The following is a 56453-nucleotide window of genomic DNA, read 5'->3' as shown; positions in this document are numbered from 1 at the left end:
TCGGCTCGGCGGCGCACGGACGGGTCCACATCCTCGACACCCGAAATCAGGCCGTTCATCCAGTCCGCAGTGACCAGATAGGACTGGCGCATCACGTCGAACAGCGGGTTCTCGCTCCAGGCGGGATCCTTGAACCGTTTGTCGGCGGACGGGGCGGCGGGCGTGTCCTCGCCCATGGCGCGGCGGGTGGTGACAGCCCACAGGTCCATGTAGCGGCCGAACAGGTCGGCCTGGGCCTGGAACAGTTTTTCCGGACGCGAGGCCAACCCGGCCATGACCGCGCTCATCGCCGGCGCGACGTTCAGCGGATCGGGCGAAAGGGCGGCGGGACGGTCGGCCTGGGACAGGGCCGCCTCGGCGATGGCCGACTGGGCGATCATGGCCGCCTTGGCCAGATTCAGGGACAGGGTCTCAAGCGCCTGCTGCTGCTCCAGCCCCAGGCCGGGGGCGGGCGGCGCGGGCGGCGGGGTTTGCGGCGGCATTACAGGATCAGCAGCCATCTCAGGCGCCGGGGCCTTGGCGACGCGGGGCTTGGCCGGGCGCTTGGCCGAGGTCGGGCGGCCCGGCTTGCGCGGCGCGGTCGGGGCGGCGACCTTGGTCGGAGGCTTGGACATGAGGCTTCCTGCGGGCGTTTCCGGAGCGGGGCGAGGGCGGTCACCCTTCCGCCGAAGCGGATGATGGCATATGACCGGGGCTGAAATGAACGCTCTGCAGCGCAAAAAGACATTCGGTCGCCGTTCAACGCCGCTGGCCCTGGGCCTTTCGGGTCTGGCGCTGGCCGGATGCGCCGGATCATTCGCGCCCCGGACCGACCCTGAATCGCCTCTGGCCCCCCGCGTCGAGGCGTTGGTGGCCGCTAACCGGACCTATCCGCGCTGGGCCGACTTCCCCACGGCGACCGCGCTGACGCCGCCGGCCCAGATCGCGGGGCGCGTGGCCGGGCTGAACACGACCAGCATCGCTCTGGCGGCCGAAGTGGCGGGGCTAGAGTGGACCCTGGCCGATCCCGATGCGTTCGCGGCGGACGTGATGCGCCAGATCGATTCGACTCCCATCGACCCGACCTCCGCCCAAACCCTGGCCGAGATCGAGGCCTTTGCGGAATCCCTGCGGCAGAGGGGCAAGGCGCCGCCGCCCGTAGATCGCCGCTGACACCCTTCAAACCATCGCCCGGGCGACAGAATCCGGGGATCATCGTCTCAGGAGACCTCGCCCATGGCTGATCAGCCCTATTCTTCCTCGCTCGCCGCCGATGCGGCCCGCGTCACCGAACTGGCCGCCATCGCCGCCTATGCCCAGATCGGGCGGGGCGACGAGAAGGCCGCCGATCAGGTGGCGGTCGACGCCATGCGCACGGCGCTGAACAGCCTGGATATCGACGGCAAGATCGTGATCGGCGAGGGCGAGCGCGACGAAGCGCCGATGCTGTATATCGGCGAGAAGGTCGGCACCGGCAAAGGCCCGGCCATCGACATCGCCCTGGACCCGCTGGAAGGCACGACCCTGACCGCCAAGGCCATGGCCAATGCCCTGGCGGTGCTGGCCATGTCGCCGGGCGGCGGCATGCTGCACGCGCCGGACACCTATATGGACAAGATCGCCATCGGGCCGGGCTATGCGCCGGGTCTGGTGGATCTGGACCGCACGCCGCAGGAGAACGTCACGGCTCTGGCCAGGGCCAAGGGCGTGCGGCCGGACGAGATCACCGTCTGCGTCATGGACCGGCCGCGCCATGCCGAGTTGATCGCGGCCCTGCGCTCGGTCGGGGCCAAGGTGCTGCTGATCACCGACGGCGACGTGGCGGGCGTGATCCACACCGCCGAGCCGGAAACCGGCATCGATCTGTACATCGGCCAGGGCGGCGCGCCGGAAGGCGTGCTGGCGGCGGCGGCGCTGAAATGCGTCGGCGGTCAGTTCCAGGGCCGTCTGGTGTTCCGCAACGAGGACGAGCGTGAGCGCGCCCGCCGCACCGGCGTCACCGACTTCGACCGCAAATACGATCTGCACGAATTGGTGTCGAAGGACGCCGTATTCGCCGCCACCGGGGTGACCAAGGGCGCCATGCTGGATGGGGTGAAGGTCGAGCGCGGCTTTATCAGCACCCACACGCTGGTCATGGATTCCAGCACCAAGACGGTGCGTCGCATCCGCATGATCCGCCCGGTCTGAGATGGCGGACGGGCCGATCACGGGCGCCGCGCCGGCCTTTCTGAACGTCGAGCGATCCTTGTCGGGCCGGGCGTGGCGACAGCGTCCCGCCGAGCCCGCTGTCGTGCGCGGCCACATGCAGGCGCTGGGGCTGGACGAGCCGCTGGCGCGGGCGCTGGCCTCGCGCGGTGTGCAGGTCGGGCAGGGCGAGGATTTCCTGACGCCGACATTGAGAGCGCTGTTCCCCGATCCGTCCAGCTTTATGGACATGGATACGGCGGCAGCAGCCATTCTGGACGCGATGCAGGCGGGCCAGAGCATCCATGTCTTTGCCGACTATGACGTCGACGGCGCCAGCAGCGCCGCCTTGCTGGTGCGCTGGTTCCGGGCGCTGGGGGCGGAACTGCCGATCTATGTCCCCGACCGGATGAAGGAAGGCTATGGCCCCAGCGCCGCGGCGTTTGACACGCTGAAGGCGTCCGGCGCCGATCTGGTCATCACCGTGGATTGCGGCGCGGCGGCGAACGAGGCCGTGGCCCATGCGGCGGCCATCGGCCTGAAGGTCGTAGTCATCGACCACCACATGATGCGCGAGGAGCCGCCCGTCTGCGCCGCCGTGGTCAACCCGAATCGGCCGGGCTGCAACTCGGGTCAGGGCAATCTGGCGGCGGCGGGCGTGGTGTTCGTGCTGCTGGCGGCGCTGAACCGCGAGGCGCGGGGCAGGGGCCTGTTCGCCGAGACGAAAGAGCCGGACATCCGCCAATGGCTGGACCTGGCCGCCTTGGGCGCCATCTGCGACGTGACGGGCCTGACCGGTTTCAACCGGGCGCTGACGCAGCTGGGTCTGAAGGTCATGTCCGACTGGAACAATCCCGGCCTGCGCGCGCTGCTGGCCGTTGCGGGCAGCGAACCGGGACCGGCCAAGGTCAATCACGCGGGCTTCATCCTGGGGCCGCGTATCAACGCCGGCGGGCGGATCGGCCGCTCGGATCTGGGCGCACGCCTTCTGTCCACGGATGACGAAGCCGAGGCCCGGACACTGGCCGCCGAATTGGACCGGCTGAATGTCGAGCGTCGCGAAGTCGAACGACTGGTGACCGAAGAAGCCATGCGCCGGGTCGAGATGACGCGGGCGCATGACGACGGCTCGCCCATTGTCGTGGTGGTGGGCGAGGACTGGCACCCCGGCGTGGTCGGCATCGCCGCCGGGCGGCTGCGCGAACGCTGGCGCAAGCCGGTCGTGGTGATCGGGCTGGATCCGGTGACGGGCATCGGCAAGGGCTCTGGCCGGTCGCAACCCGGCATGAATCTGGGCCGGGCGGTTCAGGCGGCATGGGAGCAGGACCTGCTGCTGGCCGGCGGCGGCCACGCCATGGCGGCGGGCCTGACGGTGCGCGGCGACGGGATCGATGCCCTGCGCGCCTTCCTGGCCGAACGGTTGGCGGACGAGCATCAGTTGGCGGTCGAACAGGATCTTGTCGATGTGGACGTGCTGATCGATCCCCGCGCAGCGACGCGGGATCTGTTTGAGGCGTTCGAGCGACTGGCTCCATTCGGACCCGCTAATCCGGAGCCGCTGTTCGCCTTGCATAGCGTGCAGGCGCGCGAGCCTGTGGCGATGAATGGCGGCCACGTCCGGTGCCGGCTGGTGGGGGCTGACGGCTCCTCGGTCCGCGCCATCGCCTGGCGCTGCGCCGATCTGCCGACCGGGCAGGCGCTGCTGTCGGGGCAGGGCGGACTGAGTGTCACCGGTCGTCTGAAGGCCGACGACTGGAACGGTCGGCGCGGCGTCCAGTTCGAGATTGAGGACGTCGCGGACCCCCGAATGGCCCAGCCGTAACGCTGTTCGCACGTCATTCGAAAAAACTGCAGGCTTGGCGCTTGCAAGCTCAGGAATCGGCGGCTATTACCCCGGTCCTCCGCGCAGCGGTCCCTTCGTCTATCGGTTAGGACGTCAGGTTTTCAACCTGAAAAGAGGGGTTCGACTCCCCTAGGGACTGCCACGCGGAGTTTCCCCCTGACATCACTATTACGTCCCTGCCGACACCCTTTGCTGCGGGTTGGGGACTGTTGCGTGCGTGTCAGCCACACCCCTTAAAATAGTCATTTTTCACTTTTCCCGGTTTCGCAGAACCGTGTTAAGCATGAAAGGGTCTGCGTAGAGGGGCAGGCGGGGGTGACATGTTGGCTGAATACACGGACCTGGAGGCGACGGGCATACGCATCGCCGGTCGGGTGAAATGGTTCGATCCGGGCAAGGGCTATGGCTTTATCGTGCCCGACGATCCCCAGATGACCGACATGAAGGATGTGCTTCTGCACATCACCAGCCTGCGTGACGCGGGTCGCGACACTGCGCCCGAGGGCGCGCCGATCACCGTCGAATGCCTGCGCCGTGCCAAGGGCTGGCAGGTGACCCAGATCGTTGAGCTGGGCGAAGGCGACCCGATCGTCATTGCGCCGCGCCGCAGCTATGACAGCCTGCGCACCGATTTCGCTCCCGACAGCACGACGGACGACGCCGTCGGCGCCCTGGAACGCGCCGTGGTCAAATGGTTCAATCGCACAAAGGGCTACGGCTTCGTTGTGCGCGACGGCGAACCGGGTGATATCTTCGTCCATGTGGAAACGTTGCGTCGCTGCGGTCTGGAAGACCTGCTGCCCGGCGACACCGTCTCCGTGCGTTTCGCCAGTGGCCCCAAGGGGCTGGTGGTGGCCGAGATCAGACCGGGCGGGTGACCCCCGCCCCATGAGGCGAGGAAGTCATGTTGAACCGCAGGATCGCCCTGGGCGCTGTCGTCGCCGTTTTCCTGAGTGTTTCAGGCGCGGCGTGCGCCCAGCGGACGCCAGTGGACGCCACAGGGCGGGCGCTGGAGCCGCTGATGATCGTCACCAGGACCGGCGAGCATAAGTTCATGGTCGAGATCGCCGACGACGAGGCGGAACGTCAGCGCGGACTGATGTACCGACCGCCACTTGAGGATGACCGGGGCATGCTGTTCCAGTTCCCGGATGTCTCGGAGCGTTCGTTCTGGATGCACAACACGCCCAGCTCGCTGGACATTATCTACATCGACCCCAAGGGACGAATCGTATCGATCGCCAAGCATACGACGCCCATGTCGGATGCGCCTGTGCCGTCGAACGGCGCCGCCAACGGCGTGCTGGAATTGCGCGCCGGTAGGGCCGACGAGATCGGCGCAGCGCCCGGTGACGAAGTGCGGCACACCTTCTTTCGTCCCTGACAGCAACCGCCTGTTGTGACGGCGGCCAAGCCGTGGCAAGAGACCCGTCCGTCGGTCCGGGGTGTAGCGCAGCCTGGTAGCGCATCTGGTTTGGGACCAGAGGGTCGGAGGTTCGAATCCTCTCGCCCCGACCACGGATTAAGCGATAACCGAAGACCGCCCATGAGGGCGTCCGGACAGCCCCGCACATTTCGCCCCAAGTCCTGCAGTTAGCCGGATATTCGTCGCGTTTTGAAACAGTGTGCGTATTGGTCGTGTTACAGACGGTCCAGTTCAAGCGACCGTGTCGGACAGAATGACGACCCCGAAGCGAAACATCGTGCTTCTGAATCTTGTCCTGTGGACAGCAACCTTCGCCACCTTCACGGGGCAGGGTTTCGTCATGGGCTACATGTCCGTGCATCTCGGGGTCTATTCGATCCTGAGCCTGCTCTTCGGGTTCTGCGGTTGTCTGGCGCTGCATGCGCTGATCGATCACCTGAAGGCGCTGGACCGATGGCGCTGGCTTGTGATCAGTGTGGCGGCGATCGGCATGATGCTGATCCATTCCGTTCTGGACGTAGTGCTTCAGCAGTTGCTCTGGCCGCTGATCATGCCGAGCATCAAGGCCCCGCCGCTGACGATGGGCGTGGTCACCAACATTCTATCGCTGACCCAAGTCTATATGCTGTTCATCGTCGGCGCGGCGCTGATCTATTCGAATGCTACCCTGCGACAGAAGGATCAGGTCCTGGCCCGGTCGCAGGCCGCAGCCCAGGAGGCGCAGCTTGCGGCGCTGCGGTTTCAGATCAATCCGCACTTCCTGTTCAATGCGTTGAACGCGGTGACATCGCTTATCTCTTCCGGGCGTAATGCGGAGGCGGAGCGGGCCAGCACGACCCTGGCCGACTTCATGCGCGCGTCGCTGGAGATCGACCCCTCGATGCTGGTCACCCTGGGCCAGGAAATCGACGCCGTGGCGACCTATATGGATATCGAGCAGATCCGGTTCGGGGACCGGTTGTCGGTGTTCTTTGACGTGCCCGAGGACCTGTTGTCCCTGACCATACCGCCGCTATTGCTGCAGCCGTTGTTTGAGAACGCCGTCAAGCACGGGTTGGCGCGATCAATTGATCCGGTGACGATCCGGTTGAAAGCCGAGCGTCTTGAGGCGGGGGTGGCGTCGATCACCGTGGTCAACGAGGCCCAGGGGCTGGCGCGTCTGGATGCGCGGCCGGCGCAAGGCACCGGAACAGGTCTGGCCAACATCCGATCGCGCCTGGCGGGCCTGTACGGCGATGCGGGACGGCTGGAGACACAGGTCATGGGCAACGGCTTCTCCGCGTCAATCTTCCTGCCAGTGAGCTGAGCGAGCGCTGGACCGGCCCGGGCCGCCGGGCTATGCACCGCCACCGAGACAAAGCAGGAGTTCGGCATGCTCGCGCGCATCTATCGCCCCGCCAAGACCGCCATGCAGTCGGGCAAGGCCAAGAGCCGCGACTGGCGTCTGGAATTCGAGCCCGCATCGGCCCGCACCATCGATCCCCTGATGGGCTGGACCAGTTCCAGCGACATGAACGGCCAGGTGCGTCTGACCTTCGACAGCAAGGAAGAAGCTGTCGAATACGCCGAGCGTCACGGCATTCCGTTCCGCCTGCACGAGCCGAACGAGGCGCCGGCGATCATCAAGGCCTATGCCGACAATTTCGCCACCAACCGCAAACAGTCCTGGACGCACTGATCGTCCAGTTCGGGCGCCCATAGCTCAACCGGATAGAGCACCTGCCTTCCAAGCAGTTTTCCCGTTCTCTATGTCGCTGAAATACAACGCATTTTACCCGTCCATCCAACTTTCAGGCGGTAGCCCGTCCAACTTTGTTTCTGAGAAGTTCCGCGCCCTTAGCTCAACCGGATAGAGCACTCGCCTTCTAAGCGAACGGTTGCAGGTTCGAGTCCTGCAGGGCGCGCCATCTTCACGCGGCGTTATCCGTCACGATGCCGCGCTTGATCTGGGCGTTCCTGGCGACGGTTGTGTCGCGGGCTAGATGTTCGCGAAAGCGGACCTGGAGGTGCGGGTCGATGACGTCTGGCTGACGCAGAGCCAGTTCACGTTCAGCGGCACGCTGCTGGAGGGTGGCGGCTATCAGGGCGGGACGGTCACGCTGAACACGCCCGCGACCGGCACGGTGCTTATCCGTCGCCATATCGCGCCGGCGCGGACCAGCAACTATGCCCGGCGAAACAATGTGCCGGTGCGCGCCATCGATATGGCGTTCAACCGTCTGACGGCCGTCGACCAGGACATGCGCCGCGATCTGGACCGGATCGAAGATGACTTCGCCGCCGTGGTGACGGAGGCGGCGGCGGTAGTCGCCGGTGCTGTTGCAGCCGATGCCGACCGCGCGGAAGCGGCCGAGTCCGGCGCCATCGCGGCGGAAACCGAGGCGCAGGGGTGGGCCCAGGCGGCTGGAACCGAGCGCGACGGCGCGGAGGCGGCGAAGACCGACGCGCAACAAGTCCTTGCAGACATCGGTGCGGCCATTCAGGCGGCACAGGACGCGGACGGTGACGCCGCTGTTGCGGGGGCCATTGCTGGTCAAGCAGCGGGGGCCGCGGCGGGCGAGGCTGCTGCTGAAGTGGTGGGGGCGACGAAGGCCGACTTGGCTGGCGGGCGCGCGCTTACCGACCTGCCCACCTGGAGGACGAGTCTTCAGGTCATCCGCGCCGTCACGCCGGAACAGGCGGCGACCGCATCCCTTCGGCGTGAAGGTAAAACGATATGTAGAAGGGCGTCTCCCAAGCGGGAGTTCTACCGTACGGACGAGAAAGTCCTCAGCCACGAGAAGTGAGTATATAGCAGCAAGATTTCCATTTCGGAACTTGGTGTCGCGGGACAGCAGCACTGGCCCCCGCAGGAGCACATAACCAGATGGCCTGGATCTCGTTGTCCTCGGTAATCGCCGTGTTGGGGGCAATACTAAGGATGCTCTTTTGGAAGGAGTTCATGAGACCGGGGCTATTGCATTAGTTTGTGAGGGCGAGCCGTCATTTGCGGCAAGGATGGCGTCGGCCTCATCCATCCGCTTCGCACGCCGAAGAGCAGTCCAATAACGAGTGCGATTGGTGTCGCTAGGATCAAGCTTCCATATCCGTCCGCGCACATCAGCCGCCTCGCTCCATCTGCCGGCCTTGATTAGAGCCGTTGCATAGAACGCGTGAACCATGGCGCTGTCGGGCAACTCGCGGGAGGCCTGTTCAAACGAGTGTATCGCCTCCTCACCTTTAGCCAGCTTGTCCCGTCCCTCCTGAAACGCCTCGTTGTAGGACATGTCGTACAGACGCAGCAGGCGCTCCTCGAACGTGAAGTCGCCCTCTAGCCAGAAGGTCCATTTTCGTTCTTTTGCCCACTCCAGACCCAAGGCATCGGCCACTTGTGGGTGCACGGGCGCCTCGACAGGCTGAATGCCGTAATCGGTCACTCGCGCTGCCGCCTCCTCCTGAGCCGCCGCTACGTCAGCAAGTGGAAGCCGCTCGATGATCTGCGCTACCATATAGGACAGGAGCGGGCCGTTGGGGTGATTGGCGGTCCTCATGCTCTGGCCCACCTGCATTTGGTCCCAAATCGGAAAGTCGGAAAGGGCATCGATCTGGCGAGCCTTGGCCTCATTTATGCGTCTGAGGCGCTCCAGCGGGAACCGCTTGGTCACGTCCACCGAAAAGTAGGCATCCAGCAGGCTTTCCTTAGGGACGCCCTTGGCCCTCAACTCATCAACCAGGGCGTCGCAGATGGTGTAGGGAAAGTGTGCATCCCTAGCCGTCCTCTCCTTGACCCGACGCTGAAACGGGATGAGGGGCCAAGGGTAGTTGATCAGCGCCGCCGGGTAGCGAATGTGGGTCGCGCCGGTCGGCAAGTCGGCAACGGTGAAGTCGTCCCAGCTATGCGTCGCCTGCTGGACAACAACGGCAACCCGGTCGCGCATTGCGGCGAAATCCTGCGGCCGCCGCGTGAACAGAACATCGAAGCGTTCCTTGACCTCAGGAATCGCAAGCAGAATCCCACGGATAGCCCCGCTCTGACAGTTCCCCAAGCAGGCGATGACGGGCTTGTTCATACCGTGACGCTATCCATCTAAACCCCGCGTGTGAAGACCCACTAAATCCGTCCAACTCGACCTGTAACCCATTGATTCTACGATAGCGAACATTGGCAGAACAGTTGGACGACGGCGTTGTTTTTATTCATTTTCACCTGCCTTCTCAGCAGGGGGGTGCAGGTTCGAGTCCTGCTGGGCGCGCCGCCCTTATGCCAAAGCCGCGAACGCCTGCTCCAGGTCGGCGATCAGGTCGACAGGGTCTTCCAGCCCAATGTGCAGTCGCAGAAGCGAGCCGGGCAGGTCGGGCCGCGTCTGGCGGAAAGCCAGCTGCGGCGTCTCATACGTCGCCAGACTTTCAAATCCGCCCCACGAATAGCCCAGGCCGAACAGGGTCAGGGCGTCCAGCAGGCGATGGGCCTGGGCCATGGCGCCATCCTTGAGCACGACCCCCAGCAGCGCCGCCGCACCCGTATAGTCTCGCGCCCATAGGTCATGCCCCACAGAGCCGGGCAGGGCGGGATAAAGGACCGTCGCGACTTCGGGCCGGGCGGTCAGCCATTCGGCGATCGTCAGCGCGGATCGGGCCTGCTGTTCATAACGCAGAGGCAGCGTCCGCAGTCCGCGCAGCGCCAGCCAGGCGTCGTCGGGCGAGACATGCCAGCCCAGGTCCTCAATCGTCTCGCAGATCGCCCGGTTCAGTTCGGGATCACTGAGCGCGATAGAACCCATCAGCAGATCGGAATGGCCCGCAGCGTATTTGGTCAGGGCCTGAACGCTGATGTCGACGCCTTGCGCCAGGGGGCGGAACGCCAGACCCGCCGCCCAAGTGTTATCCATGACGGTCAGAACGCCCCGCTCGCGACAGGCAGCGGCCAAGGCGGAAACATCCAGCATTTCGAATGTCAGCGAGCCGGGCGATTCGATCAGCAACACCCGGGTGCGTTCCGTTAGCATCGACAGGATGTCGGCGGCAGAGGCGGCGGCGGGATGAAATCGCGAGGCGACACCACGCTGACCCATATGCCGCGTCAGAAAACGGCGCGTGGGACCGTAGGCGGCGTCGGTCGTCAATATTTCGTCGCCCGGCCGGGCAAGAGCCAGCAGGGGGACGGTGACAGCAGACAGCCCCGAGGGTGTCAGCCAGGCGTCGGCCGCGCCCTCCAGATCGGCGACGGCGGCGCGCAACTCACGCGCAGCGCTGGTTCCATCCAGGCCGTAAAGCGGGCCCAGCGACGGATCGCGCATGTCCGCCACACGGTCACTGAGCATGGTCGAGGCGCGTTCGATTGGCGGATTGACGGGACGACGGCCACCGCCCCGTCTCGTGGCGCCGGCGATCAGGCGTGTTCTGTCGGTCAACGAGGGCATCGGGGCTCCTGACGCTTGGATCACGTCCTAAAGGCCTCTAAACCCCCTGATGACGCAAGCAGGTGAGGCGCTGAATGGCGGCACGGGCGAACGGACGATTGATAACGGCCATGATCATGGCGCTGACGCTGGCCGCCTGCGGCCGGTCGCAGGCGCCGGAGGACGGCGTCGACACCCAGGCCCCTGTCACAATGCCTTCGCGCAAACAGGCTGATGGCCCGCCGCCCAGCCCGACGCTTCAGGCGGTGAAGGCGCGTGGACGGCTGAACTGCGGCGTGCATGAGGGGCTGGTCGGGTTCGCCTTTATTGACAATCGTGGGCAATGGCGCGGGTTCGACGTCGACTTCTGCCGCGCCATGGCGGCGGCCATCCTTAACGACCCCAATGCTGTGCGCTTTGTGCCGTTGAACGCGGAGCAGAGGTTTGACGCGCTGGCGGCCCAGCGGATCGATGTCCTGTGGCGCAGCACATCCTGGACGATGACGCGGGACGCCGGCGATGGGCTCAGCTTCGCTGGGGTCAACTATTATGACGGTCAGGGCTTTCTGGTCCGGCGATCCCTGAACCTGAACAGCGCCAGCGAATTGAACGGCGCGCGGATATGTGTGCAGGCCGGATCCACGACCGAGCTAAACGCCGCAGACTATTTCCGCTCGCGCGGTATCGACTATCGCGCCGTGGTTCTGCGCAATGAGGAGGAGGCCCGACAGGCCTATTCCCGAGAACAATGCGACGCCTACAGCGCCGACATTTCCGCTCTGGCGGCCATCCGGACGACCCTGTCCGACCCACAGGCCCACGCCATCCTGCCCGATGTGGTGTCCAAGGAGCCGTTGGGCCCGGTCGTGCGGCGCGGCGACGAGCAATGGACCGCGCTGGTGCGTTGGACCCTGAACGCCGTCATCCTGGCCGAGGAACTGGGTGTCACACGCGCCAATGCTGAGGCCTTGAGCAAGGATTCGCGCGATCCCCGCATCCGGCGGTTGCTGGGCGAGGAAGGCGACATGGGCGCCGAGCTGGGGCTGGACCGGCGGTGGGCCCGCAACGCCGTCGTGGCCGTGGGCAACTACGGCGAGATCTTTGACAAGAACCTTGGCTCGCAATCGACGCTCGACCTGGCGCGTGGGTTGAACGCACAATGGAATGCTCGACCCGGCGGTCTGATCTACGCTCTGCCGATTCGCTGAAGCCGACAGAAGAACCCCCGGGGGATTGATGGAAACGAAGAAGCGCGGCCTGCCGCTCCACGTCTGGATGCTGATTGGCTTTCTGGTCGGTCTGACCCTGGGCATGATCGTTCACGTGACCCAGGGGGCGGATGCGGGCTGGGTGCAATGGCTGACCACCAACGTCACCGGGCCGGCGGGGCAAATCTTCCTGCGCCTGATCTTCATGCTGGTGATCCCGCTGCTGTTCTCGGCGCTTGTCATGGGCGTGGCGGAAATGGGCGACCTGAAGGTGCTGGGTCGCGCGGGTGGCAAGACCCTGGCCTTTACCGTCGTGATCTCGGCCGTGGCCGTCATCATCGGCCTGGTGATGGTCAACATCTTCCAGCCGGGCGCGGGCGTCGATCCGGTCCTGGCCCAGCGGTTGCTGGCCGAGGGTTCGGCGGGCGCCGCCTCCATCGTCGGCAATGCGCCGGAGTCGATCCAGTTCGGGCAGTTCTTCCTGGACCTGATCCCGTCCAACGTCTTCACGGCGGCGGCCGAGAACCAGATCCTGCCCGTGATGGTGTTCGCCCTGCTGTTCGGCGTCGGTCTGGTCATGGCCCGCAGCCGTGCGACGGACCGCCTGCAAGAAGTGATTCAGGGGCTGTTCGAGGTGACGATGAAGCTCATCAACCTCGTGATCCGTCTGGCGCCCATCGCCATCGCCTGCCTGATGTTCAACCTGGCCGCCCTGTTCGGTTGGGACCTGCTGATCCGGCTGGCGGCCTATGTCGGCGTGGCCGTCGGCGCGATGGCGATCCATATGTTCATCGTCTATCCGCTGGCGGTCTGGGGGCTGGGCGGCATGTCGCCGATCGCCTTCTTCAAGGGCGTGCGCGAGCCGATGGTCGTGGCCTTCGCCACGGCCTCCTCGAACGCCAGCCTGCCGGTGTCGCTGCGCGCGGCGGAGGAGCAACTGCATCTGCCGCGCAAGATCGCGCGCTTCGTGCTGACGGTCGGCGCGACGGCTAATCAGAACGGCACGGCCCTGTTCGAGGGTGTGACGGTGCTGTTCCTGGCCCAGTTCTTCGGCATCGACCTGTCGATCGGTCAGCAGGTGATGGTGATGCTGGTCTGCGTGCTGGGCGGCATCGGCACGGCGGGCGTGCCGGCCGGATCGCTGCCGGTTGTGGCGATGATCCTGGTGATGGTGGGCGTGCCGGCCGAAGGCATCGGCCTGATCCTGGGGGTCGACCGCTTCCTGGACATGTGCCGCACCACGCTGAACGTCACCGGCGATCTGGTCGCCGCGACGGTCGTCTCGCGCGGCGAGGTGGACGAACCGCTGGCGCCGGGCGAACCCGTTCCTGTGGCGCCGCCTGCGGTCTGATCGTCAGCCGGCGGCGACGGGCGCGTCATCGCGCGCGCCCCATTCCGCCCACGAGCCGTCGTAAAGGCGGCTCGAACGGCCCAATATCGCAAGGCCCAGCGTCAGGATGGCCGCCGTCACACCCGATCCGCAGGTCGTGATGACAGGCCGGTCCAGATCAACGCCGGCCATCCGGAACGCCTGTTCCAGCGCCATGCCGCGCTTCATCGTGCCGTCCGCGTTCAGCAGCTCGCCGAACGGCAGATTGAGCGCGCCGGGCATGTGGCCGGATCGCAGGCCGGGACGGGGCTCAGCCACCTCGCCCCGGAAGCGGACGGCCGCGCGCGCGTCCAGCACCTGGGTTGATCCACCTAGCGCCCGCCGCACCTGATCCAGATCGACCACGGCGTCGGCATGAAGGCGCGCCCGGAACCGGGCGGGCTGCGGCGGCAGGGAGGGGGTGGTCTCGACAGGGCGGCCCTCGGCGCGCCATTTCGGCAAGCCGCCGTCCAGAACCTGAACCCGCTCGGCGCCCATCGTGCGCAGCATCCACCAGACCCGCGGCGCAGAGCGAATTCCGACGGTGTCGTACACGACGATATGATCATCAACGCCTAGCCCCAGGGCGCCCATCTGTGCCGCGAACGCTTCTGCAGACGGCATCATGTGGGGCAGCGGACTGTCCTGTTCGGAACTGGCCTCCAGATCGAAGAACCGTGCGCCGGGCAGTCGAGCCGCCTCGAACTCAGCCCGCCCATCCCGGCCATCCAGATGCCAGCTGCCGTCGATGATGCGCAGGTCCGGATCGTCGAGATGATCGGCCAGCGTCGCGGTGTCGATCAGCGGGTTGGTCACGACTCGGACCTCCGTGCTAAAGCTTGCGCGGAACAGTGTGCGACGCCACCTGATCGCCGCATAGGCGCGTCAGAGGATGCGTCGCAAGCCCTGACATCGATCGAAAGCCCTGCCGTGAACCGTCCGAACGCCGTCATCGAAATCTCCGAAGGCCTGAGCAAGCCCGTCGTCATCGGCGGCGGCGCCCGCATCGTTTTCATCGCTGGCCCCTGCCAGATGGAAAGCCGCCAGCATGCGCTGGAGACCGCCCACGCGCTGAAGGAAATCGGCGACCGATTGGATGTCGGCATTATCTACAAGACCAGCTTCGACAAGGCGAACCGCACCAGCGCCAGCGCCGCGCGGGGCATCGGCCTGAAAGACGCGATGCCGATCTTTGCCGAAATCCGCGAAGTGACCGGCCTGCCGACCCTGACGGACGTCCACTCCGAGGCCCAGTGCGGACCGGTGGGCGAGGTTGTGGATGTGCTGCAGATCCCGGCCTTCCTGTCGCGTCAGACGGACCTGCTGCTGGCCGCAGCCGCCACTGGCAAGGTCATCAACATCAAGAAGGGCCAGTTCCTGGCCCCTTGGGACATGAAGAACGTCATCGCCAAGGTCGTCGGCGCGGGCAATCCCAACGTCATGGCCTGCGAGCGCGGGGCCAGCTTCGGCTACAACACCCTGGTCAGCGACATGCGGGCCCTGCCGATCCTGCGCGAGATCGGCTGTCCGGTCGTGTTCGACGCCACCCACAGCGTCCAGCAACCGGGCGGGCAGGGCACGTCGTCGGGCGGTCAGCGCGAGTTCGTGCCGGTGCTGGCGCGGGCCGCCGTATCGGTCGGTGTCGACGCCGTCTTCATGGAAACCCACCAGGACCCGGACAACGCGCCATCCGATGGCCCGAACATGGTGCCGCTGAACCAGTTCGAGGCGCTGGCCCGTGACCTGATCGCCTTTGATGACCTGGCCATCAAGATCGGGGCGAAGGCGCAAATGGCGCAGGCCGCGTGAATCCGGTAGTTCGGCGTCATGGCTGAACGCACACTCGACCTCGGCGCCTTGCAGTTGCTGCTGGAGCGCATCCGCGACCAGACGGTGGCCTGTGTCGGCGACCTGATGCTGGATCGCTATGTCTATGGCGAAGTCAGCCGTATCTCGCCCGAGGCGCCGATACCGGTTCTGAAGACCCGCCGCACCGTGGCCATGCCAGGCGGGGTGGGCAATGTGGCGCGCAATGTTGCGGCCCTCGGCGCCGTAGCCCGGCTGGGCGCGGTTGCGGGGGACGACGTCGCCGGAGCGGAGCTGACGGCCCTGATCGCCGCCGAGGATCGGGTCGAGGACGCCGTCGCCAGACCGGCCGGGTCGTCGACCATCGTCAAGACGCGTTTCGTCGCCGCCGGGCAGCAGCTTCTGCGGCTGGACGATGAAAAGTGGCTGGCGGGCGCTAAACTGGATCGCGTTGTCTTTTCAAATTCCTCAGCCATTCTTTTATCAGATTACGCGAAAGGCGTGGTGGATGACGACCTGATCGCGGCGGCGTTGTGGGCCGGACGTGAGTATGGCGTACCGGTGATCGTCGATCCCAAGGGGCGGGACTTCGCCCGCTATGGGGCGGTCGATCTGATCAAGCCGAACGCCAGCGAACTGGCGGGGGCCACGGGCCTCCCGGTCGAGACAGACGAAGAGGTCGAGGCGGCGCTGAGGGCCTTGCTGGCCGCCACGACAGCCAAGGCCATCGTCGTGACCCGCGCAGGCAAAGGCATGACCCTGGCGCGTCGGGACGGCGGTATCACCCATTTCCCCGGGCGAGCCCGTGAAGTGTTCGACGTGTCTGGCGCCGGCGACACTGCTCTGGCGGCGGTGGGACTGGCGCTGGGGGCGGGCGCGACACTGGAAACGGCGGTGCAGTTCGCCATTCTGGCGTCGGGTGTGGTCGTTGGGAAAAGCGGCACGGCCGTGGTCACCCCGACAGAGCTGATCGAGGCCGAGATGAGCCAGCACGCGGCCCTGGCCCAATCCAAGGTCACGCCGCTGGACGAACTGGCCGAACAGGTCGAGGCGTGGAAGCGTCAGGGCCTGAAGGTCGGCTTCACCAACGGCTGCTTCGACATCCTGCACCGCGGCCATGTCGCCTATCTGGCCCAGGCGCGCGGCTGGTGCGATCGGCTGATCGTCGCATTGAACACCGACGCCTCGGTCCTCCGGCTGAAGGGCGAGGGCCGTCCGGTCAACGATCTGGACAGCCGCGCGGCCGTGATCGGCGGCCTGGCCAGCGTGGATCGCGTTACGGCCTTTGACGATCCGACGCCGCTGTCCCTGATCGAGCGGCTGCGGCCGGACGTTCTTATCAAGGGCAGCGACTATACGCGCGAGGGCGTGGTCGGTGGCGACCTGGTCGAAAGTTGGGGCGGTGTGGTGCGTCTGGCCGACTTCGCGGACGGCTATTCCACGACCAGGACCATCGAGAAGATGACGGGGGCCGAGCAATGATCCCGCGCATAATCGTGGTCACCGGGGGGGCGGGCTTCATCGGCTCGAACATCGTCGCGCGCCTGTGCGCTACGGAAGCTTGGGACGTCGTCGTCTGCGACCGGTTCGAGACCGCTGAACTGGGCAAGTGGAAGAACATCGCCAAACACCCGGTCGCCGATGTCTGGGCGCCCGAAGACCTGTTCGATCAGTTGGAACGACACGCCGAGCGGATCGAGGCGGTGATCCACATGGGCGCCATATCCTCGACGACCGAGGCCGACGTCGATCTGATCATGCGCACCAACTTCAGCCTGTCTCGCGACATCTGGGACTGGTGCGCGCTTCGGGACGCGCGGATGATCTACGCGTCATCGGCGGCAACCTATGGTGATGGACAACAGGGGTTCGAGGATCGCGATGATCCTGAGAGCTTGAATGTGCTTCGCCCACTAAACGCCTATGGATTCTCGAAATACCTGTTTGATCAGTACGCGGTGCGGCACGCCGATCGTGGCGAGGCGCCGCTCCAGTGGGCGGGTCTGAAATTCTTCAATGTCTATGGCCCGAACGAGGGTCACAAGGGCGGGATGAAATCGGTTGTGGCCCAGATCTGGCCCCAGGTTCAGGCGGGCGAAACGGTCAGCCTGTTCAGGTCCCATAACCCGAACTATCCCGATGGCGGTCAGTTGCGGGACTTCGTCTATGTCGACGACGTGGTCGATATCGTCGAATGGCTGCTGAACACACCGGACGTGTCGGGGGTGTTCAACGCGGGTTCGGGTCAGGCGCGATCCTTCGCCGACCTGGCGAGCGCGACGTTCGCGGCGGCGGGCAAGACGCCGTCCATCGGCTATATCGACATGCCGGAAACGATCCGCGACCGGTACCAGTATTTCACCGAGGCCAGCATGGATCGCATTCGCGCCTTGGGCTTCGGTGGCCAGTCCACGCCGCTGGAAGAAGGCGTGCGCCGGTACGTTCAGGACTATCTTTCACAGCCGGACCCCTATCGATGAAGACGCCCCGGCTAACGTTCCGGCAATGGGCCGGATGGCTGGGCTTCGCCATGATTTTCGTGCTGCTGTCCGCCGTGGCGGTATGGCGGGGCGATATCCTGCGGGCCATGCTGGACCCCCAGGTGCCGTTCCAGACCTATGAGCCGCCGCCTGCGCCGGACTACCCCAAGGCGTCGTCCTGGGCCCTGCTGGACAACCGGTCGGCCGACGCGGGCAGGGCGCAGATCTTCTTCATCCACTCGACCACCTATGATGGCGGCCCGCACTGGAACGGACCCATCGATGACGTGAAGGCGGATGCCTATCTGCGCCATGTCGTCCTGCCCAACCATGCCGGGCCGTTCGCACGCAGTGGCGCGATCAGCGCCCCGCGCTATCGCCAAGGCAGCCTGTATACCCGTCTCACCCTGCGTGACGATGCGCGTGAAGCGCGTGAGTTCGCCTATGGCGACATCTTGCGGGCCTTTGATGTCTGGCTGACGCGACACCCCACGGGTCCCATCATCCTGGCGGGCAGCGAGCAGGGCGGCGAACTGGCCGACCGTCTGCTGCATGATCGCATACTGCCTGACCCGGCGCTGCGCGATCGGGTGGTGGCGGTCTATCTGATGGACGTGCTGACCCCGATCGGTCGGTTCACCACCTTCCCGATCTGCCGACAGCGCAATCAGGCGGGCTGTGTGGTGGCCTGGGGCGCCGTGGAAGACGGTGACGAGGCCGAATCCAGCCGACGCGAACGGCGGGCCCTGACATGGAATACGCGAGGCCGGCTGATTAATGTGGCCGAGGCGCCCACCGCCTGCGTCAATCCCATCACCGGCTCGGCCGATCAGCCGATGGCCGCCGCCCGCGACAGTCGGGGCGCCACCAACGCCACCAATCTGGAATGGGGCGTGCGGCCGCCAGTGCAGAGCCGCGCGGTCTCGGCCGAGTGCCGGGATGGCGTGTTGCGCTATGTGCGGCCAGACTCGGAGTCCTTCCGCCGACAGGGCGCCTGGGCCGATCAGCGCAAGGCGCCGCCCTATAACCTGTTCTATGCTGACATTGAGGCCGATGCGCTGGCGCGAGTGGCTGCGTGGAGCGTCGCTCATGGCGGATAAGGGCGATTGCCTGTCGGGCGTGGACGGCGTCATCGTCATCAATCTGGACCGGCGACCGGATCGCTGGACCGCGTTTCAGGACATCTGGCGCGACCATCTGCCGTGGGAGCGGGTCGTGCGGCTGTCGGCGTCGGACGGGACGCAACTGACCGGCTATGGCCAGTCGCCGTGGTTTCGTGGCCGCAAGCGCGACCGGACCTGGGCAGGACGCGGAGGTTGCGCCCTCTCACACGTCCGGGCGTTGCGTGAGGCGGCGGCGCGCGGCTGGGACCGCGTCCTGATCCTGGAGGATGACGCCGTTCCGACAGAAGGTATGACATCCGGCGCCATGACCGCCGTTCTGGCCCGTAGTGACTGGAGCTTGCTGTATCTGGGCTGTCATGAGCCGATGGGGCCGTTCCGTCCGGCAGGCGACGGCTTGATGGGCATTCACGGCGCGTTGGACGCCCATGCCTATGTGGTGACGGCGACTTTGCGCGACTGGCTGATCGAACGCATGCCGGACGAGGCGAACCTGTGGCCGTGGATCGCGCGGGAACGGGCGGTCGATCGCTGGTACCGCCGCGAGATTGGTCGGCGCTTCACCGTGATGATGTGTGCGCCGCCTCTGGCCCTGCAGATTGAAGGCGCGTCTGACATCACCCAGATCTGGCGTGCGGCGGATCATGCGCGGCCGACGCCGATGGATGGCGCGCCGTCATCGCGCATGGCCTTTGAATTGAAACGTCTGGGCGAGATCGGCGGCGATCGGCTGAGGGCCGCTGTGAAGCGCAGGGTCGGCTTCTAGTCCAGCGTCGGGCGCTCAACGCGCCAGTCGAACAGCGCCTCGAGCACGCGGACGGCCTGGCCACGCTCCGATGTCAGATCGGGATCACGGCCCAGGATCAGTCGGGCGTCGTCGGACGCGGCCAGCATCAGGGCGCGGTGTTTCACCGGATCGGCGAAGCGATAGGCGGGGAATCCGCTCTGCTTCAAACCCAGCGGATCGCCGCCGCCGCGCAGGCGGAAATCCTCCTCGGCGATCTCGAATCCGTCCTCGGTGCGGCGCAGGGTCTCCAGTCGCTCGCGCGCCGTTTCTCCCAGACCGCCGTCATCGCCGCCATAGAGCAACAGGCAGGTGCTGGCCTTTGATCCGCGGCCAACCCGACCGCGCAACTGATGGAGTTGCGCCAGACCAAAGCGGTCCGCGTGTTCGATCACCATGATGGTGGCGTTGGGCACATCGACCCCGACTTCGACCACGGTCGTGGCGACCAGCACGGGCAATCGACCGTCCGCGAAATCGGCCATGACGCGTTCGCGCTCGGCGCCCGGCATCTGGCCGTGGGCCAGGCCGACGTCCGTTCCCAGCAGACGGCGCAGATCCACAGCCCGCGCTTCGGCCGCCGCCAGATCGATGGCCTCGGACTCCGCCACCAGCGGGCAGATCCAGTACGCCTGGGCGCCAGCCTCGACCGCCGTCTTCAGACGTTTCGCCACTTCGCCGATCCGGGCCTGAGGCAGGACGGCCGTGGTGACCGGCGTGCGACCCGGAGGCTTTTCGGTCAGGCGCGAAACCTCCAGCTCGCCATACTGGGTCAGCTCCAGCGTGCGGGGGATGGGCGTGGCCGACATGGTCAGCAGATGGACGGCGCCGATCCGGGGATCGCCCTTGGCCTGCAACCGCTGGCGTTCGTTGACGCCGAACCGGTGTTGTTCGTCGATGACGGCCAGAGCCAGCCGGTCAAAGCGCACGGCGTCCTGAAACAGGGCGTGGGTGCCGATGGCGACCTGCGCTTCTCCCGAAGCTAGCGCCGTCAGCCGCTCTCGCCGTTCGGCGGGCGTGTCGCGGCCCGTCAGCAACAAGGTTCGAACGCCAGCGGCCTCCAGCATCGGCGACAGGCGCTGATAATGCTGGCGGGCCAATATCTCGGTCGGCGCCATCAGAGCGGACTGGAAACCGCTGGCGGCCGCGTCGGCCAAGGCCAGTGCAGCGACCGCCGTCTTGCCCGACCCCACGTCGCCCTGAAGCAGCCGCCCCATCTGTTCGCCGGACGCCAGATCGCGGCGAACTTCGGCGATGGCCTGGGCCTGGGCCCCGGTCAGGTTGAAGGGCAGGGTGGCCAAAAGGTGTTCCGACGCCTCGCCCGGTTCGATGTGGGGCGCAGGGGTGATCTGACGGACGCGGCGGCGGCGGGCCAGGGCCAGCTGGTGTGCGAGCAGTTCGTCATAGGCTAACCGCTGGCGGGCGGGGGCATCCGGCGAAAGGTCGGGTTCGGCCACCGGATTGTGCAGGGCCTCGATCGCCACACGCCAGCCCATCCAGCGCTGCTTGGCCAGCCAGGCGGCGTCCTGCCATTCAGCCAGATCGGGGGCGGCGGCCAGCGCCTGTTGCGCCAGTTTTCTGACGACGCGGGACGTCAGGCCCTGCGTGGCCGGATAGACGGGTTCCGACAAAGGAATCTCGTCCGCCTTGTCCAGAGGCAGAATGTAGTCGGGGTGCGGGATCTGCGCCTCGCCGTTGAATCGCTCAACCTTGCCCGTGACCAGACGGACCTGACCGCGCGGCGCCAGACTTTCGATATGGCGGGGAGAGCCCGCGAACCAGATCAGGTGGACGAAGCCCGTTTCGTCCTGCGCCCGCACCTTGATCGGGGCGCCGATCTTGTGCGGTGGAATGAGCCGATCGATCGTGACCTCGAAGATGCCGATCTCGCCCTCGACCGCGGCGGCGGCCGTGGTGCGGCGGCGCAGGATCAGGTTCGACGGGGTCAGGAACAGCAGGTCGCGAACCAATGGACCCGCCACCTTGGCCACCAAAGGCGCGACGCGCGGCCCCACGCCCTTTAGGGTCGTGGCCTCTGCAAACAGGGGAAAGAGAATCTGGGGCCGCATCGGCGACAGCATAGTCGCGCGGCATAGCTGGCGAAACGCGCTCTGGAACGCTATCTGAACCGCCTTGTTCTGAAGACCGGACCGGGGAAACCGAGTGGCCGACATCGACGCGTGCGCTGACGACCGGAAAATCCGTCTTGGGCGGATCAATTTTCGCGCCTGGCGCCGGGGTTTCCGGGAAGCCGACATGGTGCTGGGACCGTTCGCAGATCAGATCGCGCCGACGCTGAGCGATGCTGAGCTGGACGCCTTCGAAGCGCTGCTGGATGTTGAGGATCAGTATCTCTACGCCTGGATCATCGAGCGAGAGCCGACGCCGCCCGAGCATGACGGTCCGATGATGGCTCGAATCCGGGCCTTCATGCGCGAGCATGTCGCGGCGGCTGTCGCCCGGGGCATCGGCTGATGGACATTCAAGTCACGCGTGACGATCAGGATCTGGGCGGCGCACCCGAAGGACTGGACGCCCTGATTATCGCCGAGCGCCTGAAGGCAGCCGGCGGGATCGGGCTTTTCATTGCGCGCGATTATCAACGCGTCGGCGTTTTTGTTCAGGATTTCAGATTTTTCTCGGATGATATCGAGATCCTGGATTACCCGTCGTGGGATTGCTTGCCCTATGATCGATTGAGCCCCAGCGCCTCGGTCGGGGCCCAGCGCATGGCGACCCTGACGCGGCTGGCCCAGCACCGGATCGGCAAGGATCGTCCTGTGCTGGTAGTGGCCACTGTGGCGGGCGCGACCCAGCGAACTCCACCGCACGAGATCACCACCGCGGCAGGCTTCGACGCCAGTGTCGGAGCCGATCTGGATACGGCTGCGCTGGAGAAATACTTCGGCGCCAACGGCTACATGCGCGCGTCCACCGTGTCGGAGCGCGGCGAATATGCAGTGCGGGGCGGTGTCATCGACGTCTATCCGCCGGGCTTCGAAGAACCTGTGCGTCTGGACATGTTCGGCAGTGAACTGGAATCGATCCGCACCTTCGATCCGGAAAGCCAACGGTCGACCGGCCAACTGAAATCGGTGTCGCTGTCGCCGGTTTCCGAAGTGTTGCTGGACCCCGACGCGATCTCGCGGTTCCGTAGTGGCTATCTGAATCTGTTCGGCGCGCCGGGTGATGACCCCCTGTATGTTGCTATCAGCGAGGGCGCCCGGCGGCAGGGGATGGAGCACTGGCTGCCGCTGTTCTACAACCGGCTGGGCACGCTGTTCGACTATCTGCCCGACGACGCGCCGGTGTTTCTGGACAGCCAGGTCGAAAAAGCGCGCACGGAACGCTGGACGCTGACGGCAGACGCCTATTCGGCGCGGGCCGAGGCGGCGAAAGGCAAGGGTGGTGCAGCCTATCGCGCCCTGCCGCCGGACCGCCTGTATCTGGACGAAGAGGCGTGGAACTCCGCCCTGGCCGGGCGGAATGTGCGCCGGCTGTCGTCCTTGTCCGGCGCGGCCCAGGACGCCGGCGGGCGTCTGGGCCGCAGCTTTGCGGCCGAACGCGCGCAGGACAGCGTCAATCTGTTCGAGGCCGTCGCCAAACACGCCGAGGCGATGAAGGCGGACGGCAAGCGGGTGTTGTTCGCGTCATGGAGCGAGGGATCGTCAGAGCGGCTGGCCTCCATGCTGGGCGACCACGGCCTGACCCACGTCGTGGCCGTGCGCGACTGGAAGGACGTGCAGGCGGCGCCCAGGGATCTGTATCTGCGGGCGGTCCTGCCGGTAGAGCATGGCTTTGTCACCGACGATCTGGCGGTCATTTCCGAAACCGACATTCTGGGCGACCGGCTGGCGCGCCCGAAGAAAAAGCGGCGGGCGTCGAACTTCCTGGCCGAGGCGGCCTCGCTGACGACCGGCGATCTGGTGGTCCATCTGGATCACGGCATCGGCCGCTATGAAGGCCTGAAGACGCTGGAGATCCAGGAGGCGCCGCACGACTGCCTCGAACTTCTCTACGGCGGTGAGAGCAAGCTCTATCTACCCGTGGAAAACATTGACCTTCTGACCCGCTATGGCGCGGAGTCGGAGGGGGTTCAGCTGGACCGACTGGGCGGCGCGGGCTGGCAGGCGCGCAAGGCCAAGGCCAAGGAACGCCTGCGCGCCATGGCCGAGGGGTTGATCGCCCTGGCCGCCAAGCGGGCTATGCGCGAAACCGACGCGATCACCCCGCCGCACGGCCTGTTCGACGAGTTCTGCGCCCGCTTCCCGTACGAGGAGACCGACGACCAGTTGAACGCCATCGGCGACGTGCTGGAAGACCTGGGCAAGGGCACGCCGATGGATCGCCTGATCTGCGGTGACGTCGGTTTCGGCAAGACCGAGGTGGCGCTGCGAGCGGCCTTCGTCGTCGCCCTGACCGGTCAACAGGTGGCCATCGTCTGTCCCACGACCCTGCTGGCGCGGCAGCACTACAAGACCTTCAGCGAGCGGTTCGCCGGCTGGCCGGTCAAGGTGCGGCAGCTGTCGCGCCTGGTCGGCGCCAAGGAGGCGAACGAGACGCGTGCGGGCCTCAAGGACGGCTCGGTCGAGATCGTCGTCGGCACCCATGCGGTGCTGGCCGAACAGGTTGGATTCAAGGATCTGGGCCTGGTGATCGTCGATGAGGAGCAGCATTTCGGCGTCAAGCATAAGGAGAAGCTGAAGTCCCTGCGCGCCGACGTGCACCTGCTGACCCTGACGGCGACGCCGATCCCGCGCACGCTGCAGATGGCGCTGTCGGGCATTCGCGAAATGTCGATCATCGCCACGCCGCCGGTCGATCGCCTGGCGACGCGGACCTATGTGCTGCCGTGGGATCCGGTGACGGTGCGCGAGGCGCTGCTGCGCGAGAAGTATCGGGGCGGCCAAGCCTACTATGTCGCGCCGCGCCTGAAGGACCTGCCGGATATCGAGCGGTTCCTGAGGGAGCAGGTCCCGGAGGTGAAATTCGTCGTCGGCCACGGCCAGATGAGCGCGACCCAGCTGGAAGACGTGATGAGCGCCTTCTATGACGGTGAATATGACGTGCTGGTCTCGACCACCATCGTCGAGAGCGGGCTGGACATCCCGACGGCCAACACCCTGATCGTTCATCGGGCCGACATGTTCGGTCTGGCGCAACTGTATCAGATCCGGGGCCGCGTCGGCCGGGCCAAGGCGCGGGCTTTCGCCTATCTGACGACGGATCCGGTCAAGCCGCTGACCCTGTCGGCAGAGCGGCGGCTGCAGGTGTTGCAGTCACTGGATAATCTGGGCGCCGGCTTCCAGCTGGCCAGCCACGATCTGGACCAGCGCGGCGGAGGCAATCTGCTGGGCGACGAACAATCGGGCCACATCCGCGAGGTCGGCGTCGAACTGTATCAACAGATGCTGGAAGACGCCGTCGCCGAACTGAAGGAAAGAGGCGAGGGCGGAGCGCCCGATCGCGGCTGGTCGCCGTCGATCAATGTCGGCGCGGCCGTGCTGATCCCGGAACACTATGTGCCGGACCTGAACGTCCGCCTGAGCCTGTATCGCCGCCTGTCGGACGCCGAGAACACCGAGAGCCGCGAGGCGCTGGCCGCCGAACTGATCGACCGGTTTGGCCCCCTGCCGGACGAGGCGAAGCAACTGCTGCGGATCGTCGGCATCAAGGCCAACTGCAAGACGGCCTGTATCGAAAAGATCGACATCGGCCCCAAGGGCGCGGTGCTGACCCTGCGCGACAACAGCTTCCCGAACCCCATCGGTCTGGTCGGTCTGATCCAGAAGAACCAGGCTTTCTGGAAGATTCGGCCGGATCAGAAGATCGTCGTGAAGGGCGAGTGGCCGACCCCGGAAGAGCGGTTGAAGGTGGCCGAACGCATCACCGCCGATCTGGCGAGGGTGGCCGGGGCCGCCTAACCCCGATCCAGGTCGGCCGAGGCTCGTTCCAGCAGGGCGGCGGGACCTTCGCCGTCCTGCATCTGGGCGCAGCCGACGGTGAATTCGGTCACGAAAGGCGAGCGGTCGGCGCCGGCGTCAAAGGCGGTGCAGCCGATCACGGCGGCGATCCGCTGGGCGGCTACTCGGGCCTCAGCGGCGATGGTGGCGGGCAGCGCCAGGGCGAAGACCTCGGCGCCCAGGCGGGCCGGCATGTCCTCGGCGCGCACCAGCCGCGAAACCATGGCGCCGATCTGGGGCAGGGCCTTCTCCAGCCAGCCGCCCTCGCGGGCCTGGGTCAGCGCTTCGGTTTCGACGATGCGCAGGACGCACACCGACAGGGGCTGACGCCGGGCCTGCATGGCGTCGGACAGTCGCGCCAGATGTCCGGCAAAGACATCCCGCTTGAACAGGCCGGTCGTGCCGTCGGTCAGTTCCGTGCCCTCTGCGGCGTCCAGGGTCGCACGAACATCCTGCAGGCGGCGGTGCCAGATCGCCAGGGTGTGGACGCGGTCGGCCAGTTCCAGTTCGGAGGTGTCGCGGGGCGCGACTTCGGCGAATCCCCGGCCGTACAGTTCCCCCAGATCACCGGGCTCGCCACGCAGATAGAGGGCGATGGGGATGTGATACAGGCGGGTGTTGCGTTTCATCCCCGCCGCGATGGAAAGGGCCGGGGCGTGATCGTCGGCGCCCCACAGCACCGCCGCATCGAACGGCTGTTCATGCAGATAGTCGAAGGCGGTGTAGGGCGTAGGCGCAGCCACGACTTCGCAGCCACGTCCGGTCAACGCGTTGGACAGGGCCAGGAAACGACGGTCCGCCGCGCCGGCGGCCAGGATACGAAGGGGCGTGCGATCCAGCGCTGCGACCGGGGGCTCTATACCGCGCAGTCGGAAGGTGTCGCGGCGTAGTTCGGCTTCATCCTCAGCCACGGCCGCGCGCACCATCTGCTCCAGCCGATTGGCGGCCTGAACCGGATGCGGCGTCGTGGTCATGACGAAGTCGGCGCCCGTCGCGACGGAATCCACACCGGGGGCGCACAGGGCCAGAATCGGCAGGCGGCGGGGTCGATCGGCGATCCGCAAGGCGCCGCACAGGGCGCGCAGATCAAAGCCTGCGGCGTCGATAATTACAGCCTCGACCCGGAAGTCGCCCAGAGCGGCGACGGCGCCGTCCGCCGACCGGGCCGTGATCGTGCTCCAGCCCCGGGAATCGAGCCCAACACAAAGCGAGTCCACCCGCTCGTCGCTTGCTGCGACGACCAGAACGCGAGGATCGGATACCAAACGCGACGTCTCCATGCCCCCGCGGCGACGTCCGCCGCGACCCCTTTCGGGATGGCGACCATAGCGAGGTGGACGGGCGCGAGGCAACGGTTCACGCAATCGCTGCGGTTGCGATACTTCCCCCGGCGACGAATTGCGTTAGGGTCCGCCGCCTGGCTGTGACGGATTCCGGTTTGACCGAGACGACTACGAGTTTGGCGTCGCCCCTTATGTGGGGGCGGCTTGCCGTGCGGGCGTTCACAAGAAGCTGGGGTCGCGACGTCATGCTCTATACGGGCGGCGTTTCGTTCTTCGCCCTGTTGGCCGTGTTTCCCGCGATCGCCATCCTGATCGGCTTCTACAAGGCCGTCATGACCATCGGGCAGGTCAGCGAGCAGGCGGCGGCGCTGGCCGATGTCATGCCGCATGCGGCGCGAGGCATCTTCCTGGCCGAGATCGACCGACTGGCCAACGCTTCGGCGCGTACTGTTTCGGCCCAGAGCGCCTTTGCCTTGATCATCGGCGCCTATGCTGCGCATCGTGGCTTCAAGGCCTTGCTGGCCGGACTTAATCTGATCCATGACGAAACCGACCCGCATGGGTTCGTGAAATTCAATCTGCTGGCGGCGTTCGTGGCCGTCATTGCCTTCGCCCTGTTTACCGTGGTTTCCGGCGCCGTAGTCACCTCGCGCCTGCTGAGCCATGCCAGCACGGTGGCGGCCGAGGCCGGCGGGCAGGGGTTGCGTGTGCCGCTGGACAATCTGTGGCCGGCGCTGGGCCTCGTGCTGGGACTGACCTTCCTCTATCGCTACGCCATGTCCCACCGGACGCCGGTGGCGTGGATTCCGTCCGCTGTCGGCGGCGCGGCGGCGACGCTGCTGTCGATGATCTCGTCGTGGCTGTGCGCCGTCTATGTCGAACAGATCGCCCAGTTGGGGGCGACCTATGGCTCGGTCGGCGCCGTGGTGGTGCTGCTGATCTGGTTGTCGTGGAACGTCAACGCCGTCTTCTATGGCGGGGCGCTGGCGACCGAACTCGAGATCGAGGCCAGGGCACGTGAAACGGCGCAGGTCCCCGAACGTGGCGAGGTGATCAAACTGCCGGGCCAACGCCTGAGCGGACGGTGATCGTCAGAACGCCGTCGACCTCGGTGAGCGACAGAACCTCGCCGCCGGCTTCCTGCATCAGATAAGGGACATCGATCCGGGCCATAGGATCGGTGGCCAGAAGCTCGAACACGGCGCCCGGGACATGACCCGCCATCGCGCGACGCAGGCGCAGGCTGGGTACGGGGCACCGATGGCCACGCGCGTCGATGCGAATGGGCTGGCTCATCCCTGCGCCGTCAGTTGGTCAAGGAGCAGATCCAGCGCCTGACGCACGCTTTCCAGACGCACTGCCTCGCGCCCGATGTCGCCGAAGCGGCGCTCGACATGGATGATGCCTTGCGGCCCGGCGGATGCGAAATGCACCAGGCCGACCGGCTTGTCCGCCGTGCCACCGCCGGGGCCTGCGACGCCTGTGACGGACACTGTGACGTCGGCTTCGGATTCGCGCCGAGCGCCCTCGGCCATGGCCCGCGCCACAGGTTCAGACACCGCGCCGTGTGCTTCGATCATCGCTGTCGGCACACCCAGCATCCGGCTCTTGGCGGCGTTGCTGTAGGTAACGAAGCCCCGGTCGATGGCCGAAGACGATCCCGCCACAGCCGTCAGCGCCGCCGCGACCAGGCCGCCGGTACAGCTCTCTGCCGTGGACAACATCACGCCCGCGTCACGGGCCGAATGCAGAATTTTAACGCACCGCGTTTCTATGTCGGCAGGAAACATGTCGGCCTGTCCATCGTCGCGAGTCGGTCTAGCGTGCCGGATCGCATGATCGCACGCCGAATGGAACATCGCGGGGCCGCAAGATGACCGAGACCACCCTGACCGCCGAACAGGACAGCGCGCGCGTGCCGGTCGTGCCCCTGCTGTTCGCGGTGGCCATCTTCACCTCCGCCTCTCTGGTGTTCCTGGTCCAGCCGATGGTGACCAAGCTGGTCCTGCCCATGCTGGGCGGCTCGCCATCGGTGTGGAACACCTCGATGGTCTTCTTCCAGACTGCGTTACTGGCCGGCTATGCCTATGCGCACGGACTGCAGCGGGTAAAATCACTGCGGGTGCAGGTCGGCATCCATCTGGCCCTGCTGCTGGCGGCGGCGCTGTTTCTGCCGTTGACCGTCAACGGCCTGCTGGGCGATCCCGATCCGGCCGCGCCGGTGGCCTGGCTACTGGCGACCCTGGCGCTGTCGGTCGGCGCGCCGTTCGCCGTGCTGTCCGCGACAGCGCCGCTGCTGCAAGCCTGGTACGCACGGGTGAGGGCGGGCAAGCCGGATGGCAAGAACCCCTATGTCCTTTACGCAGCCTCGAACCTGGGCAGTTTCCTGGCGCTGCTGGCCTATCCGGTGGCGATCGAGCCGCTGATGACCCTGTCGGGGCAGCGGATCACCTGGAGCATCGGTTACGCCCTGTTCGTGGTCATGGTCGCGGCTCTGGCCTTTGTCGTCGCGGCCCGCCGCGAACAGGTGGTCGAGGCGCCGCCGCTGAGCCGCAGCGCCCCGATAAGCTGGAAGAACAAGATCATTCTGGTGCTGCTGGCGGCCGCGCCGTCCAGCCTGATGCTGGGCGTGACGGCGCACCTGTCGACCGATGTGGCCTCGGCCCCGTTCCTGTGGGTCATTCCGCTGGCGCTGTATCTGCTGACCTTCGTCATCGCCTTCCAGACGAAGCCGGCGATTCCGCTGTGGGTGACGCTGACGATCCAGGGTGCGCTGGCGGCCGCCTGCATCAGCCTGGTCGCGTTCCAGACGGGCGAGTGGCTGCTGCTGTTCGGCATGCATCTGGCGACCTTCTTCTTCACCGCCTTGATGTGCCACCAGTTGCTGGCGGCGCGGCGGCCCGCGCCCGATCGGTTGACGGAATTCTATCTGCTGATGTCGCTGGGCGGCGTGGTGGGCGGAGCGTTCAACGCCCTGATCGCACCCGTCATCTTCAACATGGTGTGGGAATACCCGCTGATTCTGGTTCTTGTCGGGCTGGCCCGGCCCTGGGGCGGAGACCGTTACGGCTACAAGGAACTGGCGTTGCTGGGTCTGGTCGCCGTGGTGGCCATCGCTCCGCCGGTTGCGCTGGAGATCGTGCGTTACAACAGCGAACTGCGCGCCAGCTTCGGTGATACGGCCATGGTGCAGATCGCCCAGGTCGTGCTGGGGCTTGCGGCGATCTGCGCCTTCCTGCTGCGGGATCGGGCCCTGCTGTTCACCGTGGCGTTGGGGCTGATGTCGCTGTCGGCGCACTACATCGCGCGTGGCTATGACTGGAAACTGAGCGAGCGCAGCTTCTTTGGTGTCATGCGTGTTGCCGATACGCCCGAACCGCGCTTGGGCGGAGCGGTGCATGTGCTGATGCATGGGACGACGCTGCACGGCGCCCAGGCCCGCGCACCTGAGCACGCCTGTATGCCGACGCTCTATTACGCGCCCGCGACGCCAATCGGTCAGGCGGCCCAGCGTATCCAGGCGCGTGGACCCTCGGCTGTCATCGGCGTGGTGGGGCAGGGGTCGGGCGCCATGGCGGCCTACAAGCGGGCAGGCGACACCCTGACCTTCTTCGAGATCGATCCGATGGTGGACCGGTTGTCGCGGGATCCGCAGTGGTTCACCTATATTTCGAACTGCGCCGTGGGACCGGTGAAGACCGTGCTGGGCGACGCGCGCCTGACGCTGGAGAAGGAACCCTCGGGGACTTATGATCTGCTCGTGGTCGACGCCTTCTCGTCCGACGCGGTGCCGACGCACCTGCTGACGGAAGAGGCGCTGAAGGGCTATCTGCGTGTGGTGAAGCCGGACGGCGTGGTGCTGCTCCACCTGTCGAACCGCAACCTCGAGATCACCCTGCCGGCGGTGGCGGCCGCGCGCGCCCTGGGCGCCAGCGACCAGCACCAAGTCTATATCAAGCGAAAGGACGCGCCAGAGATGGCCGAGGCCTCAACCGAAGCGCTGGCGATCTCTCCGACCGAGGCGGGGCTGGCTGATTTCCGCGCCGATGGCCGCTGGCGCACCCTGGCGCCGACCGAGGTGAAGCCCTGGACCGACGACTATGTGAACCTGTTCGGCTCCATGGTCCGGCACATGCAGTAAAGGGGTCAGGCGGGCAGTTCGACCAGCACCACCGCCTGGGCCGCCAGTCCTTCACCGCGCCCGGTAAAGCCCAGCCCCTCGGTCGTCGTCGCCTTGACGCTGACGGCGTCCAGCGGAAGGCCCAGCAAGGTCGCCAGCCGTTCGCGCATGGCCTGGCGGTGCGGCTTAACCTTGGGCCGTTCGCAAATCAGGGTCACGTCGACGTTGACCAGCCGGCCGCCTCGCGCCGTCACAAGGCCAACCGCGTGAAGCAGAAACTGGTCCGAGGCCGCGCCCTTCCATTTCGGATCGGTGGGTGGAAAATGATCACCGATGTCGCCCTCGCCGATGGCCCCCAGAATGGCGTCGGTCAGGGCGTGAAGGCCGGCGTCGGCGTCCGAATGGCCGATCAGGGTCTGGTCGTGGGCGATCTCCAGCCCGCACAGCCAGACGGACGAACCGTCGCCCCAGCGGTGCACGTCATACCCCTGACCCACCCGGATCTGACGTGGAAGCAGGGCCTCGGCCATGGCGAAATCCTCGGGATAGGTAAGTTTCATCAGGCGGGCGTCGCCCTCGACGATCCGGACACGTCCGCCGGCGCGTTCGACAACTGTTGCTTCGTCGGTGGCGGCCTCGGCCGTCGGCCAGGCGGCATAGGCGTCGCGTAGGACGCCAAGCCGGAAGGCCTGCGGTGTCTGGGCGCGCCACAGGCCCTCACGCTCGACGGCTCCGGCGACGAATCCGTCAGCGCCGCGACGAAGGCTGTCGGCCACGGGCAGGGCGGGCAGGGCGCCGTCAGCATCGGACAGGGCCGTCAGCAGACGGTCAATGACTTGGGGCGGCAGTAATGGACGAGCCGCGTCGTGCACCAGCACCGAGCGACGCGGTTCATCATCAAGCGCCGCCAGCCCGGCGCGGACCGAATCCGCGCGTTGGTCCCCACCGTGAACCGCGCGCCAGCCGGACAGGCCGTCCAGGGCGGTGTTGACCAGTGCTTCGTCACCCGGTGCGATCACAACCACGACTTCGCCTGCGCCCGAGTCCAGCAAGGCGGCTACGGATCGGCGGACTACCGGCTGGCCGCCCAGCAGCCGCCATTGCTTGCCGCCTCCGGCCCGCGAACCTGAACCGGCCGCCACGACAATCGCAGAGAATTCCATGTCCGCCTTCTAAGGGCCGTGGTTGCGCTTGACGAGGGGCCAGGAAGACGGCCGTAAGGAAACCATGAGCAACAGCCTTCAGATCGGCGACGTGACCATTCCGGGCCGGGTCCTGATGGCGCCCATGACGGGCGTCACAGACCTGCCGTTCCGTGTGCTGGCGTCCCGGCTGGGCGCGCCCTATGTGGCGACGGAAATGGTGGCCTCGGCGGAGCTGGCGCGCGGACGACCCGACGTGGTGCGGCGCGCGGCGGTCGGCGCGGGATTACCCCTGACGGTGATCCAGCTGGTCGGGCGCGATCCCGAGACGATGGCCCAGGGCGCGCGTATGGCCGAACAGGCCGGCGCCGACATTATCGACCTGAATTTCGGCTGTCCGGCCAAGGAAGTCACCGGCGCAGCCTGCGGTTCAGCCTTGATGCGAACGCCCGATCTGGCGGCCCGCCTGATGGAAGCGGCGGTAAAGGCGACCTCGCGGCCCGTCACGGTCAAGATGCGGCTGGGTTGGGACGACGACAGCCGCAACGCATCCGATCTGGCCCGCCGCGCTCAGGATCTGGGGGTAAAGGCTGTCACCGTGCACGGCCGGACCCGCAAGCAGTTCTATACAGGACAGGCCGACTGGGGCGCCGTGGGCGCGGTCAAGGCGGCTGTCGATATTCCGGTCATCGTCAACGGCGACATCATCACGCCCGATCAGGCGCGAGAAGCGCTGCGCCAGTCGGGCGCGGACGGATTGATGCTGGGACGCGGCGTCTATGGCCGCCCGTGGCTGGCGGCGCATCTGGAACGCGCCCTGCGGGGCGAGGCGGCGACTGAGGAGCCGGATCGGGACGAACGACTGGACATCGTCATCGAACATCTTCGCGCGTCTGTCGCCTTTTACGGCCTGCCGCTGGGGCTGAAGATGTTTCGCAAGCATCTGGGCTGGTATATCGAACAGGCCCCGTGGCCCGCAGATCCAACCGAGCGGCGCGCCGAAAAAAGCCGCCTATGCCGGATAGACACGCCCGAAGAGGTTGAACGGGCGCTCACAGCCTTGTGGCGCCTGGATGTGCCGCTATCGCGCAACTCCGGTGTTGAATATCCGCCACAGTTAGTCAAAGCTGGAGCGGCATGACGGACAAGACCGGATCGCTGACAACCGCCGCGCCAGAGCCTTCGCTCTGGGGCCGCCTGTCCGATGATCGGGTAAGGACGCTTTTCGCCGTCTGCTATGGCGTCGCCCTGCTGGTCACGGCCGCCGCTATCTGGGTCGTGGCAGTCGCGCCGGGCGCTGTCGGCGGTGGAGGCCGGGCGGCCGCCAGCCAGGCCGTTCTGTTCATTCTTCTGGCCAATCTGATCCTGATCAGTGGGCTGGCTGCCGTCATCGGCGCCCGGGTGATCCGGCTGGCGCGACGGCGGGACGAGGCGGCGGCGCGTCTGCACCTGCGGTTCGTGACGGTGTTCTCGCTGGTTGCGGTCGTGCCGGCCGTCCTGATCGCCCTCGTCTTTGGGGTGCTGGTCAATCGGGGCGTCGATCAATGGTTCAGCCAAAACGTCAGTTCGGCGGTCGAGAACGGCGCTGATATCGGCCGCGCCTATGTCCAGGATGTGGGTGAGGGGCTGGAAGCCGATCTGGCCACCATGTCGACCGAACTGGGTGGCGTTCGGCAGATTTTCGACAGCCGCATCCAGTTCTCCAGCGCCCTGGCGCAGATCGCAGATTTCTTCGGCTATCCGGCGCTCTATATTCTGGACGGGCAGGGCAATGTGCTGGCCAGCGGGGAATTGCCGGAAGCGCCGCCCTATCTGGCCCCGCCGCGCAGCGCCTTCGAGATCGCGGCCGAGGGCGAAAATGCGCCGGTCGAGGTGACCGAGAACCCCGATGTCGTTCGCGCCGTCTATCCGTTGCCCGACTATGGCGACGCCTATCTGTATGTCGTGCGTCCGCTGGCGCCCGGCCTGATCCAGCGACTTCGCAACGGCGAGGAATCGATCCGATCTTATCGCGAGGCCGAGGAAAGCCGCGCTCGTATCCAGGCCGCCTTCGCCCTCAGCTATCTGGAGACGGCCCTGCTGGTTCTGGTCGGCGCGGTCTGGCTGGGCATGTCAGCGGCCAGCGCGATTTCTCGGCCCATCGGACGACTGGTCGAGGCCGCCGGCCAGGTAGCGGCGGGCAATCTGGACGCGCGGGTGGACAGTCGCAACGATCCCGCTGAAATCGCCGTTCTGTCCAACGCTTTCAACAGGATGACGGCCGATCTTCAAGCACAACAGACGGCGCTGAAAGCCGCCAGCGACGATGCACAGGCACGGAGCCTGTTCATCGAGACGGTGCTGTCCGGTGTCAGTGCCGGCGTGATCGGCCTGGACCGAAAGGGCCGCATCTCGGCCATCAATGACAGCGCAGCCGAGCTTCTGGGCATCGGGTCACAGGATGTGCGCGGCAAGGCTCTGGCGAAGATTTCGCCCGAACTGAGCGCCCTGCTGCAACGCGGCCAGGCCCATATCGAGGAAGACATCGACGTCAGTCGCAACGGCGACTCCCGCCAGTTGCGGGTTCGCATCGAAGGCGGTGTCGGCGGTGAGATGGTGCTGACCTTCGACGACATCACGCGTCTGGTCACAGCCCAGCGTAACGCCGCCTGGCGCGATGTGGCGCGCCGCATCGCCCATGAGATCAAGAACCCGCTGACGCCGATCCAGCTGTCGGCCGAACGCCTGCGCCGGAAATACCGGGCGCGCGTCGGCGATGATGTTGAGGTGTTCGATCGCTGCACCGAAACCATTATCCGCCAGGTGGGCGACATCGGCCGGATGGTGGACGAGTTCTCGGCCTTCGCCCGCATGCCTGCACCGCGCTTCGCCGCCGCCAATCCCGCCGAAATGTTGCGTGAGGCAGTCTTCGCCCAGCGCGTGGCGGCGCCTGATGTGATGGTTGAAATAACCGAGCCCTTGCCGGTCGCCACCCTGAACTGCGACGCACGAATGGTCGGTCAGGCGCTGACCAATATCCTGAAGAATGCGGGCGAAGCGGTGACGGCGCAGCGTGCGGCGACGGGCGAAGACGATACCACGATGGTCGCCATACGCGCCGCGCTTCAGGTCGAAGGAGATCTGGCGACCTTTGTGATCGAGGACGACGGCGTGGGCTTGCCGGCCAAGGACCGCGATCGCCTGATCGAACCCTATGTAACGACGCGCGAGAAGGGCACGGGTCTGGGCCTGGCTATCGTCAAGCGCATTTGTGAAGACCACGGCGGCGAGTTGAAGCTGGCCGACGCCGAAACCCTTTCAGGCGCTCGCGTGTGCCTGATCTTTCCCTTGACGCCGACCGTGAAGTCCGGCGCTCGCGAGCCAGCCTCGCGAGCCATCGGCGCGGTCGTGGAGTAAAGAGATATGCGATCCACCGGAGCCGACATTCTCGTTGTCGATGACGAGGCCGATATCCGCGAACTGGTTTCGGGCCTGCTCGAGGACGAGGGGCACGCCGTGCGCGTGGCCGCGAACTCGGATGAGGCCCTGGCCGCCATCCGCGCGCGCAAACCGTCACTGGCCATCCTGGATATCTGGATGCAGGGCGGCGGCCTGGACGGGCTGGAGCTGCTGGACGTGGTCAAGGAGATCGACCCAGACCTGCCGGTCGTCATGATCTCGGGCCACGGCAACATCGAAACGGCGGTCAGCGCCCTGAAACGCGGCGCCTATGACTTCATCGAGAAGCCGTTCAAGTCGGACCGGCTGGTGGTCGTCATCGACCGCGCGCTGGAGGCGGCGACCCTGCGGCGCGAGAACCGACGCCTGCGCGCCCAGACGATGGCGCCGACCGGATTCATCGGCAAATCCGCCGCGGCCCAGGCCCTGCGCAACACCATCGCCAAGGTCGCGCCGGCCAACAGCCGGGTGCTGATCTCGGGTCCGCCGGGCTCGGGCAAGGAACTGGTCGCGCGGCAGATCCATGAGAACAGCCCGCGCAGCCGGGCCGAGTTCGTCGCCATATCGGCCGCCGGTATGACGCCCGAACGCCTGGACGTCGAACTGTTCGGGGAGGAGGGCGGCGACGGCCGCCCCCGCAAGATCGGCGTCTTCGAGCGCGCCCACAACGGCACCCTGTACCTGGACGAGGTCGGCGACATGCCGCGCGAGAGCCAGAGCCGCATCCTGCGTGTTCTGGTCGAACAGCGCTTCCGCCGCGTAGGCGGCGAACAGGACGTGCAGGTGGACGTGCGGGTCGTCACCTCGACCTCCCGCGATCTGAAGCAGGAAATCACCGAAGGTCATTTCCGTGAGGATCTGTTCCACCGCCTGAACGTCGTGCCTATCCGCGTGCCGGCCCTGTCCGAACGGCGCGAGGATATCGGCGAACTGGTCGAGTTCTTCCTGGACACCATCAGCGCGGCCCAGGGCTTCCCCCGTCGCCAGATCGGTGACGATGCGGTGGCCGTGCTGCAGGTGCACCCATGGCCCGGCAACGTCCGCCAGCTTCGCAACAATGTCGAACGCCTGCTGATCCTGGCGACGGGCGATCCCAATGAACCGATCTCGGCCGAGATGCTGCCGCAGGAAGTGGCCTCGTCCAACTCGGGTAGCGCCCTGGGCGCCGAGCGGATCATCGCCCTGCCGCTGCGCGAGGCGCGTGAGGTGTTCGAGCGGGAATACCTGGCCGCCCAGATCATGCGCTTCGGCGGCAATATCTCGCGGACTGCGGCCTTCATCGGCATGGAACGGTCGGCCCTGCACCGGAAACTGAAGTCGCTGGGCGTATCCCCGGCCCGCGGCGGCGAAGACGAAGAAGGAACCCCGGTCTGATGTCACGCGTGGCCTATGTGAACGGCGTCTATCGGCCTCACGCTGATGCTGTGATCCACGTCGAGGATCGCGGTTTTCAGTTCGCCGACGGCGTTTATGAGGTGTGGTCCGTCTTTGACGGCAAGCTGGCCGACTACGACGGGCACATGACCCGGCTGGTTCGCAGCCTGACCGAACTGCGCATTCCCGTGCCCATGACCAAGCAGGCGCTGACCCGCGTGCTGAAAGAGACCCTGAGGCGCAACCGGGTAAGGAACGGCATCGTCTATCTGCAGGTCACGCGCGGCACGGCCCGGCGCGATCACCCGTTTCCGGCCGAGGGCACGCCGCCCAGCGTCGTCGTCACGGCCAAGTCGCTGGACCCGGCCAAGGGCGAGGCCAATGCGAAGAAGGGCGTGGCGGTCGTCACCCAGCCCGACATCCGCTGGGGGCGTTGCGACATCAAGACCGTCGGCCTGCTGCCCAACGTCCTGGCGAAACAGGCGGCCCGTGAACGCGGCGCCTATGAGTGCTGGATGGTCGATGACATGGGTCTGATCACCGAGGGCTCGTCCACCAACGCCTGGATCATCGACGAGAACGGCAAGCTGCGCACCCGCGACACCCAGGCCAACATCCTGCGCGGTTGCACCCGCACGACCCTGATGGACCTGATCCAGGAACAGGGCATCGAACTGGACGAACGCCCGTTCTCTGTCGACGAGGCGAAGCGGGCCCGGGAAGCCTTCTTCACCGCCGCCGGCGCCTTTGTGACGCCGGCCGTGTCGATCGACGGCGCCAAGATCGGCGACGGGAAACCAGGCTCGATCACCACCCGTCTGCGCACGCTTTATCTTGAAAGGGCGCGCCGCGACGCCATTTAGGGCGTTGCCGCGATCCGGTGGCGGGGTCTAAGCTCTTTGACGAGAGCGAACGCTCCGCCGCGCTGCCTCCCGGCGCGAAAAATCAAGAACAGGACCAACCTGCCATGTCGCAAGACAAACGACAGAACCTTCAGGACACCTTCCTCAACAGCGTCCGCAAGACCAAGACCCCGCTGACCATTTTCCTGGTCAATGGCGTCAAGCTGCAGGGTATCGTGACCTGGTTCGACAACTTCTGTGTGCTGCTGCGTCGCGATGGCCAATCGCAGCTTGTGTACAAGCACGCCATCTCGACCATCATGCCGTCCGCGCCCGTGCAACTGTACGAGCCCGACGCCGAAGAAGACTGATTGACCAGCAAACTTATCGACCATTCCGTCCCGCTGATCCGGGCAGTCGTCATCCATCCTGATCGTCGTTCGGACAGCCCCCGGCTGGCCACCGAACGACTGGAGGAAGCGGCGGGCCTGGCCCGCGCGCTGGACCTTGACGTGCGCGCCGAAGAGATCGTGCGACTGCGCTCGACCACGCCCGCGACCCTGTTCGGATCGGGCAAGGTGGACGAACTGGCGGCTCTGGTCCGCGCCGCCGACGCCGAAGCGGTGGTCATCGACGACGACCTGTCGCCGGTCCAGCAGCGCAATCTGGAGAAGGCGTGGGAGGTGAAGGTCATCGACCGCACCGGCCTGATCCTGGAGATTTTCGGACGCCGCGCGCGAACCAAGGAAGGCCGGCTTCAGGTCGAATTAGCGCGGCTGGACTATGAGCGCTCGCGTCTGGTCCGCACCTGGACGCACCTGGAACGACAGCGCGGCGGCACTGGCTCGACCGGCGGTCCGGGCGAGACCCAGATCGAGCTTGACCGGCGCCTGATCGCCGACCGCATCGTGCGCCTTAAGGCCGAACTGGAAGAGGTGCGCCGGACGCGCGGCCTGCACCGCAAGGCGCGCAAGAAGGTGCCTTTCCCATCGGTTGCGCTGGTGGGCTACACCAATGCGGGCAAGTCGACGCTGTTCAACCGGCTGACCGGGTCCGAGGTCTTCGCCAAGGACCTGCTGTTCGCCACCCTGGACACGACCCAGCGCACCATCCGTCTGCCGCAGGGCCGACCGGCCATCATCGCCGACACCGTGGGCTTCATCTCCGATCTGCCGCACGAACTGGTCGAAAGCTTCCGCGCCACGCTGGAAGAGGTGGGCGAGGCTGATCTGATCCTGCACGTCCGCGACATCGCATCGCCCGACAGCGCCGCCCAGGCCAGGGACGTCGAGGCGGTGCTGGACCAGATTCCGACACCCGAGGGCAAGACCCGCCGCATCCTGGAAGTCTGGAACAAGATCGATCTGCTGGACGCCGACGTCCGCGCGGCGGTTCTGGGCCAGGCCGACCGTCTGAAAATCGAGGGCAAGGCGGTCGCGGTTTCGGCCTGGACAGGCGAGGGCATCGAAGCCCTGCGCGAAACCATCGCCAGCCTGATAGACGATGACCCCGAAACGCAGCTGACGTTGGCGCCGCATCAGGGCGAGGCCCTGGCCTGGCTGTATGAAAACGGCCGCGTCACCTTCCGCGACACGGACGCCGAGGGCAGGACCTATCTGGTCGTGCGTCTGCATCCATCGGCGCTGGGACGGCTGGAGCGCCTGTACCCCGACATCATCGACTGAACCCATGCACCTGATCGAGACCATCCTGTTCCTGTTGCTGGCCGTGGTGCTGTCGGGATGGGTGGCGCGGATCACGCGGATCGCGCTGCCGCTGGTGCAGATCGCGCTGGGTGCGGGCGTGGTGCTGATCACGGGCGAGGCGGTCGATCTGCGGCCGGATATCTTCTTCCTGCTGTTCCTGCCGCCGCTGCTGTTCGTGGATGGATGGCGGATCCCGAAAGAGGCGCTGTTCCGCGACCGGGTGGTGATCCTGGAGCTGGCGCTGGGTCTGGTGGTGTTCACCGTCGTGGGCCTGGGCTTCCTGATCCACTGGATGATCCCCGCCATGCCGCTGGCCGTGGCGTTCGCCCTGGCGGCCATCCTGTCACCGACCGATCCGATCGCGGTGTCGGCCATCGCCTCGCGCGCGCCGATTCCCAAGCGGCTGATGCACATTCTGGAAGGCGAGTCGCTGCTGAACGACGCGACGGGCCTGACCTGCATGCGGATCGCGGTGATCGCCGCGACGACCGGCGTCTTCTCCATCACCAACGCCATCGGAACCTTCGCCTGGCTGGCGCTGGCAGGTGTCGCGGCGGGGGTGGCGGTGACGCTGGCCATCGGTCTGGCGAAGGCGTGGATCAGCCGTCGCTGGGGCGAGGATGTCGGGGGTCAGATCCTGATCAGCCTGTTGATCCCCTTCGCGGCCTATCTGGCGGCGGAAGCCATCCATGCGTCGGGCATTCTGGCGGCCGTCGCGGCAGGCGTGACCATGAGCTTCACCGAGCGACAGGGCTCGGCTCTGGCGGCCACACGCATTCGCCGCGCCGTGGTGTGGGACACGGTCCAGTTCGTAGCCAATGGCCTGATCTTCGTCATTCTGGGCGAGCAGATGCCGTCGATCATGGCGCGCGCCGCCGAGGTCATCCAGACGACCCAGCATCGCGAAGTGTGGTGGCTGGGGGTGTACGTCCTCGCCATCGTGGGCGCCCTGGCGGCGCTGCGGTTCCTGTGGGTGTGGACGTCGCTGAAACTGACCTTGTTCCGTAAAAAGGGGCATAGAGCGCCCCCCAAGGTTGGCCTGCGGCTGGTGGCGGTGATGTCTCTGGCGGGGGTGCGGGGCGCCATCACCCTGGCCGGTATCCTGACCCTGCCGTTCGTGCTTGGCGACGGCACGCCGATGCCGGCGCGGAATCTGGCGATCTTCCTGGCCGCCGGCGTGATCATCGTCTCGCTGGTGGTGGCGACCATCGCCCTGCCGCGCCTGTTGAAGGGGATCGAACTGCCACCGGAACCGGATCATCTGGCTGAGGAAGACCGCTCGCGCGTCGCCGCCGCCTGGGCTGCCATTCGCGCCATCGAGGACACCCAGCACGCCATGGCCGAGAGCAAGGCCAACCCGGACCTGTACGCCGAGACGGCGGCGCGACTGATGGAGATCTATCGCCACCGCATCGAAAGCCGCACCCCGGTCGAGGGCGATGATGCGGCCCGCGCGCGAGAGACGGACGAGATCGACCGCTGCCTGCGCCTGGCGGGACTGGCCGCGGAACGGTCGGAACTGGTGCGGCTGGGCCGCGACCGGCTGATTGAAGGCGAAACCGCCCGCAAGCTGATCCGCGAGATCGACCTGCAGGAGCTTCGGTACGGCTAACCCTCGAACGGCCTCAGCGGCGTATCGGAGCGCAGGTAGAGCGGGTGTTTCGGGCTGCCGTCGGCATTGGTTCCGAAGCACCAGAGCCTGATCCCGTCCTCGCGCAGGGCGGCGATCAGGGCCTGACGGGCAGGGACCAGAGCCTTGTTCAGTTTGCCGTGGCACAGCACGACCAGCGCGGCGTCGGCGGCGGCCCTGCGGATGGTCGGCAGGTTGTCGGGTGACGACGCCACGACGCCGGTCGCCAGCAGCATCTTCGGATCCGTGGCGCGATAGTCCCCCACGTTGGCCTTGACCATGGCGTCGAAGCCTTCGCGCCGGGCGAACGTCCATTCGCGGGCGCAGGTCGGGTCGTTGACGCTGGCGTCGGCAGTGGACGGGTTCATGCCGATGAACAGCATGTAGCGCTCGGGGAAGACGGGACCCAGCCAGCGGCGCATCAGTTGCCGGTGGCGGCCGTCGGCGCTGAAGGTCGCGTCGCCGTTGACGCCGGGCATCAGGGCCAGCCGGACCTTGCCGCCGGGGTCGTGTTGAGCGGCGCTCATGCCCGCTCCGCCGTCTTGGCTGCGTTCCACAGGGCGTCCATCTCGGCCAAGTCGGACTGTTCCGGCGCGCGGCCGTCCCTGGCCAACTCGGCCTCGATGAAGGCGAAGCGGCGGACGAATTTGGCGTTGGCGGCGCGCAGGGCGTCTTCGGGTTCGACCTCCAGCTTGCGGGCCAGGTTGGCGACGACGAACAGCAGGTCGCCCAGTTCCTCGCGCGCCTTGTCCTTGTCGCCGGCGGCGATTTCGACGCGCAGTTCCTCGACCTCCTCGGCCAGCTTGTCGAACACCTCGTCGGTCGAGGGCCAGTCGAAGCCGACGCGGCCCGCGCGCTTGGTCAGCTTGGCCGCGCGGGTCAGGGCGGGCAGGCCAACGGGTACGTCGTCCAGCACGCCGTGCTGGGCCTTGGCCTTGCGCTCGGCAGCCTTGATGTCCTCCCAGCGCGCCTTCTGGGCCGAGCCGGTGTCTTTTGCGGCCTCATCGGCGAAGACGTGAGGGTGGCGACGAACCAGTTTGTCGGCCATGGCGTCGGCCACGTCGTCAAAGGCGAAATGGCCCGCTTCCTCGGCCATGCGGGCGTGGAAGACGACCTGGAACAGCAGGTCGCCCAGTTCGGTCTTCAGCTCGCCCATGTCGCCGCGCTCGATGGCGTCGGCGACCTCGTACGCCTCTTCGATCGTATAGGGGGCGATGGTGGCGAAGGTCTGCTCGACGTCCCACGGGCAGCCGCCGTTCGGGTCGCGCAGGCGAACCATGATGTCCTTCAGGCGGTCGATTGAGTGGGTCATGCGGCGGTCCGGGCGTCGCGGACGGCCAACGCCTCGCGGATTTCGTCGTGACGTTTCGGGGTCAGCGGATACCCCTTCAGCACCCAGGCGGCGGCGGCCAGCAGCAGGCCGGGCACGGCGATGAACAGGATTTGCAGGACCAGCAGCGACATCTCGCTGTTGCCCTCGGTCCCCGGCAGCGCCTTGAAGCCGACGGCTTGCAGGATCAGGTAGGGGATCAGCGCCACGACGTGACCGATCTTGGTCGTCGCCGACAGGATAGAGAACATCAGGCCGGTGCGATCCACGCCCGTCTCCAGTCGCACCTCGTCGCCCGCGTCGGCCATCATGGCCCGCAGCAGGAACAACCCCGCCGCATAGGGCAGGCCGGCGATGAACATGACGACCGCCGTCAGGGCGAAATTGCCGCCGGGGACCAGCGTCGCGGCGATATACAGGACCGCGAAGATCAGGCTGGCGACGGCCAAGGCGCGATCCTTGCCGATCTTGGTCGCCAGCCAGGCCCAGATCGGCGCGCCGACCAGTCCCGCGACGAAATAGAACAGCATGAACAGCGACGCCTGGGTGTGGTCGTAGCCCTTGATTTGACCAAAGAAGAAGAACAGCAGCGAACCCGTGATGCCCGGCGCGACGCCCAGCAGCAGATCGGCGAACAACAGCTTGCGCACCGTCGGCATGCTGAACAGCGCCAGATAGGCCTTGGGTCCGCCGTGGGGTGCGGCGCCGACGTTGACCGGTTCCGGCACGACGAACATCGCCAGGCCGATGGTGACGGGCAAGGCGATCAGGATTGCCCAGCCCATGATGCGCACGCCGTCGGCGTAGTCGCCGACCCCCGTCTTCACCACCACGGTCGGCAGGATCAAGATCAGGATCACGCCGATGATGTTGAACACCTGCCACCAGCCGTAAACGCGACTGCGCTGGTCGTACTGCGGCGCCAGCACGGCGGCCCAACCTAGTTGGCCAAGCGTGCCGATCGAGAAGCCGAGGTAGAGCACCAGCAGCCAGCCGAACAGATAGGCGGCGCCGGCGCCCGGCTGAACCAGCACGAACATCATCAGGGCCGACAGCATCAGGATCGGCGTCGAGATCGCCATCCATGGCCGGTAGCGCCCGAACCGGGTCCGGGTCTTGTCCATGCCCCAGCCGATGAAGGGGTCGAAGACGATGTCGATCAGGCGCACCGCCATGAACACCGCCGCGACCACGCCCAGCTCTAACCCCACATAGGTCGCATAGAATTCCGGCAGGGTGACGGGCAGGGCGACGCCGAACGCGGCCAGCGGCAGGCAGGGGCCGGAAAAGGCCGCCAGCACGGCGTTTGAGCGGCGAGGGGCGTCGGCGGCGACCTGGGTCATGCGAGGCGGCGTCCAGCGCGGCGCGAGTCGGCCGCACGCCACCATGCCATCTTCGCGTTCGCCGTGCAGCTTGCCCTGAGCGCGACGGTGAGGCTTCCTTGCAAAATGACGATGCGACTCCTTACGGCGATACTGATGGCGGCCACAATGTGGGCCGGCGCCGCCGCGCGTGCGGCGGCCCAGGCCGAGGACTGCGTCGGCGCGCCCGAGTGGGAGGCGGCGGCCGGGTCGAACGGAGTGACGCTGCATTCTCTGGAATGGTCGCCGTTCAATCGGACCGAGATGGGGTGGGAGACCTACCTGCCGCTGATCCAGCAGGAGCTGGCCACGCGTTGCGCCCCATCCAGCGCGGCGTTTGCGGGGCGGCTCGCGACGTTTCAGGCGCGATATAACCTGCCGGGAACAGGCCTGTTCGATCAGGCGACCTTTCAGGTGTTCCGCGGCCTGTGGCAAGAGCGGCGGCCGTTCGTGCTGGCGCGCATCCGGGGCGAGTGCCCCGACCCGCCGCCCATCGCGCAACTGGGCTATCTGGTTCACGAGGAAGAGCATGCCGACCGACTGACGCGCCTGTTGCGGCGCGACGTGCTGCACGCCTATCGCCGGATGGTCGCCGCCGCGCGGGCCGAGGTTCCCGAGATCGGGGCCGATGCGGAGTTGCTGCAGATCTTTTCCGGCTTCCGCGATCCGGAGGCGGACGCGGCCCGATGCGCGCGCGACCGGAACTGCGACGGCGTGGCCCGGGCGACCTGTTCGGCGCACCGGACCGGAACGGCGGTGGACCTGTACGTCGGGCATCTGGACGGGATGGGCGTGGATTCTCTGGACGCCTCAGCCCGACGGCATCAGACGCAGGGGCCGGCTTATCGCTGGCTGGTCGCCAATGCCGGGCGCTTCGGCTTCGTGCCCTATGTGTTCGAGCCCTGGCACTGGGAATGGACCGGCGTCACACCCGAGACGGCTGACGGTTCGCCGTGATCCGGGGCCTGACTGGGGGTGAGCGGGCGCTGGCGGTCGAGACCTTTGGCGAGGCCCTGAGATTGGACACCATTCGCATCCTGCCGACGCCGTTCCCGCGCGCCTTCGTGCCGGGGCGATGGTTCGGGTTCGACTGGATCCTGTGGCCCGCCAGAGACCTCCCGGCGGACTTCGCCGAGGCTGCGACGCGGCTGCAGGGCGTCTTCATTCACGAACTGGTCCATGTGTGGCAGGCGCAGAAGGGGATCGGCCTGCTGCTGGGCAAGATCAGGGCAGGGGATGGCCCGGCTGCCTACGCCTATCCCTTGGCCGCCGACTGCGACTGGGATCGGTTGAACATTGAGCAGCAGGCCATGGTGGTCGAGCATCGGTTCCTGCTGTCGCGCGGCGCGCTCGTGCCTGCGGATCAAGCCTTTTATGATCGCGTCTGTCCGCTGGCGCGGCGGATGGAGATCTGATCCGCCGAATCTGATCATTGGCGGTTGCATTTCGCATCGCTGCGACTAAATCAGCCACTGACACTGTTTCCAAACCGTGTCCTGGTTTCAATGCGGAGCGCCTAATGCCTAAAGTCCTGGTCCTGTATCACTCCACCTATGGCCACATCGAACAGATGGCCGAGGCCGTCGCCGCCGGTGCACGCGAGGTCGACGGCGCCGTGGTGGACATCAAGCGCGTGCCCGAACTGGTGCCGGAAGAGCTGGCCCGCGCCTCGGGTTACAAGCTGGACCAGGCTGCGCCGATCGCGACAGTGGACGATCTGCCCAACTATGACGCCATCATCATCGGCGCCGGGACCCGTTTCGGCACGGTCGCGTCGCAGATGCGCAACTTCCTGGACCAGACCGGTGGCGTGTGGGCCAAGGGCGCGCTGGTCGGCAAGGTCGGCGGCGCCTTCACCGCTACGGCGACCCAGCACGGCGGTCAGGAAACGACCCTGATCGGCCTGATCCAGACGCTGCTGCACCACGGTCTGGTCGTGTCGGGCCTGCCTTATAGCTATGCCGGCCAGACGACGATGGACGAGATCACCGGCGGCAGCCCCTACGGCGCCACCACCATCACCGGCGGCGACGGCTCGCGCATGCCCAGCCAGAATGAACTGGACGGCGCGCGCTTCCAGGGGCGTCATATCGCCCGGATCGCGAAGGCGCTGAAAGGCTGATCGCCATGATCCAACCCGCAATTTTCTTCGGCCACGGCTCGCCCATGAACGCTCTGGGCGGGACCTATGCCGACGCGTGGCGCGCGCTGGGCGCAGAGATCGGCAAGCCGAAGGGCGTGCTGATGGTCTCGGCTCACTGGGAAACGCGCGGGTTGGGCGTGACGGCGCAGGAGCGGCCGGAGACGATCCACGACTTCGGCGGCTTCCCGGCCGAACTGCACGCGATGCATTATCCGGCGCCGGGTTCGCCCGCCCTGGCGGCGCGCGTCGCCGATCTGACGGGGGCGGCGGAGACCACGCAATGGGGTCTGGACCACGGGACATGGTCCGTACTGGCTCATGTGTGGCCCGAGGCGGACGTGCCGGTCGTGCAACTGTCGCTGGACCGGACGCTGGATGCGCGCGGCCACTATGAGCTGGCGAAACGGCTGAACTCGCTGCGGGACGAGGGCGTGGTGATCGCGGGGTCCGGCGACTTCGTCCACAATCTGCGGACGTGGAAACGAATGGACGGGGCTGAGCCTTATGACTGGGCCGTCAGCTTCAACGAGGCGGTGAAACACGCCCTGACGACGGGCGACCACGACGCCCTGGTCGACTGGGTGCATCTGGCCGAGCAGGCGCAGTTGAGCGTGCCGACCGACGAACATTATCTGCCGCTGCTCTATGTCGCCGCCCAGCAGCGGCCGGGCGAGGCGGTGAGCTTCTTCAACGACGTCATAGAGGGCGGCTCGATCTCGATGACGGGCGCCCGGATCGGCTGACCCGGGCGCGCATCGGGCCTCAGCGCTTGCGGCGCACCACCGCATCCAGCGACCACGGGCCGGGACCGGCGAAGAACAAATACAGGAAGGTGAAGCAATACAGCGCCGCCAACTCACCGCCATTGACGATGGGGTAGGGGCTCTGAGGCGCGTGAACCATCCAGTAGGCCACCGCCATAAAGCCGGACAGGATGAAGGCGGTCGGGCGACTGAACAGGCCGACAACCATCAGCACGCCACCGACCAACTCAATAGGACCGGACCAACCTGCCACGGTCGACAGATCGACGCCGCCGCCTTGGCCGCCGGGTGGAAAGCCTAGAACCTTTTGCGTGCCGTGCTGAAGCAGCAGCAGCCCCGAAACGATACGCAGGACGCTGAGGACGCGGGGCGCCCAGGCCGATAAGGCAGCCATGTCGTATTCCCTCCGTGCGCCGTGGCGGCCGTGGGGACCGTCTCTCTGTCGGCGACCAAGCGAGACTATAGGCGATAGCCGGTCCTGCAAGCGGGATCAGGCGGCGCGTTGTTCCTGCTCGACCATCTTCTGAAGGGTTACATAGTCGGTCTTGCCGGTGCCCAGCACAGGAATGACGCCGACCTTCATGATCCTTTTGGGGACGGCCAGTTCGGGCGCGCCATTGTCACGCGCCCATTCCGACAGGCGCGCGGCCTCGGCTGTCTGCTTGTCGGTGATCAGGACCAGCCGTTCACCCTTCTTGCTGTCGGGGATCGAGACCACGGCGTGGTGACCGTCGGGCCAGACCGCGCTGGCCATGCCCTCGACCGCGGTCAGAGACACCATCTCGCCCGCAATCTTGGCGAAGCGCTTCACCCGTCCCAGGATGGTGATGTAACCCTCGTCGTCGATATCGACGATGTCGCCGGTGTCGTGCCAGCCATTCTCCAGTGGATCGATCTTCAGCGGATCGTCGGCCGAGACATAGCCTTCCATGACGTTCGGCCCACGCAGGAACAGGCGGCCGCCGCCGTCGATGCCGGGGACCTCTTCGACGCGGAACTCCATGCCGGGCAGTATCTGCCCCACGGTGCCGGGGCGGTTGCGGCCGGGATGGTTCACCGCAACCACAGGCGCCGCCTCGGTCGCGCCATAGCCTTCCAGTAGTTGGACGCCGCCGAATTTGGTGTTGAACAGGTTGCGGGTTTCTTCCCGCACCTTCTCGGCGCCGGCGACGGCGAATTGCAGCGTGGCGAAATCGCCCGGTTCGGCAACGCGGGCGTACTGGTTCAGGAAGGTGTCGGTCGCAAACAGGATCGACGCCTTCACCTGCGGCAACAGGTCGGTGATCTGCTTGGCATGCAGCGGCGAGGGATACTGGAACGCCTTCAACCCCTGCAGCAGCGGCAGGATGACCCCGCCCGTCAGGCCGAAACAGTGGAAGGTCGGGAGAGGGTTGAACATGACCCAGTCGGGATCAAGGTCGATGTGCGCCGCCACCTGACGCGCGTTGGCGACCAGATTGCGCTGGCTCAGCACCACGCCCTTGGGTGCGCCAAAGCTGCCCGAAGTGAACAGGACCACGCCCGGCGCGCCGGGGTCGGTTTTCGCTGCGAACCGGCGCGGAACCATGCCGGCCGCCAGTCCATATAGCTTGTCCGCAAAGCCAATAGTGGCCCGCACGTCGTCCAGCCAGATAATCTCGGCCACCTGACCCAGGGACGCCACCAGGTCGTCCAGCTTGGCCTGGGTGACGAACCGTTTGGCCGACAGGATGCGCTTGACCCCTGCCGTCTTCAGCGCCGCCTTCAGGTTCGCCTCGCCCGAGGTGAAGTTCAGCATCACCGGGACACGGCCGTGGGCGTGCAGGCCGAAGAAGGTGACCACCACCCCGGCGCTTGACGGCAGCAGGACACCCACACGCTCGCCCGGATCGGTCATGGCCGCGACCTTGCGACCCAGCACAAAGGCGGCGCGGATCAGACCGGTATAGGTAAGGGGATGGCGATCCTGGTCTTCAAGGATCTCCTTGTCGCCGTAACGGTCGCGCGCCGTGATCAGGGCGTTGATGAGGTTTTCCTCATACGCCGAGGGATCGAGATCAGGCCGCAAGCGCATCCTCCTTCGGAGGGCTTCAAGCGGCCCTCTCGGTTAACAAGAGGCCGGAAACTAGAGATGTCCCGCTCGAATGAAAAGGTGTGTTACCCGGCGTGAGGTTACACTGAAACCGTTCCGTGGGTTGCCATTGTGAAGTGGAAAGCCGACATACCGCCTTCTGTACGCCCGCCTTCCGAACGAAAGCCCGACGTCTGGCATGGTCACACTGATCGATACCCTGACGAAGAAACCCTCCGAACTTCGTCACCCGGAAAAGCAGAACCGCCCGGAATCGGTGGTGCTGAAGAAGCCTGACTGGTTGCGCGTCAAGGCGCCCGGCTCGGGCCAGTACAACGCCACGAAAGACATCGTCCGCTCCAAGGGGCTGGTGACGGTCTGCGAAGAGGCGGCCTGCCCGAACATCGGCGAGTGCTGGAGCCAGAAGCACGCCACCCTGATGATTATGGGCGACACCTGCACGCGGGCCTGCGCCTTCTGCAACGTCAAGACCGGCCTGCCGCAACCGTTGGATCCGGAGGAGCCGGGCAAGGTCGGTCTGGCGGTCCAGCAGATGGGCCTCAACCACGTCGTCATCACCAGCGTGGACCGCGATGACGTGTCGGACGGCGGCGCCGCCCACTTCGCCGAGGTGGTGCGCCAGATCCGCCTGCAGGCGCCGAACACGACGATCGAGATCCTGACGCCCGACTTCCTGCGCAAGGACGGCGCGGCCGAGGTCATGATCGATGCGACCCCGGATGTGTTCAACCACAACCTGGAGACCGTGCCGCGGCTGTATCTGAAGATCCGGCCGGGCGCCCGCTACTTCCATTCCCTGCGCCTGTTGCAGATGGTCAAGGAGCGCGATCCGAACCAGTTCACCAAGTCCGGCATCATGGTCGGCCTGGGCGAGACCAAGGAAGAGGTCATGCAGGTGATGGACGACATGCGGTCCGCCGACGTCGACTTCATCACCATCGGCCAGTATCTGCAGCCGACGCGCAAGCACGCGGCCATCGACCGGTTCGTGACGCCGGAAGAGTTCAAGGCCTATGAGGCGATCGCCCGGGCCAAGGGCTTCCTGATGGTCTCGTCGTCGCCGCTGACCCGCAGTTCGCACCACGCCGGCGACGACTTCGCCCGGCTGAAGGCGGCGCGCGAGGCCCAGACCCGCGGCGGCCGCTGATCCCTTGGCCGTCCATCGCCTGACGCGCGTCCTGCCTTACGCGCCCGAACAACTGGCCGACATGGTGGCGAACGTGCGGGACTATCCGCTGTTCGTGCCGTGGATCACCTCCATGCGCGCCTGGAACGAGCGCGAGGAAGCGCCGGGCGTAACCATGCTGGACGCCGAGGCGGGGGTCGGCTTCGCCTTCCTGAACGAGCGGTTCTCGACCTGGGTGCGGCATGACCGCAATGCGCCGACGGTCGAGGTCGGGCTGATCCGGGGGCCGTTCAAACACCTGAAGAACCGGTGGGAGTTCCATCCCGATCCGGGCGGCACACGGCTGGAATTCTTCATCGACTTCGCCTTCAAGTCGCGCATGCTGGACGCCATGCTGCACGCCAATTTCGACCGAGCAGTGCGGGCACTGATCCACTGTTTCGAGACCCGGGCCGAAGGGCTCTACGGACGGAGATAGCCGATGGGCGCGCCCTTCGACTTCGATGCGACGGTCGTGGGCGCGGGCGCCGTGGGTCTGGCCTGCGGACGGGCGCTGGCGCGACGCGGCCTGACGGTGCTGGTGCTGGAGAAGGAAGCGGCCATCGGCCAGGGCGTCTCTTCGCGCAACAGCGAGGTCATCCACGGCGGGCTGTACTATCCAACCGGATCGCTGAAGGCCCGGTTTTGCGTCGAGGGACGGCGCGCGCTTTATGACTTCCTGACCAGCCACAAGGTCGATCATTGGAAATGCGGCAAGCTGGTCGTGGCGACCCGGGACTCGGAGGTCGAACGGATCGAAGCCATCTTCCAGCAAGGGCTGGCCAATGACGTCGAGGGGCTGGAGCATCTGACCGGGGCGCAGGCGCGGGCGCTGGAGCCGGAACTGAACGCCCATGCGGCCATCCTGTCGCCCGAGAGCGGCGTGTTCGACAGCCACGGCTATATGCTGGCCCTGCAGGGCGAGATCGAGGACGGGGGCGGCACGGTCGTCACCTCAGCGCCGTTCGAGGGGGCCGCGTCGCTGCCGGATGGCGGCTTCTCCATCCGCGTGGGCGGGGAGGGGGCGATGACCCTGACCAGTCGCCTGCTGGTGACCGCGCCGGGCCTTTCGGCGCAGGACGCCGCCGCGCGGATCGACGGCTATCCGGCCAACCTGATCCCCGTGCGGCATCTGGGCAAGGGCGTCTATTTCCGCCTGACGGGCAAGGCGCCGTTCGACCGCCTGATCTATCCGCCGCCCATACCCGGCGCGCTGGGCACCCATTATCGCAAGGACCTGGGCGGGCAGGCGGTGTTCGGACCCGATCTTGTCTATATCGAGACCGAGGATTATTCGGTCGATCCGGCCAAGGCGGCCGAGTTCGAGACCTATATCCGACGCTTCTGGCCGGGCCTGCCGGACGGCGCCCTGACGCCCGACTACGCCGGCATCCGGCCCAAGCTGCATGGGCCGGGCGAACCGCAGCCGGACTTCCAACTGGATGATCGCGAGACACATGGCCTTGATGGCCTGATGGCCCTGTTCGGAATCGAAAGCCCCGGCCTGACCAGTTCCCTGGCCATCGGCGAAGCGGTGGCAGAGCGGCTGACCTGATGGTCGCGATCACTACTCCACGGCTGACGCTGCGTCCGGCGCGGGACGATGATCTGGCGCCGCTGCACGCCATCCTGTCCGATCCGCGCGCGATGACCTTCTGGTCCACGCCGCCGCATGCGTCGCTGGAGCAGACCTCGACCTGGCTGGCCGCCATGATCGCCATGGGATCGGACAATCCGGACTTCATTATAGAGCGTCAGGGCCAGGTGATCGGCAAGGCGGGCTTCTTCGCCCTGCCGTGGGTCGGCTATATCCTGCACCCCGATCACTGGGGGCTGGGCCTGGCGCGCGAAGCGGTCAGCGCGGCCATCGACCATGTCTTCGCCGGCGACGACCACGATTCGTTGCGTGGCGACGTCGATCCGGGGAATACAGCCTCGATCCGGCTGCTTGAGGGGTTGGGCTTCGTGCGGACGGGGTTCGAGGCACGCACCTACAATGTCGGCGGCGTCTGGAAGGACAGCGTTTTCTACGCTCTGTCGCGCGAAGACCGGATTGCGCGCCGACGGGCTTGAACTGCGGACCGGTTTCCGGCATAAGCCCGCGCTCGCGTGGCGGCTCTCATCGAGGGGCCGCCGCTGTTGTTTTCGCGTCTTCACGGCGCACCGACTTAGAGATTGAGACGGACATGGCCGTTCCGAAGCGCAAAGTATCTCCCTCGCGTCGCAACATGCGCCGCGCTCACGACTCGCTGGGCACCAACGCCTATGTCGAGGACAAGGACACCGGCGAGCTGAAGCGCCCGCACCACATCGACCTGAAGACCGGCACCTATCGCGGCCGTCAGGTTCTGACGCCCAAGGAAGACTAGGTCTTTCTGACGCTTCGCCCATCTGAGGGGCGGCGATGATTTTTAACGGCGCGCGATGACATCGCGCGCCGTTTTCGTGCGTTGTGGCGTCTGAACCTTTGCAAGGAGACGCCTGCATGATTCGCCTGACCGCCCTGGCTTCCGTCGCCGTCCTGTCCCTGGCCGCGTGCAATGCGCCGGAAGAGCCGGCTTCGGCCCCGGCCGCACCCGTCGCCGAACAGCCCGCCACGCCGCCGCCGGCCGCATCGGCCGAGACGTTGACCGCCGAAGGCTTCGGCCCGATTCGCGTCGGCCAGACCATCACCGAAGTGACGACGGCCTGGGGCGCGCCCGAGCGGCCCCTGACTGATGAAAACGGCTGCAACGTCTTCCACCCGGCCCGTGCCCCACAGGGCGTGCTGGTCATGACCGAGGACGGCAAGGTCAGCCGCATCAGCCTGACCCGCGATGCGACGGCCACGACGGACAAGGGCCTGAAGCTGGGCGCGACGGCGGCCGAGGTGAAGGCGGCCTATGGCGCGGCGGCCCAGTCGTCGCCGCACAAATACCAATCCGCCCCGGCCGAATACATCGCCGTGTGGAGCGGCGGTCCGCGCACCGAACCCTATGTCAACGACGCCGCCGCGCGGGGCCTGGTCTATGAAGTCGGCTCGGACGGCAAGGTGACCGCCATCCACGGCGGCGGCCCATCGATCCAGTATGTCGAGAGCTGCAGCTAGGGCAGTTCAGCCGTCACGGTCACGGCGGCCGCCGAGCGGGTCGCCGGACCGTGATGCACGGCCTCGATATTGTTGCCATCGGGATCGATCAGGAAACAGGCATAGTAGCCGGGATGATAGGGGCGCTCTCCAGGCGCGCCGTTGTCCCGGCCGCCGGCCGCCAGACCTGCAATGTGAAACCGGTCAACCGTATCCCGGTCCGGCGCCTGGAACGCCAGGTGGATATGGGTTCGCGGCTCGCCCGCGTCGATCCACAGTTCGTCCGCCTGAAGATGATCAATGGTGCTGTTCACTGGCACGTTCAGCACGCCCAGGACAGCCTCGTAAAAATCCTGCGTGGCCTTCAGATCTGCGGCGCGCAGGTGAATGTGGTCGATCAGCCGGCCCAGCTTCAGTTCCATGGCGATCTCCCTTTCGGCGCTCAACGCGTGCGCCGTGTTGGCGTTTCGCGGGCGGGCGGCTAAACCCCTCGGACATTCCTTCAGCCGCAAAGCCAAGAGCCGAGTCATGACCGACATCGTCGACATCGTCGCCCGCCAGATCCTCGACAGCCGGGGCAATCCGACGGTGGAGGTGGACGTTACGCTGGAGGACGGCAGCTTTGGCCGCGCCGCTGTGCCCTCGGGCGCCTCGACCGGCGCGCACGAGGCCGTCGAACTGCGCGACGGCGACAAGGACATGTGGGGCGGCAAGGGCGTCCAGAAGGCGGTCGACGCCGTCAACGGCGAGATCTTTGACGCTCTTAGCGGCATGGACGCCGAGGACCAGCGCCGCATCGATGAAGCGCTGATCGATCTGGACGGCACCGAGAACAAGGGCCGCCTGGGCGCCAACGCGATCCTGGGCGTGTCGCTGGCCGTGGCCAAGGCCAGCGCCCAGTCGGCGGGCCTGCCATTCCACCGCTACATCGGCGGCGTCTCGGCCCGCGTCCTGCCCACCCCGATGATGAACATCATCAACGGCGGCGCCCACGCCGACAATCCGATCGACATCCAGGAGTTCATGATCCTGCCGACCGGCGCCGAGAGCTTCTCGGAAGGCCTGCGCATGGGGGCCGAAATCTTCCACGCCCTGAAGAAGCAGCTGAAGGACGCCGGTCACAACACCAACGTCGGCGACGAGGGCGGCTTCGCCCCGAACCTGGGCTCGGCCGACGAAGCCCTGAGCTTCATCACCAAGGCAGGGCAGGCAGCCGGCTATCTGGCGGGCGAGGATTTCCACCTGGCGCTGGACGTCGCCTCGACCGAATTCTTCAAGGACGGCAAATACGTGCTGGCCGGCGAGGGCAAGACCTTCGATCAGGAAGGCATGGTCAACTATCTGGCCGATCTGGTCGAACGCTTCCCCATCGTCTCGATCGAGGACGGCTGCGCCGAGGATGATTTCGACGGCTGGAAGCTGCTGACGGAAAAGCTGGGCGACCGCGTCCAGCTGGTCGGCGACGATCTGTTCGTGACCAATCCGGCGCGTCTGGCGGCCGGGATAGGGGAGGGGTTGGCCAACTCAATCCTGATCAAGGTCAATCAGATCGGCACGCTTTCGGAGACTCTGGATGCGGTCGATATGGCCCACCGCGCCGGCTATACCGCCGTCATGAGCCACCGCTCGGGCGAGACCGAGGATTCGACCATCGCCGACCTGGCGGTCGCCACCAACTGCGGACAGATCAAGACCGGCTCGCTGGCCCGCTCGGACCGGACCGCCAAGTATAACCAGCTACTGCGCATCGAAGAGCAACTGGGCGACCAGGGCGTCTATTTCGGCGACGGCATGCTGCTGCGTTGATCGAACAAAGGGCGCCGACCGGTTCGGCGCCCTTTTCCTTCGGCTTCTACGGCCAAGCTACGGTTTGTTAGGCATTTTCGGTCACGATCTGTCAGTCGTGTTCCGTAGCGCTCAGAAGGAGCGTCCCCAGTGCCCGAGCGGATGAAGCCCTATCTGCCCTCAGTGTTTCTGTTGCTGCTGGTCGCCTATCTGGGCATCCAGGCCCTGACGGGGGAACGCGGCCTGCTGAGCGGCGCCGAACGGGACGCACTGCTGCTGAAACGCGAGGTTCAGCTGGCCAACCTGCTGGAAGAGCGCCGGGACCTTGAGGTCCGCGTCCGTTACCTGCGCACCAACAGCCTGTCGCGCGATCTGCTGGAAGAGCGCGCACGCGCCGTGATCGGCTTTGCCGACCCGCGCGACTATGTGGTCCGCATCGACCACACCCCGGCGGTCACGACGGATCGCCCCGCCGCCTCCTGAACTATTGTTACAGCCTCGGCTGCTGACTTTGCGTTTCGGGAACGAAGGCTGCTAAAGCCCCTTTCCGTAACGATAAGAGGCCCTGAAACCGGGGCACCAGCCGGGAGATGCCGGATGGCGAAAGCCGCCGCTCAAAAGACCGCCGCCAAAGCGGGCGACACCAGGATTCCCAACACGCCCCAGGCCTCGAAAGAGGACCTGCTGCGCTTCTATCGCGAGATGGTGCTGATCCGCCGTTTCGAGGAGCGGGCGGGCCAGCTGTATGGCATGGGCCTGATCGGCGGCTTCTGCCACCTGTACATCGGTCAGGAGGCCGTGGCCGTCGGCGTTCAGGAGAGCGTCAAGCAGGGCCACGACAAGATCATCACCGGCTACCGCGACCACGGCCACATGCTGGCCGCCGGCATGGATCCTAAGGAAGTGATGGCCGAGCTGACCGGCCGCATCGGCGGCTCGTCCAAGGGCAAGGGCGGCTCGATGCACATGTTCGATGTGCCGACCGGCTTCTATGGCGGTCACGGCATCGTCGGCGCCCAGGTGGCGCTGGGCACCGGCCTGGCCTTCGCCGGCAAATACCGCGGCGATGACAGCGTCTCGTTCGTCTATTTCGGCGACGGCGCCTCGAACCAGGGTCAGGTCTACGAGAGCTTCAACATGGCCCAGCTGTGGAAGCTGCCGGCCATCTACATCATCGAGAACAACCAGTACGCCATGGGCACGAGCATCGAACGCTCGTCCTCCACGACCGAACTGTACCAGCGCGGCGCCAGCTTCGGCATTCCGGGCGAGCAGGTCGACGGCATGGACGTGCTGGCCGTACGCGACGCGACGGCCCGCGCTGTGAAACGCGCCCGCGAAGGCGGTGGCCCCTTCATCCTGGAGGTGAAGACCTATCGCTATCGCGGCCACTCCATGTCCGATCCGGCCAAATACCGGACCAAGGAAGAGGTCGACGAGGTCAAGAAGACCCGCGACCCCATCGATCACCTGAAAACCCTGCTGGCCGCCGCCAAGGCGACCGAGGACGAGTTGAAAGCCATCGACAGCGAGGTGAAGGCCATCGTCGCCGAAGCCGTGCAATTTGCTCAAGAGAGCCCGGAACCCGATCCGTCCGAGCTCTACACCGACGTCTACGTGGAGGCCTGATCCGTGACCGACATTCTGATGCCGGCGCTGTCCCCCACGATGGAAGAGGGCACGCTGAC

Annotated in this window: 54 protein-coding genes and 4 tRNA genes (1 of these 58 running past the window's edge); 43 read left to right on the top strand and 15 right to left on the bottom strand. The window is 66.3% G+C overall.

Translation table 11 applies throughout. The features are described 5' to 3' along the window. A protein-coding gene (gene phaC, locus EON91_RS01940) for a class I poly(R)-hydroxyalkanoic acid synthase (RefSeq protein ID WP_292091226.1) crosses the window boundary here: on the bottom strand, positions 1–614 show its start. It extends 1330 nt beyond the left edge of the window; the window shows 614 of its 1944 coding nt (coding positions 1–614); it begins with the start codon at positions 612–614; its stop codon lies beyond the left edge, outside the window. Positions 615–684: 70 nt separating this feature from the next. Between phaC and EON91_RS01935 the strand changes: the two genes are divergently transcribed. The 11 genes from EON91_RS01935 (at position 685) to EON91_RS01885 (ending at position 8221) form a co-directional block, all read left to right on the top strand. Then, positions 685–1152 (top strand): hypothetical protein, encoded by a 468-nt coding sequence (locus tag EON91_RS01935; RefSeq protein ID WP_292091225.1) that lies wholly within the window; start codon positions 685–687, stop codon positions 1150–1152. Positions 1153–1215: 63 nt separating this feature from the next. Next, positions 1216–2169: a class II fructose-bisphosphatase gene (glpX, locus tag EON91_RS01930; RefSeq protein WP_292091224.1), complete on the top strand. Its 954-nt coding sequence runs from the start codon at positions 1216–1218 to the stop codon at positions 2167–2169. A 1-nt stretch (position 2170) separates the two neighbouring features. Further along, on the top strand, positions 2171–3988 hold the full coding sequence (recJ, locus tag EON91_RS01925) for a single-stranded-DNA-specific exonuclease RecJ (RefSeq protein ID WP_292091223.1): 1818 nt from the start codon (positions 2171–2173) through the stop codon (positions 3986–3988). Positions 3989–4076: 88 nt separating this feature from the next. Next, a tRNA-Glu gene (locus EON91_RS01920) sits at positions 4077–4151 on the top strand. 178 nt (positions 4152–4329) lie between these two features. Continuing rightward, on the top strand, positions 4330–4887 hold the full coding sequence (locus tag EON91_RS01915; protein WP_292091222.1) for a cold-shock protein: 558 nt from the start codon (positions 4330–4332) through the stop codon (positions 4885–4887). A 26-nt stretch (positions 4888–4913) separates the two neighbouring features. Beyond that, positions 4914–5393, top strand: coding sequence for a DUF192 domain-containing protein (locus EON91_RS01910; protein WP_292091221.1), 480 nt, complete (start codon positions 4914–4916; stop codon positions 5391–5393). Between the two features lie 57 nt (positions 5394–5450). Next, positions 5451–5527, top strand: a tRNA-Pro gene (locus EON91_RS01905). A 185-nt stretch (positions 5528–5712) separates the two neighbouring features. Beyond that, complete coding sequence (locus EON91_RS01900) at positions 5713–6741, top strand: histidine kinase (RefSeq protein ID WP_292091220.1); 1029 nt, start codon at positions 5713–5715, stop codon at positions 6739–6741. A gap of 66 nt (positions 6742–6807) precedes the next feature. Then, positions 6808–7113 carry an ETC complex I subunit gene (locus tag EON91_RS01895; RefSeq protein WP_292091218.1) on the top strand — a complete coding sequence of 102 codons (306 nt, stop codon included), beginning with the start codon at positions 6808–6810 and terminating at the stop codon, positions 7111–7113. A 152-nt stretch (positions 7114–7265) separates the two neighbouring features. Next, positions 7266–7342: transfer RNA gene (locus tag EON91_RS01890), tRNA-Arg, on the top strand. A 75-nt stretch (positions 7343–7417) separates the two neighbouring features. Continuing rightward, positions 7418–8221 (top strand): hypothetical protein, encoded by an 804-nt coding sequence (locus EON91_RS01885; protein WP_292091217.1) that lies wholly within the window; start codon positions 7418–7420, stop codon positions 8219–8221. Between the two features lie 153 nt (positions 8222–8374). Here EON91_RS01885 and EON91_RS01880 read toward each other — a convergent pair whose 3' ends face one another. After that, positions 8375–9484, bottom strand: a complete 1110-nt coding sequence (locus EON91_RS01880) for a WcbI family polysaccharide biosynthesis putative acetyltransferase (RefSeq protein ID WP_292091216.1) — start codon at positions 9482–9484, stop codon at positions 8375–8377. Between the two features lie 95 nt (positions 9485–9579). On the opposite strand from EON91_RS01880, the gene EON91_RS01875 reads away from it, so the two are divergent. Further along, a tRNA-Arg gene (locus EON91_RS01875) sits at positions 9580–9667 on the top strand. A 6-nt stretch (positions 9668–9673) separates the two neighbouring features. Here the strand turns inward: EON91_RS01875 and metC are convergent. Beyond that, positions 9674–10834 carry a cystathionine beta-lyase gene (gene metC, locus EON91_RS01870; protein WP_292091215.1) on the bottom strand — a complete coding sequence of 387 codons (1161 nt, stop codon included), beginning with the start codon at positions 10832–10834 and terminating at the stop codon, positions 9674–9676. A 110-nt stretch (positions 10835–10944) separates the two neighbouring features. Here metC and EON91_RS01865 point away from each other — a divergent pair, with 110 nt between their 5' ends. Continuing rightward, entirely contained in the window at positions 10945–12021 is a 1077-nt protein-coding gene (locus tag EON91_RS01865; protein ID WP_292091214.1) for an amino acid ABC transporter substrate-binding protein, read from the top strand. 28 nt (positions 12022–12049) lie between these two features. Next, positions 12050–13372 (top strand): dicarboxylate/amino acid:cation symporter, encoded by a 1323-nt coding sequence (locus EON91_RS01860; RefSeq protein WP_292091212.1) that lies wholly within the window; start codon positions 12050–12052, stop codon positions 13370–13372. A gap of 3 nt (positions 13373–13375) precedes the next feature. On the opposite strand, the gene sseA is transcribed toward EON91_RS01860, so the two are convergent. Further along, positions 13376–14206: a 3-mercaptopyruvate sulfurtransferase gene (gene sseA / locus EON91_RS01855; RefSeq protein ID WP_292091210.1), complete on the bottom strand. Its 831-nt coding sequence runs from the start codon at positions 14204–14206 to the stop codon at positions 13376–13378. Between the two features lie 99 nt (positions 14207–14305). Between sseA and kdsA the strand changes: the two genes are divergently transcribed. Genes kdsA through EON91_RS01830 form a run of 5 tightly spaced genes read left to right on the top strand, consistent with a single transcriptional unit; the run spans position 14306 to position 19563 of the window. Further along, positions 14306–15199, top strand: a complete 894-nt coding sequence (gene kdsA / locus EON91_RS01850) for a 3-deoxy-8-phosphooctulonate synthase (RefSeq protein WP_292091254.1) — start codon at positions 14306–14308, stop codon at positions 15197–15199. 18 nt (positions 15200–15217) lie between these two features. Continuing rightward, the gene (gene rfaE2 / locus EON91_RS01845) at positions 15218–16678 is read left to right on the top strand and encodes a D-glycero-beta-D-manno-heptose 1-phosphate adenylyltransferase (protein ID WP_292091209.1); all 1461 of its coding nucleotides are present in this window, start codon (positions 15218–15220) and stop codon (positions 16676–16678) included. Beyond that, positions 16675–17676, top strand: coding sequence for an ADP-glyceromanno-heptose 6-epimerase (gene rfaD / locus EON91_RS01840; protein WP_292091208.1), 1002 nt, complete (start codon positions 16675–16677; stop codon positions 17674–17676). The genes rfaE2 and rfaD overlap by 4 nt, the downstream gene beginning before the upstream one ends. Further along, positions 17673–18776, top strand: a complete 1104-nt coding sequence (locus EON91_RS01835; protein WP_292091206.1) for a DUF3089 domain-containing protein — start codon at positions 17673–17675, stop codon at positions 18774–18776. Before rfaD ends, EON91_RS01835 begins: the two co-directional genes overlap by 4 nt. Beyond that, the gene (locus tag EON91_RS01830; RefSeq protein ID WP_292091205.1) at positions 18766–19563 is read left to right on the top strand and encodes a glycosyltransferase family 25 protein; all 798 of its coding nucleotides are present in this window, start codon (positions 18766–18768) and stop codon (positions 19561–19563) included. Before EON91_RS01835 ends, EON91_RS01830 begins: the two co-directional genes overlap by 11 nt. Here the strand turns inward: EON91_RS01830 and recG are convergent. After that, on the bottom strand, positions 19560–21650 hold the full coding sequence (recG, locus tag EON91_RS01825) for an ATP-dependent DNA helicase RecG (RefSeq protein WP_292091253.1): 2091 nt from the start codon (positions 21648–21650) through the stop codon (positions 19560–19562). The two genes, EON91_RS01830 and recG, sit on opposite strands and share 4 nt — an antisense overlap. 94 nt (positions 21651–21744) lie before the next feature. Between recG and EON91_RS01820 the strand changes: the two genes are divergently transcribed. Both EON91_RS01820 and mfd read left to right on the top strand, forming a co-directional pair. Continuing rightward, positions 21745–22056, top strand: a complete 312-nt coding sequence (locus EON91_RS01820) for a succinate dehydrogenase assembly factor 2 (RefSeq protein WP_292091204.1) — start codon at positions 21745–21747, stop codon at positions 22054–22056. Then, positions 22056–25505 carry a transcription-repair coupling factor gene (mfd, locus tag EON91_RS01815; protein ID WP_292091202.1) on the top strand — a complete coding sequence of 1150 codons (3450 nt, stop codon included), beginning with the start codon at positions 22056–22058 and terminating at the stop codon, positions 25503–25505. The genes EON91_RS01820 and mfd overlap by 1 nt, the downstream gene beginning before the upstream one ends. Here the strand turns inward: mfd and EON91_RS01810 are convergent. Further along, positions 25502–26761, bottom strand: coding sequence for a diguanylate cyclase (locus EON91_RS01810; protein WP_366250145.1), 1260 nt, complete (start codon positions 26759–26761; stop codon positions 25502–25504). The genes mfd and EON91_RS01810 overlap by 4 nt on opposite strands. Positions 26762–27072: 311 nt before the next feature. Between EON91_RS01810 and EON91_RS01805 the strand changes: the two genes are divergently transcribed. Beyond that, the gene (locus EON91_RS01805; protein WP_292091198.1) at positions 27073–27915 is read left to right on the top strand and encodes a YihY/virulence factor BrkB family protein; all 843 of its coding nucleotides are present in this window, start codon (positions 27073–27075) and stop codon (positions 27913–27915) included. Here EON91_RS01805 and EON91_RS01800 read toward each other — a convergent pair. Next, positions 27881–28123: a sulfurtransferase TusA family protein gene (locus EON91_RS01800; RefSeq protein WP_292091197.1), complete on the bottom strand. Its 243-nt coding sequence runs from the start codon at positions 28121–28123 to the stop codon at positions 27881–27883. The genes EON91_RS01805 and EON91_RS01800 overlap by 35 nt on opposite strands. Next, on the bottom strand, positions 28120–28617 hold the full coding sequence (locus EON91_RS01795) for a CinA family protein (RefSeq protein ID WP_292091196.1): 498 nt from the start codon (positions 28615–28617) through the stop codon (positions 28120–28122). Before EON91_RS01795 ends, EON91_RS01800 begins: the two co-directional genes overlap by 4 nt. Before the next feature lie 83 nt (positions 28618–28700). On the opposite strand from EON91_RS01795, the gene EON91_RS01790 reads away from it, so the two are divergent. Further along, a complete protein-coding gene (locus EON91_RS01790) occupies positions 28701–30968 on the top strand; it encodes a fused MFS/spermidine synthase (protein ID WP_292091195.1) in 2268 nt (755 codons plus the stop codon). A 5-nt stretch (positions 30969–30973) separates the two neighbouring features. Here EON91_RS01790 and EON91_RS01785 read toward each other — a convergent pair whose 3' ends face one another. Continuing rightward, the gene (locus EON91_RS01785; RefSeq protein WP_292091194.1) at positions 30974–32110 is read right to left on the bottom strand and encodes a bifunctional 2-C-methyl-D-erythritol 4-phosphate cytidylyltransferase/2-C-methyl-D-erythritol 2,4-cyclodiphosphate synthase; all 1137 of its coding nucleotides are present in this window, start codon (positions 32108–32110) and stop codon (positions 30974–30976) included. A gap of 64 nt (positions 32111–32174) precedes the next feature. Here EON91_RS01785 and dusB point away from each other — a divergent pair, with 64 nt between their 5' ends. The 7 genes from dusB to EON91_RS01750 all read left to right on the top strand — a co-directional run bounded on the left by dusB (position 32175) and on the right by EON91_RS01750 (position 41061). Continuing rightward, positions 32175–33230, top strand: a complete 1056-nt coding sequence (dusB, locus tag EON91_RS01780) for a tRNA dihydrouridine synthase DusB (protein WP_292091193.1) — start codon at positions 32175–32177, stop codon at positions 33228–33230. After that, positions 33227–35485 carry a PAS domain-containing sensor histidine kinase gene (locus EON91_RS01775; protein WP_292091191.1) on the top strand — a complete coding sequence of 753 codons (2259 nt, stop codon included), beginning with the start codon at positions 33227–33229 and terminating at the stop codon, positions 35483–35485. The genes dusB and EON91_RS01775 overlap by 4 nt, the downstream gene beginning before the upstream one ends. 6 nt (positions 35486–35491) lie before the next feature. After that, the gene (locus EON91_RS01770; protein WP_292091189.1) at positions 35492–36901 is read left to right on the top strand and encodes a sigma-54 dependent transcriptional regulator; all 1410 of its coding nucleotides are present in this window, start codon (positions 35492–35494) and stop codon (positions 36899–36901) included. Continuing rightward, positions 36901–37764 carry a D-amino-acid transaminase gene (locus EON91_RS01765; RefSeq protein ID WP_292091188.1) on the top strand — a complete coding sequence of 288 codons (864 nt, stop codon included), beginning with the start codon at positions 36901–36903 and terminating at the stop codon, positions 37762–37764. The genes EON91_RS01770 and EON91_RS01765 overlap by 1 nt, the downstream gene beginning before the upstream one ends. A gap of 104 nt (positions 37765–37868) precedes the next feature. Next, positions 37869–38114, top strand: coding sequence for an RNA chaperone Hfq (gene hfq, locus EON91_RS01760; RefSeq protein ID WP_003164861.1), 246 nt, complete (start codon positions 37869–37871; stop codon positions 38112–38114). After that, positions 38115–39428 (top strand): GTPase HflX, encoded by a 1314-nt coding sequence (gene hflX, locus EON91_RS01755; protein ID WP_292091187.1) that lies wholly within the window; start codon positions 38115–38117, stop codon positions 39426–39428. A 4-nt stretch (positions 39429–39432) separates the two neighbouring features. Then, positions 39433–41061 carry a Na+/H+ antiporter gene (locus EON91_RS01750; protein ID WP_292091186.1) on the top strand — a complete coding sequence of 543 codons (1629 nt, stop codon included), beginning with the start codon at positions 39433–39435 and terminating at the stop codon, positions 41059–41061. Here EON91_RS01750 and EON91_RS01745 read toward each other — a convergent pair. Genes EON91_RS01745 through EON91_RS01735 form a run of 3 tightly spaced genes read right to left on the bottom strand, consistent with a single transcriptional unit; the run spans position 41058 to position 43752 of the window. Beyond that, a complete protein-coding gene (locus EON91_RS01745) occupies positions 41058–41606 on the bottom strand; it encodes a DUF1643 domain-containing protein (RefSeq protein WP_292091184.1) in 549 nt (182 codons plus the stop codon). The two genes, EON91_RS01750 and EON91_RS01745, sit on opposite strands and share 4 nt — an antisense overlap. Beyond that, positions 41603–42391 (bottom strand): nucleoside triphosphate pyrophosphohydrolase, encoded by a 789-nt coding sequence (gene mazG, locus EON91_RS01740; protein ID WP_292091182.1) that lies wholly within the window; start codon positions 42389–42391, stop codon positions 41603–41605. The genes EON91_RS01745 and mazG overlap by 4 nt, the downstream gene beginning before the upstream one ends. Then, entirely contained in the window at positions 42388–43752 is a 1365-nt protein-coding gene (locus EON91_RS01735) for an MFS transporter (RefSeq protein ID WP_292091181.1), read from the bottom strand. Before EON91_RS01735 ends, mazG begins: the two co-directional genes overlap by 4 nt. Positions 43753–43887: 135 nt before the next feature. Here EON91_RS01735 and EON91_RS01730 point away from each other — a divergent pair, with 135 nt between their 5' ends. The 4 genes from EON91_RS01730 to ygiD all read left to right on the top strand — a co-directional run bounded on the left by EON91_RS01730 (position 43888) and on the right by ygiD (position 46656). Further along, a complete protein-coding gene (locus EON91_RS01730) occupies positions 43888–44727 on the top strand; it encodes a M15 family metallopeptidase (RefSeq protein ID WP_292091180.1) in 840 nt (279 codons plus the stop codon). Further along, entirely contained in the window at positions 44724–45185 is a 462-nt protein-coding gene (locus tag EON91_RS01725) for a hypothetical protein (protein WP_292091179.1), read from the top strand. The genes EON91_RS01730 and EON91_RS01725 overlap by 4 nt, the downstream gene beginning before the upstream one ends. A 104-nt stretch (positions 45186–45289) precedes the next feature. Beyond that, positions 45290–45892 (top strand): NAD(P)H:quinone oxidoreductase, encoded by a 603-nt coding sequence (gene wrbA, locus EON91_RS01720; protein ID WP_292091178.1) that lies wholly within the window; start codon positions 45290–45292, stop codon positions 45890–45892. A 5-nt stretch (positions 45893–45897) separates the two neighbouring features. Next, on the top strand, positions 45898–46656 hold the full coding sequence (gene ygiD / locus EON91_RS01715) for a 4,5-DOPA dioxygenase extradiol (protein WP_292091177.1): 759 nt from the start codon (positions 45898–45900) through the stop codon (positions 46654–46656). 19 nt (positions 46657–46675) lie between these two features. Here ygiD and EON91_RS01710 read toward each other — a convergent pair whose 3' ends face one another. Together EON91_RS01710 and EON91_RS01705 are read right to left on the bottom strand one after the other, a co-directional pair. Next, complete coding sequence (locus EON91_RS01710) at positions 46676–47071, bottom strand: DoxX family protein (protein WP_292091176.1); 396 nt, start codon at positions 47069–47071, stop codon at positions 46676–46678. Positions 47072–47167: 96 nt separating this feature from the next. Continuing rightward, positions 47168–48724, bottom strand: coding sequence for an AMP-binding protein (locus tag EON91_RS01705; RefSeq protein WP_292091175.1), 1557 nt, complete (start codon positions 48722–48724; stop codon positions 47168–47170). A 202-nt stretch (positions 48725–48926) separates the two neighbouring features. Between EON91_RS01705 and lipA the strand changes: the two genes are divergently transcribed. The 6 genes from lipA to EON91_RS01675 all read left to right on the top strand — a co-directional run bounded on the left by lipA (position 48927) and on the right by EON91_RS01675 (position 53001). Then, complete coding sequence (gene lipA / locus EON91_RS01700; protein ID WP_292091173.1) at positions 48927–49895, top strand: lipoyl synthase; 969 nt, start codon at positions 48927–48929, stop codon at positions 49893–49895. Between the two features lie 4 nt (positions 49896–49899). Next, positions 49900–50352 carry a type II toxin-antitoxin system RatA family toxin gene (locus tag EON91_RS01695; protein ID WP_292091171.1) on the top strand — a complete coding sequence of 151 codons (453 nt, stop codon included), beginning with the start codon at positions 49900–49902 and terminating at the stop codon, positions 50350–50352. Between the two features lie 3 nt (positions 50353–50355). Beyond that, positions 50356–51468, top strand: coding sequence for an NAD(P)/FAD-dependent oxidoreductase (locus EON91_RS01690; protein WP_292091169.1), 1113 nt, complete (start codon positions 50356–50358; stop codon positions 51466–51468). Next, on the top strand, positions 51468–51986 hold the full coding sequence (locus EON91_RS01685; RefSeq protein WP_292091168.1) for a GNAT family N-acetyltransferase: 519 nt from the start codon (positions 51468–51470) through the stop codon (positions 51984–51986). The genes EON91_RS01690 and EON91_RS01685 overlap by 1 nt, the downstream gene beginning before the upstream one ends. 113 nt (positions 51987–52099) lie before the next feature. After that, positions 52100–52282: a 50S ribosomal protein L32 gene (rpmF, locus tag EON91_RS01680; protein WP_259551443.1), complete on the top strand. Its 183-nt coding sequence runs from the start codon at positions 52100–52102 to the stop codon at positions 52280–52282. Between the two features lie 116 nt (positions 52283–52398). After that, positions 52399–53001, top strand: a complete 603-nt coding sequence (locus EON91_RS01675; RefSeq protein WP_292091166.1) for a hypothetical protein — start codon at positions 52399–52401, stop codon at positions 52999–53001. On the opposite strand, the gene EON91_RS01670 is transcribed toward EON91_RS01675, so the two are convergent. Beyond that, positions 52998–53402 (bottom strand): VOC family protein, encoded by a 405-nt coding sequence (locus EON91_RS01670; RefSeq protein WP_292091165.1) that lies wholly within the window; start codon positions 53400–53402, stop codon positions 52998–53000. The genes EON91_RS01675 and EON91_RS01670 overlap by 4 nt on opposite strands. 106 nt (positions 53403–53508) lie before the next feature. Here EON91_RS01670 and eno point away from each other — a divergent pair, with 106 nt between their 5' ends. The 3 genes from eno to pdhA all read left to right on the top strand — a co-directional run bounded on the left by eno (position 53509) and on the right by pdhA (position 56394). Further along, positions 53509–54786: a phosphopyruvate hydratase gene (gene eno / locus EON91_RS01665; protein WP_292091163.1), complete on the top strand. Its 1278-nt coding sequence runs from the start codon at positions 53509–53511 to the stop codon at positions 54784–54786. Between the two features lie 141 nt (positions 54787–54927). Further along, positions 54928–55248: a septum formation initiator family protein gene (locus EON91_RS01660; protein ID WP_292091252.1), complete on the top strand. Its 321-nt coding sequence runs from the start codon at positions 54928–54930 to the stop codon at positions 55246–55248. Between the two features lie 114 nt (positions 55249–55362). Further along, positions 55363–56394 carry a pyruvate dehydrogenase (acetyl-transferring) E1 component subunit alpha gene (gene pdhA / locus EON91_RS01655; protein WP_292091162.1) on the top strand — a complete coding sequence of 344 codons (1032 nt, stop codon included), beginning with the start codon at positions 55363–55365 and terminating at the stop codon, positions 56392–56394. The last annotated feature ends 59 nt before the right edge of the window (positions 56395–56453 follow it).

The sequence above is a fragment of the Brevundimonas sp. genome, from assembly GCF_004210735.1.
GTDB lineage: Bacteria > Pseudomonadota > Alphaproteobacteria > Caulobacterales > Caulobacteraceae > Brevundimonas.
Note: the sequence above shows the minus strand (reverse complement) of the source record. Positions and strands in the feature narration are given on the sequence as shown.

Bases quoted from the DNA above. Each gene is read 5' to 3' on its own strand.
- EON91_RS01785 (WP_292091194.1), bottom strand. From the start codon at position 32,110: ATGGAATTCTCTGCGATTGTCGTGGCGGCCGGTTCAGGTTCGCGGGCC.
- EON91_RS01865 (WP_292091214.1), top strand. From the start codon at position 10,945: ATGATCATGGCGCTGACGCTGGCCGCCTGCGGCCGGTCGCAGGCGCCG.
- hfq (WP_003164861.1), top strand. From the start codon at position 37,869: ATGTCGCAAGACAAACGACAGAACCTTCAGGACACCTTCCTCAACAGC.
- dusB (WP_292091193.1), top strand. From the start codon at position 32,175: ATGAGCAACAGCCTTCAGATCGGCGACGTGACCATTCCGGGCCGGGTC.
- eno (WP_292091163.1), top strand. From the start codon at position 53,509: ATGACCGACATCGTCGACATCGTCGCCCGCCAGATCCTCGACAGCCGG.
- EON91_RS01795 (WP_292091196.1), bottom strand. From the start codon at position 28,617: ATGTTTCCTGCCGACATAGAAACGCGGTGCGTTAAAATTCTGCATTCG.
- EON91_RS01735 (WP_292091181.1), bottom strand. From the start codon at position 43,752: ATGACCCAGGTCGCCGCCGACGCCCCTCGCCGCTCAAACGCCGTGCTG.
- wrbA (WP_292091178.1), top strand. From the start codon at position 45,290: ATGCCTAAAGTCCTGGTCCTGTATCACTCCACCTATGGCCACATCGAA.
- EON91_RS01915 (WP_292091222.1), top strand. From the start codon at position 4,330: ATGTTGGCTGAATACACGGACCTGGAGGCGACGGGCATACGCATCGCC.
- EON91_RS01770 (WP_292091189.1), top strand. From the start codon at position 35,492: ATGCGATCCACCGGAGCCGACATTCTCGTTGTCGATGACGAGGCCGAT.
- EON91_RS01910 (WP_292091221.1), top strand. From the start codon at position 4,914: ATGTTGAACCGCAGGATCGCCCTGGGCGCTGTCGTCGCCGTTTTCCTG.
- rpmF (WP_259551443.1), top strand. From the start codon at position 52,100: ATGGCCGTTCCGAAGCGCAAAGTATCTCCCTCGCGTCGCAACATGCGC.
- EON91_RS01895 (WP_292091218.1), top strand. From the start codon at position 6,808: ATGCTCGCGCGCATCTATCGCCCCGCCAAGACCGCCATGCAGTCGGGC.
- EON91_RS01775 (WP_292091191.1), top strand. From the start codon at position 33,227: ATGACGGACAAGACCGGATCGCTGACAACCGCCGCGCCAGAGCCTTCG.
- glpX (WP_292091224.1), top strand. From the start codon at position 1,216: ATGGCTGATCAGCCCTATTCTTCCTCGCTCGCCGCCGATGCGGCCCGC.
- EON91_RS01675 (WP_292091166.1), top strand. From the start codon at position 52,399: ATGATTCGCCTGACCGCCCTGGCTTCCGTCGCCGTCCTGTCCCTGGCC.
- EON91_RS01880 (WP_292091216.1), bottom strand. From the start codon at position 9,484: ATGAACAAGCCCGTCATCGCCTGCTTGGGGAACTGTCAGAGCGGGGCT.
- lipA (WP_292091173.1), top strand. From the start codon at position 48,927: ATGGTCACACTGATCGATACCCTGACGAAGAAACCCTCCGAACTTCGT.
- recJ (WP_292091223.1), top strand. From the start codon at position 2,171: ATGGCGGACGGGCCGATCACGGGCGCCGCGCCGGCCTTTCTGAACGTC.
- recG (WP_292091253.1), bottom strand. From the start codon at position 21,650: ATGCGGCCCCAGATTCTCTTTCCCCTGTTTGCAGAGGCCACGACCCTA.
- rfaE2 (WP_292091209.1), top strand. From the start codon at position 15,218: ATGGCTGAACGCACACTCGACCTCGGCGCCTTGCAGTTGCTGCTGGAG.
- mfd (WP_292091202.1), top strand. From the start codon at position 22,056: ATGGACATTCAAGTCACGCGTGACGATCAGGATCTGGGCGGCGCACCC.
- EON91_RS01660 (WP_292091252.1), top strand. From the start codon at position 54,928: ATGAAGCCCTATCTGCCCTCAGTGTTTCTGTTGCTGCTGGTCGCCTAT.
- EON91_RS01690 (WP_292091169.1), top strand. From the start codon at position 50,356: ATGGGCGCGCCCTTCGACTTCGATGCGACGGTCGTGGGCGCGGGCGCC.
- metC (WP_292091215.1), bottom strand. From the start codon at position 10,834: ATGCCCTCGTTGACCGACAGAACACGCCTGATCGCCGGCGCCACGAGA.
- EON91_RS01710 (WP_292091176.1), bottom strand. From the start codon at position 47,071: ATGGCTGCCTTATCGGCCTGGGCGCCCCGCGTCCTCAGCGTCCTGCGT.
- pdhA (WP_292091162.1), top strand. From the start codon at position 55,363: ATGGCGAAAGCCGCCGCTCAAAAGACCGCCGCCAAAGCGGGCGACACC.
- rfaD (WP_292091208.1), top strand. From the start codon at position 16,675: ATGATCCCGCGCATAATCGTGGTCACCGGGGGGGCGGGCTTCATCGGC.
- EON91_RS01670 (WP_292091165.1), bottom strand. From the start codon at position 53,402: ATGGAACTGAAGCTGGGCCGGCTGATCGACCACATTCACCTGCGCGCC.
- EON91_RS01730 (WP_292091180.1), top strand. From the start codon at position 43,888: ATGGCGGCCACAATGTGGGCCGGCGCCGCCGCGCGTGCGGCGGCCCAG.
- EON91_RS01830 (WP_292091205.1), top strand. From the start codon at position 18,766: ATGGCGGATAAGGGCGATTGCCTGTCGGGCGTGGACGGCGTCATCGTC.
- EON91_RS01750 (WP_292091186.1), top strand. From the start codon at position 39,433: ATGCACCTGATCGAGACCATCCTGTTCCTGTTGCTGGCCGTGGTGCTG.
- EON91_RS01935 (WP_292091225.1), top strand. From the start codon at position 685: ATGACCGGGGCTGAAATGAACGCTCTGCAGCGCAAAAAGACATTCGGT.
- EON91_RS01790 (WP_292091195.1), top strand. From the start codon at position 28,701: ATGACCGAGACCACCCTGACCGCCGAACAGGACAGCGCGCGCGTGCCG.
- EON91_RS01685 (WP_292091168.1), top strand. From the start codon at position 51,468: ATGGTCGCGATCACTACTCCACGGCTGACGCTGCGTCCGGCGCGGGAC.
- mazG (WP_292091182.1), bottom strand. From the start codon at position 42,391: ATGACCCACTCAATCGACCGCCTGAAGGACATCATGGTTCGCCTGCGC.
- ygiD (WP_292091177.1), top strand. From the start codon at position 45,898: ATGATCCAACCCGCAATTTTCTTCGGCCACGGCTCGCCCATGAACGCT.
- EON91_RS01745 (WP_292091184.1), bottom strand. From the start codon at position 41,606: ATGAGCGCCGCTCAACACGACCCCGGCGGCAAGGTCCGGCTGGCCCTG.
- EON91_RS01805 (WP_292091198.1), top strand. From the start codon at position 27,073: ATGCTCTATACGGGCGGCGTTTCGTTCTTCGCCCTGTTGGCCGTGTTT.
- EON91_RS01860 (WP_292091212.1), top strand. From the start codon at position 12,050: ATGGAAACGAAGAAGCGCGGCCTGCCGCTCCACGTCTGGATGCTGATT.
- EON91_RS01765 (WP_292091188.1), top strand. From the start codon at position 36,901: ATGTCACGCGTGGCCTATGTGAACGGCGTCTATCGGCCTCACGCTGAT.
- EON91_RS01800 (WP_292091197.1), bottom strand. From the start codon at position 28,123: ATGAGCCAGCCCATTCGCATCGACGCGCGTGGCCATCGGTGCCCCGTA.
- EON91_RS01835 (WP_292091206.1), top strand. From the start codon at position 17,673: ATGAAGACGCCCCGGCTAACGTTCCGGCAATGGGCCGGATGGCTGGGC.
- EON91_RS01885 (WP_292091217.1), top strand. From the start codon at position 7,418: ATGTTCGCGAAAGCGGACCTGGAGGTGCGGGTCGATGACGTCTGGCTG.